The organism is Roseibium sp. AWQ4_290 (genome assembly GCF_056160985.1).
The window spans coordinates 1-57671 of record NZ_JBSWYG010000014.1; the positions used below are offsets into that span (position 1 = coordinate 1).

54 protein-coding genes (1 of these 54 running past the window's edge) are annotated in these 57671 nt (G+C 60.0%); 31 read left to right on the forward strand and 23 right to left on the reverse strand.

The window, feature by feature from the left end; all coding sequences use genetic code 11:
• The first annotated feature begins 430 nt into the window (after positions 1-430).
• The 15 genes from ACXAH0_RS14935 (at position 431) to ribB (ending at position 16570) form a co-directional block, all read left to right on the forward strand.
• Positions 431-1360 carry a histone deacetylase family protein gene (locus ACXAH0_RS14935; protein WP_475185810.1) on the forward strand — a complete coding sequence of 310 codons (930 nt, stop codon included), beginning with the start codon at positions 431-433 and terminating at the stop codon, positions 1358-1360.
• 134 nt (positions 1361-1494) lie between these two features.
• Positions 1495-1743 (forward strand): exodeoxyribonuclease VII small subunit, encoded by a 249-nt coding sequence (locus ACXAH0_RS14940; protein WP_475185814.1) that lies wholly within the window; start codon positions 1495-1497, stop codon positions 1741-1743.
• Positions 1744-2396: 653 nt separating this feature from the next.
• The gene (locus tag ACXAH0_RS14945; protein WP_475192474.1) at positions 2397-3287 is read left to right on the forward strand and encodes a helix-turn-helix transcriptional regulator; all 891 of its coding nucleotides are present in this window, start codon (positions 2397-2399) and stop codon (positions 3285-3287) included.
• Positions 3288-3663: 376 nt separating this feature from the next.
• On the forward strand, positions 3664-5625 hold the full coding sequence (dxs, locus tag ACXAH0_RS14950) for a 1-deoxy-D-xylulose-5-phosphate synthase (RefSeq protein WP_475192477.1): 1962 nt from the start codon (positions 3664-3666) through the stop codon (positions 5623-5625).
• 217 nt (positions 5626-5842) lie between these two features.
• A complete protein-coding gene (locus ACXAH0_RS14955) occupies positions 5843-7339 on the forward strand; it encodes an MFS transporter (protein ID WP_475192479.1) in 1497 nt (498 codons plus the stop codon).
• Positions 7340-7408: 69 nt separating this feature from the next.
• Positions 7409-7798, forward strand: coding sequence for a hypothetical protein (locus ACXAH0_RS14960; protein WP_475192480.1), 390 nt, complete (start codon positions 7409-7411; stop codon positions 7796-7798).
• A 35-nt stretch (positions 7799-7833) separates the two neighbouring features.
• Positions 7834-8370 carry a copper chaperone PCu(A)C gene (locus ACXAH0_RS14965; RefSeq protein ID WP_475185834.1) on the forward strand — a complete coding sequence of 179 codons (537 nt, stop codon included), beginning with the start codon at positions 7834-7836 and terminating at the stop codon, positions 8368-8370.
• Between the two features lie 23 nt (positions 8371-8393).
• On the forward strand, positions 8394-9020 hold the full coding sequence (locus tag ACXAH0_RS14970; RefSeq protein WP_475192483.1) for an SCO family protein: 627 nt from the start codon (positions 8394-8396) through the stop codon (positions 9018-9020).
• A gap of 14 nt (positions 9021-9034) precedes the next feature.
• Complete coding sequence (locus tag ACXAH0_RS14975) at positions 9035-9175, forward strand: hypothetical protein (RefSeq protein ID WP_475192485.1); 141 nt, start codon at positions 9035-9037, stop codon at positions 9173-9175.
• A 43-nt stretch (positions 9176-9218) separates the two neighbouring features.
• Positions 9219-9974, forward strand: a complete 756-nt coding sequence (locus tag ACXAH0_RS14980) for a TlyA family RNA methyltransferase (protein ID WP_475192488.1) — start codon at positions 9219-9221, stop codon at positions 9972-9974.
• 457 nt (positions 9975-10431) lie between these two features.
• A complete protein-coding gene (locus ACXAH0_RS14985; RefSeq protein ID WP_475192491.1) occupies positions 10432-11667 on the forward strand; it encodes an aromatic ring-hydroxylating oxygenase subunit alpha in 1236 nt (411 codons plus the stop codon).
• 4 nt (positions 11668-11671) lie between these two features.
• Entirely contained in the window at positions 11672-12745 is a 1074-nt protein-coding gene (locus ACXAH0_RS14990) for an FAD-binding oxidoreductase (RefSeq protein ID WP_475185848.1), read from the forward strand.
• 73 nt (positions 12746-12818) lie between these two features.
• A complete protein-coding gene (locus tag ACXAH0_RS14995; RefSeq protein WP_475192493.1) occupies positions 12819-14051 on the forward strand; it encodes a class I SAM-dependent RNA methyltransferase in 1233 nt (410 codons plus the stop codon).
• A gap of 3 nt (positions 14052-14054) precedes the next feature.
• Positions 14055-15167, forward strand: a complete 1113-nt coding sequence (locus ACXAH0_RS15000; protein ID WP_475192496.1) for a class I SAM-dependent methyltransferase — start codon at positions 14055-14057, stop codon at positions 15165-15167.
• Between the two features lie 83 nt (positions 15168-15250).
• Positions 15251-16570, forward strand: a complete 1320-nt coding sequence (gene ribB, locus ACXAH0_RS15005; protein WP_475192498.1) for a 3,4-dihydroxy-2-butanone-4-phosphate synthase — start codon at positions 15251-15253, stop codon at positions 16568-16570.
• A 38-nt stretch (positions 16571-16608) separates the two neighbouring features.
• Here ribB and yghX read toward each other — a convergent pair whose 3' ends face one another.
• Entirely contained in the window at positions 16609-17496 is an 888-nt protein-coding gene (gene yghX, locus ACXAH0_RS15010) for a YghX family hydrolase (protein WP_475192650.1), read from the reverse strand.
• Positions 17497-17621: 125 nt separating this feature from the next.
• Entirely contained in the window at positions 17622-18482 is an 861-nt protein-coding gene (locus tag ACXAH0_RS15015; RefSeq protein ID WP_475192500.1) for a LysR family transcriptional regulator, read from the reverse strand.
• Positions 18483-18578: 96 nt separating this feature from the next.
• Between ACXAH0_RS15015 and ACXAH0_RS15020 the strand changes: the two genes are divergently transcribed.
• A complete protein-coding gene (locus ACXAH0_RS15020) occupies positions 18579-19343 on the forward strand; it encodes a TSUP family transporter (protein ID WP_475192501.1) in 765 nt (254 codons plus the stop codon).
• 67 nt (positions 19344-19410) lie between these two features.
• Here ACXAH0_RS15020 and aroC read toward each other — a convergent pair whose 3' ends face one another.
• From aroC to fabI, 4 genes are all read right to left on the reverse strand, one after another.
• Positions 19411-20496: a chorismate synthase gene (gene aroC, locus ACXAH0_RS15025; protein WP_475192503.1), complete on the reverse strand. Its 1086-nt coding sequence runs from the start codon at positions 20494-20496 to the stop codon at positions 19411-19413.
• 121 nt (positions 20497-20617) lie between these two features.
• The gene (locus ACXAH0_RS15030; RefSeq protein ID WP_475192505.1) at positions 20618-21787 is read right to left on the reverse strand and encodes a DUF3095 family protein; all 1170 of its coding nucleotides are present in this window, start codon (positions 21785-21787) and stop codon (positions 20618-20620) included.
• Between the two features lie 131 nt (positions 21788-21918).
• A complete protein-coding gene (locus ACXAH0_RS15035) occupies positions 21919-22563 on the reverse strand; it encodes a histidine phosphatase family protein (RefSeq protein ID WP_475185912.1) in 645 nt (214 codons plus the stop codon).
• 81 nt (positions 22564-22644) lie between these two features.
• Positions 22645-23463, reverse strand: coding sequence for an enoyl-ACP reductase FabI (gene fabI / locus ACXAH0_RS15040; protein ID WP_475185915.1), 819 nt, complete (start codon positions 23461-23463; stop codon positions 22645-22647).
• A gap of 170 nt (positions 23464-23633) precedes the next feature.
• Here fabI and ACXAH0_RS15045 point away from each other — a divergent pair, with 170 nt between their 5' ends.
• From ACXAH0_RS15045 to ACXAH0_RS15055, 3 genes are all read left to right on the forward strand, one after another.
• Positions 23634-25046 carry an FAD-binding oxidoreductase gene (locus ACXAH0_RS15045; RefSeq protein ID WP_475185919.1) on the forward strand — a complete coding sequence of 471 codons (1413 nt, stop codon included), beginning with the start codon at positions 23634-23636 and terminating at the stop codon, positions 25044-25046.
• 1050 nt (positions 25047-26096) lie between these two features.
• Positions 26097-27560 (forward strand): chromosomal replication initiator protein DnaA, encoded by a 1464-nt coding sequence (gene dnaA / locus ACXAH0_RS15050; protein ID WP_475192507.1) that lies wholly within the window; start codon positions 26097-26099, stop codon positions 27558-27560.
• 348 nt (positions 27561-27908) lie between these two features.
• Entirely contained in the window at positions 27909-28340 is a 432-nt protein-coding gene (locus ACXAH0_RS15055) for a glyoxalase superfamily protein (RefSeq protein ID WP_475185926.1), read from the forward strand.
• Between the two features lie 73 nt (positions 28341-28413).
• Here the strand turns inward: ACXAH0_RS15055 and ACXAH0_RS15060 are convergent, their stop codons facing one another.
• Positions 28414-29274 (reverse strand): class I SAM-dependent methyltransferase, encoded by an 861-nt coding sequence (locus ACXAH0_RS15060; protein WP_475192508.1) that lies wholly within the window; start codon positions 29272-29274, stop codon positions 28414-28416.
• Between the two features lie 79 nt (positions 29275-29353).
• Positions 29354-30103 carry an SOS response-associated peptidase gene (locus tag ACXAH0_RS15065; protein ID WP_475192511.1) on the reverse strand — a complete coding sequence of 250 codons (750 nt, stop codon included), beginning with the start codon at positions 30101-30103 and terminating at the stop codon, positions 29354-29356.
• 134 nt (positions 30104-30237) lie between these two features.
• Between ACXAH0_RS15065 and ACXAH0_RS15070 the strand changes: the two genes are divergently transcribed.
• From ACXAH0_RS15070 to ACXAH0_RS15085, 4 genes are all read left to right on the forward strand, one after another.
• Entirely contained in the window at positions 30238-30750 is a 513-nt protein-coding gene (locus tag ACXAH0_RS15070; protein ID WP_475185940.1) for a hypothetical protein, read from the forward strand.
• A gap of 36 nt (positions 30751-30786) precedes the next feature.
• Entirely contained in the window at positions 30787-31215 is a 429-nt protein-coding gene (locus ACXAH0_RS15075) for an NUDIX hydrolase (RefSeq protein WP_475185942.1), read from the forward strand.
• A 464-nt stretch (positions 31216-31679) separates the two neighbouring features.
• On the forward strand, positions 31680-32090 hold the full coding sequence (locus ACXAH0_RS15080; RefSeq protein WP_475178796.1) for a TIGR02301 family protein: 411 nt from the start codon (positions 31680-31682) through the stop codon (positions 32088-32090).
• Positions 32091-32280: 190 nt separating this feature from the next.
• Positions 32281-32553, forward strand: coding sequence for a hypothetical protein (locus tag ACXAH0_RS15085; protein ID WP_475178799.1), 273 nt, complete (start codon positions 32281-32283; stop codon positions 32551-32553).
• A gap of 54 nt (positions 32554-32607) precedes the next feature.
• On the opposite strand, the gene ACXAH0_RS15090 is transcribed toward ACXAH0_RS15085, so the two are convergent.
• Complete coding sequence (locus ACXAH0_RS15090) at positions 32608-33270, reverse strand: LysE family translocator (protein ID WP_475192514.1); 663 nt, start codon at positions 33268-33270, stop codon at positions 32608-32610.
• Between the two features lie 128 nt (positions 33271-33398).
• Between ACXAH0_RS15090 and ACXAH0_RS15095 the strand changes: the two genes are divergently transcribed.
• Complete coding sequence (locus ACXAH0_RS15095; RefSeq protein WP_475192516.1) at positions 33399-34097, forward strand: hypothetical protein; 699 nt, start codon at positions 33399-33401, stop codon at positions 34095-34097.
• A gap of 77 nt (positions 34098-34174) precedes the next feature.
• Here the strand turns inward: ACXAH0_RS15095 and ACXAH0_RS15100 are convergent, their stop codons facing one another.
• The 4 genes from ACXAH0_RS15100 to ACXAH0_RS15115 form a co-directional block, all read right to left on the reverse strand.
• Positions 34175-34837 (reverse strand): SAM-dependent methyltransferase, encoded by a 663-nt coding sequence (locus tag ACXAH0_RS15100; RefSeq protein ID WP_475178810.1) that lies wholly within the window; start codon positions 34835-34837, stop codon positions 34175-34177.
• Between the two features lie 20 nt (positions 34838-34857).
• The gene (locus ACXAH0_RS15105; RefSeq protein WP_475178813.1) at positions 34858-36120 is read right to left on the reverse strand and encodes a BtaA family protein; all 1263 of its coding nucleotides are present in this window, start codon (positions 36118-36120) and stop codon (positions 34858-34860) included.
• Between the two features lie 155 nt (positions 36121-36275).
• A complete protein-coding gene (locus tag ACXAH0_RS15110) occupies positions 36276-37487 on the reverse strand; it encodes a L,D-transpeptidase (protein ID WP_475192518.1) in 1212 nt (403 codons plus the stop codon).
• Positions 37488-37774: 287 nt separating this feature from the next.
• Complete coding sequence (locus ACXAH0_RS15115) at positions 37775-39109, reverse strand: dihydroorotase (RefSeq protein ID WP_475178817.1); 1335 nt, start codon at positions 39107-39109, stop codon at positions 37775-37777.
• 173 nt (positions 39110-39282) lie between these two features.
• Between ACXAH0_RS15115 and ygfZ the strand changes: the two genes are divergently transcribed.
• From ygfZ to ACXAH0_RS15135, 4 genes are all read left to right on the forward strand, one after another.
• The gene (gene ygfZ, locus ACXAH0_RS15120; protein WP_475178821.1) at positions 39283-40188 is read left to right on the forward strand and encodes a CAF17-like 4Fe-4S cluster assembly/insertion protein YgfZ; all 906 of its coding nucleotides are present in this window, start codon (positions 39283-39285) and stop codon (positions 40186-40188) included.
• A 24-nt stretch (positions 40189-40212) separates the two neighbouring features.
• Positions 40213-40875: a YfbR-like 5'-deoxynucleotidase gene (locus ACXAH0_RS15125; RefSeq protein WP_475178824.1), complete on the forward strand. Its 663-nt coding sequence runs from the start codon at positions 40213-40215 to the stop codon at positions 40873-40875.
• Positions 40876-41090: 215 nt separating this feature from the next.
• Positions 41091-41597: a tyrosine phosphatase family protein gene (locus ACXAH0_RS15130; RefSeq protein ID WP_475192653.1), complete on the forward strand. Its 507-nt coding sequence runs from the start codon at positions 41091-41093 to the stop codon at positions 41595-41597.
• A 404-nt stretch (positions 41598-42001) separates the two neighbouring features.
• Entirely contained in the window at positions 42002-43201 is a 1200-nt protein-coding gene (locus tag ACXAH0_RS15135; protein ID WP_475178827.1) for a cell wall hydrolase, read from the forward strand.
• A gap of 9 nt (positions 43202-43210) precedes the next feature.
• Here the strand turns inward: ACXAH0_RS15135 and ACXAH0_RS15140 are convergent, their stop codons facing one another.
• Positions 43211-44806, reverse strand: a complete 1596-nt coding sequence (locus tag ACXAH0_RS15140; protein ID WP_475192657.1) for an L-aspartate oxidase — start codon at positions 44804-44806, stop codon at positions 43211-43213.
• A 290-nt stretch (positions 44807-45096) separates the two neighbouring features.
• On the opposite strand from ACXAH0_RS15140, the gene ACXAH0_RS15145 reads away from it, so the two are divergent.
• Positions 45097-46332, forward strand: coding sequence for an MFS transporter (locus ACXAH0_RS15145; RefSeq protein WP_475178829.1), 1236 nt, complete (start codon positions 45097-45099; stop codon positions 46330-46332).
• A gap of 59 nt (positions 46333-46391) precedes the next feature.
• On the opposite strand, the gene ACXAH0_RS15150 is transcribed toward ACXAH0_RS15145, so the two are convergent.
• A complete protein-coding gene (locus tag ACXAH0_RS15150; RefSeq protein WP_475192520.1) occupies positions 46392-46871 on the reverse strand; it encodes an N-acetyltransferase family protein in 480 nt (159 codons plus the stop codon).
• A gap of 75 nt (positions 46872-46946) precedes the next feature.
• On the opposite strand from ACXAH0_RS15150, the gene ACXAH0_RS15155 reads away from it, so the two are divergent.
• On the forward strand, positions 46947-47072 hold the full coding sequence (locus ACXAH0_RS15155; protein ID WP_475178835.1) for a hypothetical protein: 126 nt from the start codon (positions 46947-46949) through the stop codon (positions 47070-47072).
• A gap of 33 nt (positions 47073-47105) precedes the next feature.
• Here the strand turns inward: ACXAH0_RS15155 and glyS are convergent, their stop codons facing one another.
• A complete protein-coding gene (glyS, locus tag ACXAH0_RS15160; protein ID WP_475192522.1) occupies positions 47106-49193 on the reverse strand; it encodes a glycine--tRNA ligase subunit beta in 2088 nt (695 codons plus the stop codon).
• 285 nt (positions 49194-49478) lie between these two features.
• On the opposite strand from glyS, the gene ACXAH0_RS15165 reads away from it, so the two are divergent.
• Entirely contained in the window at positions 49479-51053 is a 1575-nt protein-coding gene (locus ACXAH0_RS15165) for a putative bifunctional diguanylate cyclase/phosphodiesterase (RefSeq protein ID WP_475192525.1), read from the forward strand.
• Between the two features lie 133 nt (positions 51054-51186).
• Here ACXAH0_RS15165 and ACXAH0_RS15170 read toward each other — a convergent pair whose 3' ends face one another.
• The 7 genes from ACXAH0_RS15170 to ACXAH0_RS15200 all read right to left on the reverse strand — a co-directional run.
• On the reverse strand, positions 51187-51867 hold the full coding sequence (locus ACXAH0_RS15170; protein WP_475179202.1) for an OmpW/AlkL family protein: 681 nt from the start codon (positions 51865-51867) through the stop codon (positions 51187-51189).
• Positions 51868-52382: 515 nt separating this feature from the next.
• A complete protein-coding gene (locus ACXAH0_RS15175; protein WP_475192527.1) occupies positions 52383-54326 on the reverse strand; it encodes a DUF2207 domain-containing protein in 1944 nt (647 codons plus the stop codon).
• 12 nt (positions 54327-54338) lie between these two features.
• On the reverse strand, positions 54339-54884 hold the full coding sequence (locus ACXAH0_RS15180; RefSeq protein WP_475179205.1) for a LemA family protein: 546 nt from the start codon (positions 54882-54884) through the stop codon (positions 54339-54341).
• Positions 54885-55035: 151 nt separating this feature from the next.
• Positions 55036-56001, reverse strand: coding sequence for a glycine--tRNA ligase subunit alpha (locus tag ACXAH0_RS15185; RefSeq protein WP_475192530.1), 966 nt, complete (start codon positions 55999-56001; stop codon positions 55036-55038).
• A gap of 316 nt (positions 56002-56317) precedes the next feature.
• The gene (locus ACXAH0_RS15190; RefSeq protein ID WP_475192534.1) at positions 56318-56503 is read right to left on the reverse strand and encodes a hypothetical protein; all 186 of its coding nucleotides are present in this window, start codon (positions 56501-56503) and stop codon (positions 56318-56320) included.
• A 99-nt stretch (positions 56504-56602) separates the two neighbouring features.
• The gene (locus ACXAH0_RS15195) at positions 56603-57463 is read right to left on the reverse strand and encodes a S49 family peptidase (RefSeq protein WP_475178856.1); all 861 of its coding nucleotides are present in this window, start codon (positions 57461-57463) and stop codon (positions 56603-56605) included.
• Positions 57464-57584: 121 nt separating this feature from the next.
• Positions 57585-57671, reverse strand: partial view of a uracil-DNA glycosylase gene (locus ACXAH0_RS15200; protein ID WP_475178859.1) — the 3' end only. 897 nt of this gene lie beyond the right edge of the window; 87 of the gene's 984 nt are visible here — the last part of the coding sequence; its start codon lies off the right edge, out of view — the gene reads right to left on this strand; it ends in the stop codon at positions 57585-57587.

The following is a 57671-nucleotide window of genomic DNA, read 5'->3' on the forward strand; positions in this document are numbered from 1 at the left end:
CCACAGACCCTGCTGGCAGCGACTTCGAAGACAACCGTGGACCTGGTGAGGAGGCAACAGGGCTTGGGACTTGACTGTGAGGCCGGAATTAGACAACCAAGCGCAATTGATTGATGATGAGCTATTTGACCGCGCTTTGAGGGTCTTCGGCCAGGAGTGCGTCGCAGGTCGATACGGGGTATCGGGCCAGACGTGCATCACTGGTCGGTCTGGTGCCCGTTCGGTTTCCGAAAGGCCAATCAGGTTCTGCATTTACGCACAAATCCCTGACGTCAGACAGCAAGAGGGCAACCCAATTCTGCACGGTAGGCTCCAAGGCCCCGGACATATCCCATAACGATTGGACCTATCATCAATTGACAGGACGGCTGCCGGACGCTCAGATACTATTTTATAATCCTACAACGACAAAACCTTCCGGAAACGCCCCGTGTCCACGCTCCTATTGCACCACCCGACCTATCTCGACCATCTGACACCGCTTGGTCATCCTGAGCGGCCCGACCGCCTTCGGGCCATCGACCGCATTCTGGAGCATGAAAAGTTCCAGTCTGTTGCGCGGGACATTGCCCCCATTGCGGCCCTGGAAGACATCGCCCGCGCCCACCCGATGAGCTATGTCGACCAGTTGCACCGGCTGGCTCCGGAAGAAGGCGTGACGCGGGTTGATGCGGACACGACCATGTCGCCGGGCACCTGGGAAGCGGCTCTCAGAGGCGCAGGAGGCGCCTGCCGCGGCGTGGACGAGGTTCTGGAAAAGAAGGTCAACAACGCCTTTTCCGCCTCCCGCCCCCCCGGGCACCACGCTGAAAAAGACCGGGCCATGGGCTTCTGTTTTTTCAACAATGTGGCCATTGCCGCCCGCTACGCCCAGGCCAAACACGGCATAGGCCGGGTGGCCATTGTCGATTTTGATGTCCATCATGGCAACGGCACCCAGGACATCTTCTGGGACGACCCGAGCGTGATGTATTGCTCTACCCACCAGATGCCCCTTTATCCGGGCTCCGGCGCCGCTTCCGAGACCGGTGACGCCAATACGATTGTCAATGTGCCACTGGCGCCGGGCGATGACGGGCTGGTGTTCAAGGAAGCCTTTGAGGTTGCGTTGCTGCCGCGCCTTGAAGAGTTCACACCGGAACTCGTGATCATTTCCGCCGGCTTCGACGCCCATGCCCGTGATCCCCTGGGAGGCCTCAACCTTCTGGAAGCCGATTTCGCCTGGGCCACCCGCGCCCTGATGGATGTGGCGGACAAGCACAGCAATGGCAATCTGGTCTCGGTGCTGGAAGGCGGCTACGACCTGGAGGGACTTGCCCGGTCGACCGCCGCCCATGTGATGACCCTGATGACCGGCTGACACTGAGTTGTTAAAAACGCCGGGGATCATCTTCCTTTTCTGCGCGCGCATGCCTTGACGAATGGCGCACGGCCCGCAAGTTAGGGAACACTTCCCGGCACAGGTGTGTCCGGCTTCAGACAGGGACCTTTTCCATGAGCGATGCGTCGAACGACATTTCCGGGCTTTCCTTCGAAGACGCTCTGAAGCAACTGGAGACGATTGTCCGGGAACTGGAACAGGGTAACGTTCCCCTTGAGCGCAGCATCGACATGTATGAGCGCGGCGATGCCTTGCGTAAACATTGCGATATGCTGTTGAAGTCGGCCGAGGCAAAAGTGGAAAAGATCCAGCTCGGACAGTCCGGTGAAGCGGCCGGTACAACCGAGCTTGACCCGCAATAGGCCCCTGTGCGCAGTGTCTGATCTGCAACTTCTCTTTTTACCAGCCGGCGCTTCAACGGGTTTTCCTTTCGCTGTGTGAAATCTAAGATTTCAACGCAAAAGACAAAACAGATTGGCTCTCCTGGACCGCAGCGCGCTCTCTTTTCAAGATGAAAACCAAGAATGTGCCCGGCTGCAATTCGGACGCATGTCCTTGTTTGTGCCCGATCAGGCAATGCCCCGAGAAAGCCGGAAGACCTGTCCTTGTGCGCTCAAAAGAACACACTCCACCCCTGCACGTTTTCCCCCTGTTAAAAGTACTATTGATATTTTAAAAGCGAGTTGATAGTCATGATCGAAATTCGAAGGAAATTTAATGTAATCTTTAATAGACCCAATAGAGAATGCCACTACTCAACCAAACGGACGAAGTAAATCTACTTATACGTGTATTGAAAAGCTCGCCTCAAGCTGATGGCTGGAACGCGATACTGCAGTGGATTGCAGATAGTCTCCCTTGCAAACCTTTTCTTTCCGAGTTTGACAGCGGCGGCACCCCGGTTCGCGAATTTGGTGCTGAGGAGACACCAGTCTCTTTTAGTCAGCTTCTGACCCATCCAAACCTTGGAGGCGATGAAGGCACGCTCCGGTTCCTGCTGAACGATGCCCCGCTCTTGGCTGCCAGTTTCCGGGCTTTGCCGGGAGACTGGCCAGGACTTGCCGGTACGACTCTGAACACCCCTGGCAAGCGCGATAGTCTTCCAGCTATCGTCGCGCCGCTCAAGCGCACGGCGACCAGCACGTTCCTGTTCGGGTGCGTGTTTACGCAAGCCACCACGGAGACGCTTAACGTTCCGCTTGCGAATGAAACATTCCGAAAACTTCTGGCCGCCCTCGCTCCCGGCCTCGATATTTTTCTGCAGATGGAGCGTGAGCGGGACAACAACAGCATCCAGCGCTTGCTGATTTCCTTCATGTCCTGCTGCGCTGTTCTGATTACTCCGGACAGAGCTATTCTCGGACACACGGCAAACGGGCTCGACGCTCTGCTGTCGACAGGGGCTGCTGATGCCCGGGACGGCCTGCTGGTGGTGAAGAACAAGCAGCTCGACACCGCCATTCAGGACACACTCAAACACTTTCAGGCCAGGCCAGCCGCTGAGCCCGGAACAGACACGGCAGAGGCCCCTACCCTTATTGGGCCGGAAACCTCCATATTCATTGAAGACCCGGAAGAGAGCCTAAAACGGGTTACCGTTGCCACGGTGGCACCGTCTCCCAGGGGCCAGAGCATGCCCCCCTGGCTGATGGTGGGGGTTTTTCAGCCTCCCGGCACACCAGAACATGTCGAGAAAGTGCTTCAGGACCGCTATGACCTGTCCCAGTCGGAAGCCCATCTCGCCCGGCATCTGGCCATGACCGGCACTCTGAACGATACGGTTGAGCAGCTCGAGATTACCCGGAACACTGCAAAGACCCATCTGCGCCGGATCTTCGACAAGACCGGCGCGCGCACACAACTTCAGCTGGCACGACTTGTTCATGAATTGTCCGGACTGTTTTAACGCGGACTGCCGTCAGCTCCCGTTCAGAACCCCTGAACCCCAGACATTCCGTATCGGTTCTTCGAATTTAGCGGCGTTTTTTCGGGAAAACTTCGTATAAAAAAAGGGTCGCGAAACCGCGACCCCAAGTTGATCACTGTGCACGTGGCCCCATCGACCACAACTAGACCTTTAGGCCAGTTATGACGCCGACGCATCACCCAAAAGGGTGATTGCCTGTAAAAACACCCAATAGCGACAAAAATGCATCGGATCTGCACGTCACGTGAACGGTCTGCATGGTAGGAAGACCTCCGCCTCCTGTGCGTCAGCAAGCGTGGCGCAACACTTTGGCGCATTTCTGCAACAGTATTTGCGCCCTATAAAGGGTTGGTGTATGCCTGCCCGCCAGTTTTATAATCGTGGAGCCTGCGACAGAGTGTCTTCAAAACCCGATACCCCTCTCCTCGACAAGGTCACATCCCCTAAAGACCTGCGCGTGCTGGAAGAAACAGAGCTGCAGCAGCTCGCCGACGAGCTTCGCACGGAAATGGTCGATGCCGTCTCCGTCACCGGCGGCCATTTGGGGGCCGGCCTGGGGGTCGTGGAACTGACCGTCGCGCTCCACTATGTGTTCAACACACCCGATGACCGGATCATCTGGGATGTCGGCCACCAGTGTTATCCGCACAAGATCCTGACCGAACGGCGGGACCGCATCCGCACCCTGCGCCAGGGCAATGGCCTGTCCGGCTTCACCAAACGGGCCGAAAGCATTTACGACCCCTTCGGGGCTGCCCATTCCTCCACCTCGATTTCCGCAGGCCTCGGCATGGCGGCGGCCCGGGACCTGCAGGGTGGCGACAACAATGTCATCGCGGTGATCGGAGACGGCGCCATGTCGGCAGGCATGGCCTATGAAGCCATGAACAATGCGGGCCATCTCGGCTCCCGGCTGATTGTCATCTTGAACGACAATGACATGTCCATCGCCCCGCCTGTTGGGGCCATGTCCGCGTATCTGGCCAAGCTGGTCTCCGGCCCGACCTATAAGACCTTCCGGGACGCTGCGAAGAACATCGTCAAGAACCTGCCAAAGCCGGTTTTTGAAAAAGCCGCGCGTGCGGAGGAATATGCCCGGGGGTTCTGGACCGGCGGCACCATGTTCGAGGAACTTGGTTTTTATTATGTCGGGCCGGTGGACGGCCATAATCTGGAACACCTGCTGCCCGTTTTGAAAAATGTCCGGGACACCCATCAAGGTCCGGTTCTGATCCATGCCGTCACCCAAAAGGGCAAAGGCTATGCCCCTGCGGAAGGCGCCAAAGACAAGTATCATGGCGTAGCAAAATTCGACGTCATTACCGGCAAGCAGTCCAAACCCAAAGCCAACGCCCCCAGCTACACCAATGTCTTCGCAACCTCCCTGATCAAGGAAGCGGAAAACGACGACAAGGTCGTGGCGATCACGGCGGCCATGCCGGACGGGACGGGCCTCAATCTCTTCGGCGAAGCTTTTCCGGAGCGCACCTATGATGTCGGCATTGCCGAACAGCATGCAGTGACCTTCGCCGCCGGGATGGCGACGGAAGGCTTCAAGCCCTTTGCGGCCATCTATTCCACCTTCCTGCAGCGGGCCTATGACCAGGTCATTCATGATGTGGCCATTCAGGACCTGCCCGTGCGCTTCCCGATCGACCGGGCGGGTCTCGTCGGGGCGGACGGGCCGACCCATGCAGGGGCCTTTGACACGGCCTTTCTGTCCTGCCTGCCCGGCTTTGTCGTGATGGCCGCCGCAGACGAGGTTGAGCTGCGCCACATGGTAGCGACCGCTGTTGCTTATGATCAGGGACCGATTTCCTTCCGCTATCCCCGTGGGGAAGGGGTCGGGCTCGACATGCCCGAACGCGGCAGCGTTCTGGAGATCGGCAAGGGCGTTATCCGCCGCGAGGGCACCAAGGTTGCCCTTCTGAGCTTCGGCGGGCGCATGGGCGAGTGCCTGGCAGCCGCCGATGAGCTTGATGCCGCAGGCCTGCCGACCACCGTTGCCGATGCCCGTTTCGCCAAACCTCTCGATCTGGATCTGATCCGCCGGCTGGCGCGCGAGCACGAGGTCCTGGTGACCATTGAAGAGGGCTCCGCAGGCGGATTCGGCAGCCATGTGCTCACCGCCCTCGCCTCTGAAGGGCTTCTGGACGCCGGATTGAAGGTGCGCACGCTTGCCCTGCCCGACACCTATATCGATCAGGACAAGCCGCAGGCCATGTATGCGGGTGCCGGACTGAATTGCGACGGCATTTTGAAGACTGTATTCACCGCTCTGGGCAGTGAGAGCCTCAGCGCCCCGCAGCGGGCGTAAACGGCTCTGAGCGCAAACGAAATCGACATCCGGCAGTCCAAATGCGTCATGCTGGAAATCCTGATTGACACAGAACGGCTTCCCTGAAAAGGCTGCCCGGAACCGTCCAGGTCAAAGAATCGTGGCCTTTTTGAGAAGGCACGATGCTCTGACTTTGGTAAGAATGCGTCGGCTGCAACCGGCGCATTTGTTTTTGGGCTTTCCGTGTGAGGCAATCATGGCTCAGACACTCGTTTCCGTATCCGCGCTTCTTCTGTCCGTCGCCCTGCTCATTTTCGGGCATGGGCTGCAGACAACCCTGCTGCCGCTGGCCGCTGACAGGTTCTATTTTTCGGATTTCGAGATCGGCACGATTTCTTCGGCCTATTTTGTCGGGCTGGTGCTGGGCTGCCTGGGCGCACCGCTGCTGATCATGCGGGCCGGACATATCCGCACCTTTGCCGCGCTCGTCTCCCTCATGTCAGGCGCCGCGATCCTGCATCCGGTCTTCATCGATCCCTATGCCTGGTTCATCATCCGCGTGATTTCCGGCTTCAGCCTTGCCGGGTTCTACATGATCGTGGAAAGCTGGCTCAACGAAAGCGCGACCAACGAGAACCGGGGCACGATCATGTCCGTCTATATCGTGATCGTCTTTGGCGCTCTTGTTCTCGGGCAAGTCTCCGTCGCCAGCATGGGCATTTCCGACTTTGTGCCCTTTGCGGTTGCCTCCGTTGCCCTCAGCCTTGCGGTGATGCCAGTGTCGCTGACAACCGCCACCCAGCCCGCTCCCATTACCCTGGTCCGGTTCCGGCCGGTGCAGCTCTACAAGAATTCCCCTGCGGCTTTTGTCGGCATCCTGCTAATCGGCGTCTCCCAGGGCGCGGTGTTCACCCTGTCACCGCTTTACGGGTCACAGATCGGGCTGTCCACCAACCAGTCGGCCTATTATGCCGCCGCCATCATCGCAGGTGGCATGATCTCCCAATGGCCCGTCGGGCGGCTGTCCGACCGCATAGACCGGCGCCTCGTGCTGGTCGGGCTGGGCATTGCCACAGCCGCCGCCTCACTCACCATCGTAACCTTTTCGCCAACACATTTTGAGATCGCCCTTTTGAGCGCGTTTCTGGTCGGCATGTTCAACCAACCGCTTTATGCCGTCGCCGTCGCCCATGCCTTCGACCACACCGCACAGGAGGACTTTGTCGAGACCTCCTCCGGCATGCTCTTGTCCTTCGGCATTGGCTCCATCATCGGCCCGCTGGCCGCTTCGCTGCTGATGGGGCAGCTCGGCCCGTCGGGCCTCTATGTCATGATCAGTGTGGTCAGCCTTCTCATGGCCAGCTTTGTCCTGACCCGCGTCATCACGAACGATGCCCTGACCGGCGACGAGAAGACCGACTTCGAATATGCGGCTACAGCCCAGGTCGGCACCGTCATTTCGCCCGAACCGCTCGATGCGGAAGCTGAGGAATATGTGATTCCGCCGGAAGAGTTCCCCGCCTATGAGGACGATATCTATAATTTCGAAAGCACTTCTGACGAGGACACGGACGAGACATCAGTGTCCGCACCCGAAGAGGCTGCTGAAGGGGGAAACCACGGCATGGTCCCGGAAGGCCTGAGCGATCCCCTCACCGGCACAGAGGCGCCTTTGGAAGCGGAAGCCCCTCAGAATGAGGATGGTGACGAGGATAGTGAGCGCGGCCGGGACGGAGCGAAATCCGCCTCATAGTCGCGCATCGGAACACGCTGCGCGCTTTCGCCTCTCGACAGGAGCGCGCAAGCGGCGTAAGAGCCCGTTATGGTTTTGTCTGAGACCCGGATGCAGCTGCTGCGACAGGAACGCCATCCCCTTGTGGCTTTGGCGGCGCTTGCGTTTTTCCTGCGCATTTGCCTGCTGGTTCTGGCCACGGCCGTGTCCCCGGAGGTGGCGACGGCCTCCGGTCTTGCCAGCTTGTGCCAACGCTCTGAACAGGCCCCCTTTGCAGCCCATGATCCGGCCAGTTGCCAATGCGGTCCGGTCTGCGCCCATGGTTGCGCGCTTGGGGCCTGTCTTGCCCCGGCCACGCTGCGTTATGAGGCAACGTCCCGGCTGGCAAACACGGGCGGGGCAAGAACAGTCCAAGAGCTGTCGCCGTCCCGCTCATGCTTTGCCAAGGCCATCCGGGCCCCGCCACACACCTTGATCTGACATTCCCAAACTTTACTACAGATCGAGGAAATACGATGAACCTTTTCAAATCCTTCGCGCTTGCCGCAACCCTTGCCCTTCTTCCCCTGTCCGCCTCCGCGCATGATGTGACGGTCGGTGACTTGACCCTGACCCACTCCTGGACCCGCGCCACGCCGCCCAATGCCAAAGCTGGCGGCGGGTTTGTCGAGATCGTCAACACTGGCTCCGAGGACGACCGTCTGGTGTCTGCGAGCTCCGGCACGGCTGCCAAGGTAGAACTGCATGAAATGGCCGTTGTCGATGGCGTCATGAAAATGCGTCCGCTGAAAGACGGCATTGCCATTCCGGCCGGCGAGACCGTGACCCTGAAACCGGGTGGTCTGCACATCATGTTCATGGGCCTGAAAGAGCCGTTCAAGGAAGGCACCCATGTCCCGGTGACGCTGACCTTTGCAAAGGCCGGCACAGTCACCATTGAGCTTGACGTTTCCAAGATGGGCGCGAAATCCATGGATCATGGCCATATGGATCACAGCGACATGGACCATGGCGACATGGATCACGGCAATATGGAACACAAACACAACTGAGACCCTTTTGAAGAGGACAACCAATGTCTGGTGTGAAACTCTTCCGGTACATGGCTTGGGCGGCGGTCGCCGCCCTTGCCGGTGTGTCCGGGCTCCTCGTTTACCAGCAATCCGCGATGGACAGGGACACCGGCGGGCTGATCAAACCGCTGGAGGCCATTGGCGGCCCGTTTGAACTTGTCAACGGCAATGGCGAAACGGTAACGCAAGCAACATTTGCCGGAAAGCCGCTGGTGATCTTCTTTGGCTTCACCTATTGCCCGGATGTCTGTCCGACAACCCTGTCAGAACTGCAAGGCTGGATTGCCGACCTCGGCGACGATGCGGACAAGCTGAACTTTGCGTTTGTCACCGTGGACCCGGAGCGGGACACGCCTGAGGTCATGCGGGACTATGTCTGGGCGTTTGACAAACGCATCACACCGCTGACCGGAACCCGCGAACAGATCAATACCATCATCAAGGCGTACCGGGTCTATGCCAAGAAAGTGCCCCTTGACGACGGCGACTATACAATGGACCATTCTGCTGCCGTTTATCTGATGAATGGCGACAACAAATTTGTCGGCACCATCGCTTACGGGGAAGAAGAAGACACCGCACTGGAGAAATTGAGGCGGCTGATCGCCAATTCGACAGTGTCCTCCTGAGGGTTCGACAGCAGATGATGCGCCTGCCACTTTTCATGGGTCTGACAGCCGGTGCGTCCGGTTTGATCGCTCTGGCGGCCCTGCTGTGGCTTTATGCGGGCGAACGGGTCTATGCCGACCGCCTGCTGGCAAGCTTTGCCGGCTGTTTCGGCTAACCAAGCCTCCCTCTGCCCCGTCCCGCATCACCTGACTCAGTCCATGGCCCACAAACGTCTCGATCAGCATCTTGTCGATACCGGCCAATTTACCAGCCGGGCCCGGGCGCGGGATGCCATTTTGCGCGGCACGGTCCGGGTGAATGGCAGCCCCTGCGCCAAACCCGCCCAGAAGATCGGGCCCGGCGCCTCCATTGAGGTTGAGGACCCTGCCTCCGCCTATGTCTCGCGGGCAGCGCTGAAGCTGATCGAGGGCCTTGACCGCTTTGCCATTGCCCCATCGGGACGGATCTGCCTCGATATCGGCGCCTCCACCGGCGGCTTCACTCAGGTTCTGCTGGAACGGGGCGCTGCGAAAATCCATGCCATTGACGTGGGCCATGATCAGTTGCACCCCACTCTGCGCCAGAACCCAGCGGTGTTTGCCCAGGAAGGGCTCAATGCCCGTGACCTGAGCCTTGCAGATCTTGGAGGCGACCGGCCGTCGCTGATTGTGTCCGATGTCAGCTTCATCTCCCTGACCCTCGCCCTGCCCCCGGCCCTGGATCTCGCCGCCCCCGGCGCGGACGGTCTCTTTCTGGTCAAACCGCAATTTGAAGCTGGCAAGGACCGGATCGGCAAGGGCGGACTGGTGGCCCCTCAGATTGCTGAGGAAACGGCGGGCACCTTGCAGGCCTGGCTCGCGGCTCAGCCCGGCTGGACTACCAAGGCGCTTATACCCTCGCCCGTCAAAGGCGGGGATGGCAATGCCGAATGGCTGCTGCACGGGCAAAAATCCGGCCAGCGCCAAGGGCAATAAGTCTGCACGATTTGACCGGATCTGCTTTGTCTGCTGAGGAGGCGGATTGCGCGCCGTGGTGCTTGCCACCCCAAGTGCGATCCAACGATGTCAGCGGGCAAAGGGGACCGGCCCGTCCGGTGATAGAGAGCAGCCCATCGGCAGCGTTGCACCGCTTGCCCGATACACCGCATCGCGCTGCGCAGAGCGCCTTGCCGAAGGATCTGCTTTCAAACATCAAAAGCTGCAGACGGATCGCCCGACGCTCTAAAGCGGAAAATACATGCATTTCAGAAGCAAACTAAGAGACAGGTGCAACATCTTCCCATTTTGCCGGAAACGGGTTTGAGGAATTTTTGTGCAGTGTCTTACCTGAATAAGCCGATGCCGTTTTTGCGCTACGGCTTGGCAGTTTTGCGAGCCAAAAAACGCTTTGGAGGGCGGCCGGCCGGAACCGGCGCGATCAGGATGGATGGCGATGTATAGCGACGCGGATATTCTTTCTCTTCTGATGGGGCGCCGGCAAGGCTATTCACTACCGCGAGCCTTTTATACAGACAGCGACGTGTTTCAGGCGGACCTGAAAAACATCTGGCAGAAAGAGTGGATTTTCGCAGCCCCCACGGCGGACCTGCCCAAGACCGGGTCCTACATCACGCTTCAGATCGGGACCTATTCAGTCATCATTGTACGCGGTGCCGATGGCGCCATCCGATCTTTCCACAATTCCTGCCGCCACCGGGGAAGCCGAATTTGTGCCGCTGCCAAAGGCGCTTCTCCCAAGCTGGTCTGCCCCTATCACCAATGGACCTATGAGCTGGACGGCAAGCTGCTGTTTGCCCGGGACATGGGACCGGACTTCAAGGCCGAAAACCACGGGCTGAAGCCGGTTCACTGCGAAACCGTTGCCGGAATGATTTTCATCTGTCTGGCGGACACGGCGCCGGACATGGGTCAACTCAAACAGCAGGCCGCCCGTTATCTCGGGCCCCATGACCTTGCCAATCTGAAGGTCGCGCACCAGTCGACCATCGTCGAAAAGGGGAATTGGAAGCTGGTGCTGGAGAACAACCGGGAATGCTATCACTGCTCCGGCTCGCACCCCTCCCTGTGCCGGACCTTTCCCGACGATCCCAGCATGATCGGGTCCGACGATTCCGCCGCGTCCAACACGGGCAGCGCCCATATCAACCGCTGCGAAGGCGCTGGGCTGCCGTCCAAGTTCCTGCTCTCGCCCGATGACCAGTGGCGGCTCGTGCGCATTCCGTTTCTGGGAGACGCGGTCAGCTACACGATGGATGGCAAGGCGGCGGTGTCCAAACGGATTGGCTCGGTGCCCTTCGACAATGCCGGCAGCTGCCTGTTCTTCCATTATCCCAACACATGGAACCATTTCCTCTCCGATCAGGTGCTCACCTTCCGGGTGCTGCCGGTCGGCCCGATGGAAACGGAAGTCACGACAACGTGGCTGGTCCACAAGGATGCGGTTGAAGGAGCAGACTATGATCTCTCACGCCTGACTGAAGTGTGGATGCACACGAATGACGAAGACCGTCAGATCGTGGAGGAAAACCAGATGGGCATTCAGTCGCCCGCTTATGAGCCCGGTCCCTATTCACAGGCCCAGGAGAGCGGTGTGATCCAGTTCATCGACTGGTATTCCAAGACCCTGGAAGCTGCCCTGATTGGCCGCTTCCGCGTGGCGGCGGAGTGATCAAATGATACCGATGCCCGGGCGCGAGACGCCGGTCTGGAGCGACAGCGAGCTGCTGGAATGCGTGATGGTGGTGCCGGAAGCTCCGGATGTGAAAACCTTCTCCTTCCGCCCGCCATCCGGCGCCACCTTTGTCTACAAGGCCGGACAGTTCATCACGCTCGACCTGCCGGTTCCCGGCGGGAATGTGCAGCGCACCTACACGCTCTCCTCGTCACCGGTCTCCAACGCCTATATCTCCGTGACGGTGAAAGCTCAGCCCGGCAGTATCGGCACCCGCTGGATGCTGAACCATCTGACTCCGGGCATGCGGCTGAAAGCGTTCGGACCGGCCGGACTGTTTCACTTGCCGCCCGAGCCGGACGGCAAATTCCTGTTCATCTCGGCCGGGTCCGGCGTTACGCCAATGATGTCCATGGCCCAGACCCTGTTTGAGCGCGGCGAAGATCCCGATATCTGTTTCATTCAATGCGCCAACCGGCCGGTGGAGCTGATCTTCCGGCAGAAGCTGGAATATATGGCCAGCCGGGTGACCGGCCTGCAACTGCATTTTGTCGTCAACCAGAGCGATCCTTACGAGGTGTGGACCGGCTATCGCGGCCATTTCAATCAGCTCATGCTCGGTCTGATGTGCAATGACTATCTGGACCGGGATGTTTACTGCTGCGGCCCGGAGGGCTTCATGGAAGCGGTGCGCGAGATCCTGAACGCACTCGGCTACGACATGGACCGTTATCATCAGGAAAGCTTCCAGGCTCCTGCCGAAACCAAGGCGGAGCTGAGCGAGTTCGATGATGTCGTGCCCCAGGAAGACACACGCGCCCAGATCGTTTTCGCTGACTCAGGCGTTTCGGCCTGGTGTTCTCAAACCGACACGGTTCTGGCCATTGCCAAGGACGCGGGCCTCAATATCCCTTCCGGCTGCACCTTCGGGGTCTGTGGCACCTGCAAGATCAAAAAGCGCTCCGGCGAGGTTCACATGGTCCATTCGGGCGGCATCAGCGAGGAGGATGTCGAGGCCGGGTATATTCTGGCCTGCTGTTCCAATCCGATCGGCACCGTAGAAGTGGACGTCTGACACCCCCCCGCTTTTCAAGGGCCTGACAAGCACAAGGCTTGCTCCTTGCGCCAGTTGGCGCTATCGCTCGCCCATGCAAGACCAAGACCTGATCATTTCCGAACTCGGCCATCGCGGTGACGGCATTGCCATGAGCGATAGCGGCCCGGTCTTTGTGGCCGGAGCCCTTCCCGGAGAAACCGTGCGGGCCAGGGTGGTCAACGGCCGGGCTGTTGATCCCGTTATTTTGTCTGCGTCCCCTGACCGGGTGGCGCCCGTGTGCGGCCACAGCGAAACATCGGGCAGCTGCTCGATGCAGCACTACGCAAAAGCCCCCTATCTGGCCTGGAAACGGGACCTTGTGGACCGGGCACTGACCACCGGCGGGATCAAGACCACCGTCGCCGAACCGATCGATGCCACAGGGGGAGGCCGGCGGCGGGCCGTGCTCACAGCCGGGCGCGCCGGACGAACCCTGCTGCTGGGCTATCACGGCCGGGCAAGTCACAAGCTGGTGGCTGCGGCGGGCTGCAAGGCCCTTGCCCCTGCCATTGAGACAGCCCTTGCAAGCCTGAAGACCCTGGCCGCCGAGGTGATGCCGAAAAAGGGCGAGATGCGCGTGACCGTGCTGGCCACCACCGCCGGTCTCGACGTAGCGCTAGACAAGGCTGACCGGGCCTATGAGCGCAAGATCCCGGCTTTATCGCAAAAGGCTGTTGAACTGGACCTGGCCCGTCTTTCGGTGAATGGGGAAGTGCTTCTGGAAGTGCGCCCGCCCCTTCTCGACATGGGCGGCGCTGCTGTCAAACCGGCCCCCGGCGGTTTCACCCAGGCAACGCTGGAGGGCGAGGAAACGCTCTCCCGGCTGGTTCTGGACGGGGTTGGCAAGGCTCGGAACGTTGCGGATCTTTTTTCCGGTATCGGCACCTTTGCGCTTCGTCTGGCCCGGAGCGCCAATGTGCATGCGGTTGAGGGCGATGCGGCCGCAATCGCGGCCTTTGATCAGGCGCTGCGGATGCCCAAGGGCCTCAAGAAAGTGACTTTCGAGCGGCGGGATCTGTTCCGCAGGCCCCTGGTGCGCGAAGAACTGGAGCCGTTCGACGCGGTGGTGTTTGATCCCCCGCGCGCGGGCGCCCAGGCCCAGGCTGAGCTGCTGGCGGCCTCCAAAGTCAAGACCGTTGTGGCCGTCTCCTGCAACCCGGCGACGCTGGCCCGGGATCTGGCCCTGCTGACCGCTAGCGGCTACACGCTTCAAAGCGTCACACCGGTGGACCAATTCCAATATTCGCCCCATATTGAGGTTGTGGCGGTCTTGAACAGGGAGTGAGCCATGGCGGCGGCGGACGAGCAACGAAAGCAGCAATCCAGGCAGCAGAAGCTGCCTCCCGCACTCACGGTCGCCCGCCGCACCAGCTATGCGCTGCATCAGGGCAGCCGCGTCGCGCTCTACACGCTGCATTCGCAAGCCATGCGGCGCATGAACCGGCGCCTGCAAAAAGACTTGCCCGAAATTCCCAAGGTGAAGCCCTCAGGCCCGGTCCCGAGCCAGCGGCGCATGCTGGCCGATATTTTCAAACTGTTTGCCGATGATCTGAAGGCCGTGGAAGACGGTCTCTATCCGATGCCCTCCGATGGCAGCTTGACCCTGCGCGGCCTGTTTGAAACCAGCCGGGCCTTTTTCAAGGATGTGCCGGAGGTGACACGCCGCCGGGCGACCGGCGCCCATCAGGAGGTCAATGACAATCCGGACGGGTTTGCAGACGCCCTGCCCCGCTATTACCGTCAGAATTTCCATTTCCAGACCGATGGCTGGCTGTCGGAGGAAAGCGCCCGGCTGTATGATTTTCAGGTGGATGTGCTGTTTTCCGGGGCAACGGCGGCCATGCGCCGCAAGGCCCTGCTGCCCTTTGTTCAGATCCTGAAGCGCAAGGACCAGCGAAAGGTCGCCTATCTGGACGTAGCCTGCGGCACGGGCGGCCTGCTGCGCCCGGCCCTTGCCGCCTTTCCCCGGCTGACCGGCACGGGGCTGGATCTGTCCGAGCCGTATTTGACGGTGGCCCGCGAGCGGATCAGCTCCCGCCGCGCCCGCTTCATTGCTGCGTTGGCGGAAAATCTTCCCTTTGCCGACAACAGCCTCGACGTGGTCTCCTGCGTGTTCCTGTTCCATGAGCTGCCGCCCAAGATCCGCCGTCTTGTGATCGGCGAAGTGGCCAGAGTGCTGAAACCAGGCGGCGCGTTTCTCTTTGTCGACAGCCTGCAGACAGGCGACGTGCCGGACTATGACGGGCTGCTCTCCGTCTTTCCGCAGCTTTTTCACGAGCCCTATTACACGAGCTATCTCACTGAGGATTTTCAAGGTTTGTGCGCACAAGCGGGTCTGGAGCAGCGCTGGATGACCCCGGCCTTTGTCTCCCGGGCAGTGGAATTCGTCAAAGCCGGGTAGTTCCGGCAGCATCTTTCAGCGTCACTGAAAATTCTTCAAACTTTCTCTTGTGAGCAAAAACAAACGGGCTTATATGCGGAGCCATGAGATTGGATCAATGGCTCTTGCAGACTGGGGAAAGCCGCAGCGCCTTTGCGCGCCGGGCCAATCTGTCGCCTGCCTCTGTAACAGCCCTGTGCAACGACCCGAATGTCTGGGTGTCGCGGGATATGGCCCGCAAGATTGCCGTCGCCACCGACGGTGTTGTCACCCCCAATGACTTTCTCGGACTGTCCAGAACCAAGGAGCATCCCGTGTCCCAGGCCCGTGTCGCTGAGGCAATTCGCGCATTTGAACGTGGTGAAATGGTGGTCGTGACCGATGATGACGACCGCGAGAATGAGGGCGACCTGATCGTCGCAGCCTCCAAGATCACCTCCGAGCAGATGGCCTTCATGGTCCGCCACACATCCGGCATCATCTGTGCCCCGATGACGGTGGACAACGCCCGCCGCCTGCGCCTTGACCCGATGGTGGCGGAAAACGATGCGCCGCTGGCAACCGCCTTCACGATTTCAGTCGACTACCGCCAGGGACTGACTACGGGGATTTCCGCCGAAGAGCGCTGCGCCACGGTGCATGCCCTGGCCAATCCCAATGTGGCTGCAGCCGATTTCGTGCGCCCGGGCCATATCTTTCCGCTGGTCGCCAAGGAAGGCGGCGTCATGATGCGCTCGGGCCATACGGAAGCCGCCGTGGACCTGTGCCGACTGTCCGGCCTTGAGGAGGTCGGTGTGATCAGCGAGCTGGTCAATGATGACGGCACCGTGAAACGCGGCCAGCAAGTGGCGGAGTTCGCCGCCGAACATGATCTGAAAATGGTCTCCGTTTCCGATTTGATTGCCTGGCGACAGCGCACCGAACGCATGGTGGAGCGGGTCAATGAACAACCGATCGAAACCATGGCGGGTCCAGCCTATGCCATGACTTATTCCACCCCTTACGACCAGATGCACCATCTGGCAGTGGTCTATGGTGACATTCTGGACGGGCGCAGCGTACCGGTGCGCTTGCAGCTGGAATCGGTTCTGGATGACGTCTTCGGCGACACAAGGCCGCTTGACCATATCATGAACCGCTTTTCCGAACGCGGCCGGGGCGTGATCGTGTTCCTGCGCGAAGGCTCCGTCGGTGTTGCCCGCCAGTCCCGCCGGGCCCGCTCCGACTTTGAAGCTGCAGACACGGAAGAGCATGGATCAGCCCAGGCCCGCCAGGAACAATGGCGCGAAGTCGGCCTCGGTGCGCAGATCCTCAAGGATCTCGGCGTCAGTTCGATCCGCCTCCTGGCCTCCCGGGAGCGCCACTATGTCGGCCTGGAAGGCTTTGACATCAAGATCGACGATACGGAAATCATCGACAGCTAACCGGGCAGCCCCGGCCGCAGCCGGGATGTGCCCCGCAGCTACATCAGGTTTTCCTTGAAGAATGCGATGGTTCTGTCTTCAGCCAGTTTGGCCGCTTCCGCGTCAAATCTGGGTGTTGTGTCATTGTGGAAGCCGTGATTTGCGCCCGGATAGATATACGCCTGGTAGGTCTTGTCATGGGCGTTGAGCGCTTCCTCGTAGGCAGGCCAGCCAGCATTGATCCGCTCGTCCAGTTCCGCATATTGCAGCAGAAGCGGCGCCTGAATCTTTGGCACATCTGCGGCATCCGGCTGACGGCCGTAAAAGGGCACCCCGGCGGCCAGTTCAGGATAGGCAACTGCGATCGCATTGACCACACCACCGCCATAACAGAAACCGACAGCGCCGACCTTGCCCGTGCTCTCATCGCTTTTTAGCAGATACTCAAACCCGGCAAAAAAGTCGTTCAGCAGTTTTTCGCGGTCGACAGTGCGTTGCAGCTCGCGGCCCTTGTCGTCCGTCCCGGGATATCCACCAACAGAAGTCAGGCCGTCCGGGGCCATGGCCAGGAACCCGGCCTTGCCCAGGCGCCGCGCAACGTCTTCGATATAGGGATTGAGGCCCCGGTTTTCGTGAATGACCAGAACCGCAGGCAGCTTGCCGGTGCTTGCCGCCGGTTTGACCAGATAGGCATCCACTGAACCGTGCCCGTTTGGGGACGGATAGGTGATCCTGCGGGTTTCAATCGCAGCATCATCCGGATCGACCTGCTGGGCGAGCGCATAATTGGGCGACAGCTGGTCGAGCAACATGGCGGCCGTGACGCCGGCCACAGCATATTTCGCCGCGCCACTCAGAAACTCGCGTTTCGTGATCCGGCCATGGGCATAATAGTCGTAAAGGTCCAGAAGCTCTTGCGGAAAATCCTTCGCCGTCATCCGGCGCACCGGGGTCACCTCATTCATCACGCTCTCCGATTGTGGCAAAACATCTGTGCATCTTGAAACATAGGGGCCTGCAGACGGGCATCCAGCAGGAATTTGCAACACCCTTCCGCTCCTCCCCTGCACAGTTACGGCGAAGGACTGCTGAACACCGCTTCGATCCATTTGCTGACGGCACGCATGCGGGCAAGGCCGCTCTGGTCCACATGCTGTAGCAGCCACACTTCCCTCCGCAGATCTGGCGCAGGACCTGACAGCCTTTCCAGCCTGCTGTCCTGATCCCCGATCACCCGAGGCACAACGGAGCGTCCCAAGCCGGCGGCAATCGCTTCAACCACCCCTTCAAGATCGCTTGGACGGATGGAGGCAACCGGTGCGTCCCCGCCGCGCAGATATTCAGCCATCCAGCGCGCCTGGGGCAGAAAACGCATGGTCTCGTGATAGAAGATCCACGGCAGCACAGCACTGTCTGCGCCCGCTGGGCCGTAGACCGCATGATCGAGAACCGCAATCCGCCGCGCCTTGACCGCCTGCCCGCCGTCCTCCGGACGCCCCAGCCGCACTGCCATATCCGCTTCCCGCCGTGTCAGACTGACATTGCGCGTTTCGGAGGCCAGATGCAGTTCGATCCCGGGATGGGCCTGCGCAAAGCCCCGGACCTTTGGCAGCAGCAGCCGCGTGTTGACCACCGGCACCGATGATACCCGCACAATGCCTTCTTCCGCCAGCTCGGCGCCGGTAAGATCCGCCTGCAGCCGGCTTACGCCAGTCTCCATCGCCTCCGCCTGCAGAACGGCGCGGTGGCCCGCCTCCGTCAGCATCACGCCCCCTGTACCGGCGCGCTCGATCAGCTGCGCCCCGCTCTCGCGCTGCAAGGCCGCGATCCGCCGGGAGACGGTGGTCGCATCGACAGTCAGGCGCTCCGCAGCCCCGGAGAGCGACCCGGCGCGGTCAAGCGCCAAGAGATATTTAAGGTTTTCCCAGTTCATGCCTGTAGTATTGCAGGTTAGATCTGCATTTTCGAGAATTTACAGACATTATTGCAGCTTGCTAAAGCGTCCGGCACAACGACATGGATCATGATGATGTTTGACGCACTCTGCGGCTGGACTGGCCTGCCTCTTTCCCATCTTGCCTTCAGCGCGGGCATGGCCTTGCTGGCCGGTGCCGTGCGCGGCTTTTCAGGCTTTGGCCTGTCGGCGGTGCTGATGGCCTCCATTGTCGTCATCCTGCCGCCGATCGACCTGATCCCGGTGTGTTTTCTTCTGGAAGCGGCCGCCAGCCTTGTGATGTTCAGGGGTGGATTTCGCGATGCAGATCTTCGCACCGCGCTCACCCTGGCCATCTGCAGCGCCATCGGCGTTCCAATCGGTCTGTCCCTGACCACCAGCCTGCCGGTGGATCTGTCCAAATTGCTGGCATTGCTTCTGGTGCTGACGCTGGTTGGATTCCAGCTTTTGAAAGTGACCCTGCCGCTGGACCGGAGCCGCCTTGCCCTGCCCGGAACCGGTCTGACCGCAGGCATTGTCAGCGGCCTTGCCTCCGTGGGCGGCATGGTGATCGCCCTATACATTCTCAATTCCGCACGGGCGGCGCGCGAAATGCGTGGCGCGCTGGTGCTTTACCTGTTTTTCGGCATGCTGACTTCTTCGGTCACCCTGGTCTGGTTCGGCCTTTTGAACCAGACGGGGCTCGCCCGGGGCGCTGTTCTGGCGCCTATGGTTCTGATCGGGGTCTTTGCTGGCAGCCGGGTGTTCGGCCGGACCCTGGACCAAACCTACAAACGCAGCTGTCTTTATCTATTGGCAGTCTTCGCCTGCGCCGGGCTGATCCGACTCGTGCTTTTCTGACACGCCAAACCTGACCAGGCTGAAAGGCACAGCGCGCCAGCACAGCCCATCAGCTCCGGCCTTCAGCTTAGCCGACCTGGCCCCGGTGGCGCAGGAAATGATCGGCCAAAACACAGGCCATCATGGCTTCGCCCACCGGCACGGCCCGGATGCCGACGCAGGGATCGTGGCGGCCCTTTGTCATCACATCAACCTCCTCGCCCTTGCGGGTGATCGACTTGCGTTGTGTCAGGATGGAGGATGTCGGCTTGACGGCAAACCGCACCACCAGCGGGTCGCCATTGGAAATCCCGCCCAGCACACCGCCCGAATGATTGCTCAAAAAGACCGGCCGGCCCACATCGTCAATCCGGATCTCGTCGGCATTTTCCTCGCCTGTCAGGCAGGCGGCCTCAAAACCATTGCCGATCTCAACCCCTTTAACCGCATTGATGGACATCATCGCGGCAGCCAGGTCATTGTCCAGTTTTCCGTAAAGCGGCGCGCCCCATCCGGCGGGCACCCCTTCGGCCACCACTTCGATCACAGCGCCAACGGACGAGCCGGACTTGCGGATCCCGTCCAGATACTCCGCCCACTCGGCCGCTGCCGCCGCATCGGGGGAAAAAAACGGGTTGTTGTCGACCTCGCCCCAGTTCCAGCGGGTCCGGTCGATTTTTTTCGCGCCGACTTGCACAAGCGCGCCGCGAATGGTGACCCCTTCCAGCACCTTGCGGGCAACAGCCCCGGCTGCCACGCGCATGGCCGTCTCGCGGGCGGATGACCGGCCGCCGCCGCGATAGTCGCGAATGCCGTATTTGGCATCATAAGTGAAGTCCGCATGGCCCGGGCGGAACCGGTCCTTGATTTCCGAATAGTCCTTGGAGCGCTGGTCAGTGTTTTCCACCATCAGGGAGATCGGCGTGCCGGTGGTCTTTTGCTGCCCGTCCTCATCCACCATGACGCCGGACAGGATCTTGACCTGATCCGGTTCCCGCCGCTGGGTGGTGAAGCGGGACTGGCCGGGCTTGCGCTTTTCCATGAAGCCCTGGATGTCGTCTTCGGCCAACGGGATCAGCGGCGGGCATCCATCCACCACGCAACCGATGGCCGGGCCGTGACTTTCCCCCCAGGTGGTGACACGAAACAAATGGCCAAAACTGTTGTGCGACATGAGAGGACTTCCAATCTCCAGCGGCAAAGACGTCAGGCGCCGAGCGATAAGGCAAAGCGTGTGCAAGCTCAACCCCCAGATCCGGCGAGGGTGCCGCCCCGATCCAGCGCAAGACCGTGCGTCAGGCCATTTGCAGGGTGGATTGGCGCTGCTTGAACTCTGCCGCCGCCAGGGAGAGACCGCCATTGGAGCCGTCAACAAAGTGGATGTGCTGGCTGTTGGCCATGTCGCGCACAAAACAGGTCATCAGCGCTGCGTCGGATACCTGCAGGCCATAGACCGCCTCGCCGCTGTCATAGGCTGCCTCAAGCGCGCCCTTGAGGCTCCTCAGCTGATCCGGGGTCAGGTCAAGGACCAGCTGGAGACTGTCACCGATCTTCCGGTGATCTGTGTTGAGGCTGAGTTCCTTGAAATATGTCTTCGGATCAAACGGACCGATGCGCAGGCCGGTGGTATAGCACCAGACAAACACCAAGCTTTCCAACAGACGACCAGCCCAGCCCCGCAGCGTCTTTCCGGCAAAGACCAGGGCGACCTCCAGGCGGAGCCCTCGGGGCGGAAACCGGAACTTGAGCCGGGGCTTGCTGGCCAGCCGGGTTCTTGTGTCCTCCAGCAAAGGGTTGAACCCAAGCTCCGCCGCGATTCGTTCCATGAGACCGGTCAAGGACACGGCCCCGACCGGTTTGACGATCAGGGACACAATATGACCGTTTTGCGCGGGCAGCGGCTCCCACCGGCAAGACAGGCCGTCCAGCGGCGGCAGATCCGGCCGGTCCGGTGCAATGGCATAGGGTCGGACAGCGTCCGGATCTTTCAAAATACGGTCTGCAAGATCCAGTCCGTCGCCGACAATCATGGCAAGCGGGTTGCCCGGGCTCAGGAGATATTTGCGCAGCCGGATATCACCTCCCCGAGCCCTCAGATCGGCCACGGGGATCGCTGCGGCCCGCAGGTCCAGTTCCATCACCTGCCGCGCCAGGTCGGCAACCCCGGCAAGCGCTTCCTGTCCCTTTTCAAGATCGTGGCGGGGCACCAGAAGCATGGCCCCGTCGCCGCCAAAGACAAAGGGCACCCGGTCGCGGCCAACACTATTCAGAACAGCTGCAATCACCGCTGCCCCGGTCATGTTGACATCCTTGTAGCGCCCCTGGGCGACCGCATCCCCGGAGCGCACGATATCGGCAGCAAGCACATACCAGTCGCCGGGCACCGGCCGGTAGCCCTTCAGATCGGCGGCTGTGCTGAAATCAGAAAAACTTGGCAATTCTCGGTAAAAGTCGTCTGCGGACACGGCTGCTCCCCCGGGATTGCGAAATTTACGCAGCCCTGCCTCCGCCCGATCATCGCGGACGGTCAAAGATCTCATAACAAATGCGTGTGCGGAAGGATCGCCCAGCGTTCACCGGACAGACTGTCAAACGGTCAGACGGTCTCGAACCGGCCGTCGCGCCAGACGAACACCTTGTCCTGGGGCACCTCAAGCTTCGGCACCTCGGCGCTGACGCGCTCTTCCAGAAGGCCCCGCAGCACCCGGAAGACCCCCCCATGGGCAACAGTCACGGTCGGCCGCTGAACGGTTCTCAGCCAGTCACCGATACGCTCGGACAGCATTTCATAGCTCTCCCCCTGGGGAGGGACGAACCGCCACCGGTCTGCCCGCCGCCGGGCCACCAGCTCCTGCTCTTCGTCGGCAAGATCCTCGAAGGTAAAGCCTTCCCAGGCGCCGAAGGTCACTTCCTTCAATCGGTCTTCCTGACGAAAGGCGTCCTGGTCCAGCCCCATCGCCCCGCGCACAAGGCGCATGGTGGTGCTCGCCCGGTCGAGGGGAGACGCCACAAAGTCGAACCTGTCCGGGATCAGGTTTTCCCGCTGGAAAAACGCCTTCAGCCGCTCGCCATTGGCCGTGGCCTGGCCCCGGCCCGTGGCATTCAGCGGAATGTCCCGGTGCCCCTGCATCCGGCCCTCCGCATTCCAGGCGGTCTGGCCATGGCGGATGAAGATCAGGAGCTCAGGATCATGAGGACGCTGCAGGCGAAGGGAGGGAACTGCGGCTTCAAACGCGGTCATGATAAAGTCCGGCTAAAAGGGATTGGCCGTCTTTGCGAGGCCCGGAAACCAAGGGGACGGTTTGACCGGCCCCTTTCAAGATCAGTCCTTGACGACAGAGATATCCGGCGCATCCACCGCCTTCATGCCGACAATGTTATAGCCGCAATCCACATGCTGGATCTCGCCGGTCACACCCCGCCCCAGATCGGACAGCAGGAACAGCGCGCTGTCGCCCACTTCCTCGATGGTCACCGTGCGGCGCAGGGGCGAGTTGTATTCGTTCCATTTCAGAATATAGCGGAAATCGCCGATGCCGGAGGCGGCCAGGGTCTTGATCGGCCCGGCTGAGATGGCATTGACACGGATGTTCTGCGGGCCAAGATCCATGGCCAGATATTTCACACTGGTTTCCAGAGCGGCCTTGGCAACGCCCATCACATTGTAATGGGGCATAACCTTTTCGGCGCCATAATAGGTCAGCGTCAGGATCGAGCCGCCATCGGTCATCAGCTTTTCGGCCCGCTGGGTGACCGCCGTCAGCGAATAGCAGGAAATGTCCATGGTGCGGGCGAAGTTGTCCGAGGACGTATCGACAAACCGTCCGGTCAGCTCGCTCTTGTCGGAGAAGGCCACGGCATGAACGATGAAGTCGATCTTGCCCCATTTGTCTTCCAGCGTCTTGAAGACCGCATCAATGGACGGGCCATCAGTCACATCACAATGGCCGGCAACCACGGCGCCCAGCTGCTCGGCAAGCGGCTCAACCCGCTTTTTCAAGGCATCGCCCTGATAGGTCAGCGCCAGCTCGGCGCCCGCGTCGGCCAGTGCTTTGGCAATGCCCCAGGCAATCGACTTGTTGTTTGCCACGCCCATGATCAGGCCGCGTTTGCCATTCATCAGTCCGCGCGTTTCCGCCATTGTCATCTCCGAACAGGATTCCAGTACTGCCCGCAAGGGCTGGCATCCTATGGCACAAGGGTTGGGTTCCATCAAGACTGCTGACAGAGCGAATGCACCGTCGACGTGGACGAAAACAGACACTATGTTGGCGCGCAATTTCCCTGTTAATCTTCACGAGGACATTGCTCATGGAGCGCTCCGCACACACCGGCCGTTTCGCTGAATTGATCGGTGAGGCCAACGTACTGACCACCCCTGAGGACATGGCGCCCTATCTGACCGAGTGGCGGGACCTGTATCAGGGGGTCACGCCTATGGTGCTGCGTCCGGGCACCCCGCAGGAGGTCAGCGCGGTGATGGCCTATGCCTATGAGACCGGTTTGAAGATCGTGCCCCAGGGCGGCAACACCGGCCTTGTGGGTGGGCAAATCCCGCAGGAAACCGGGGATGAGATCGTGCTGTCGCTCTCCCGCCTCAACAAGATCCGCAATGTCGATCCGGCCGGTTTCACCATCACGGTGGAAGCTGGTGTGATTCTGGAAACGCTTCAAAACGAAGCCGACAAGGCCGACCGTTTGTTCCCGCTCGCCCTCGGCGCACAGGGCTCCTGCCAGATCGGCGGCAATATTTCCACCAATGCCGGCGGCACCGCCGTCCTCGCCTATGGCAACACCCGGGACCTGGTTCTGGGGCTCGAAGTGGTGCTGCCAAATGGCGACCTCTGGAACGGTCTGCGCACCCTGCGCAAGGACAACACCGGTTATGATTTGAAACAATTATTTATCGGTGCGGAAGGCACCCTGGGGATAATTACGGCCGCCTCGCTGAAACTCTTTCCGAAGCCGAAAAAACTCGAAGCCGCCTTCGCCGGACTACCTTCCCCAGAGGCAGCCTTGAAGCTGTTCACCCTGGCCAAAGCCCAGGCCGGACCGGTGCTGACCGGCTTTGAGATCATGCCCCGGGTCGGGCTCGAATTCTGCCTCTCCCACCTGGAAGGCGCGCGTGACCCGCTGGAGGGGTCCCATCCCTGGTATGTCCTGATGGAGCTGTCCAGCGGATCGGAAGCCTTCCCGATCCGCGATCTTCTGGAGAGCATTCTTGGAGACGCCTTTGAGGAGGGTCTTGTGGAAGACGCCGCTTTCGCCCAGAATCTCACCCAGGTGCAGGACTTCTGGCACATCCGCCACGGCATGTCGGAAGTGCAGAAGCCGGAAGGCGGGTCGATCAAGCATGATGTCTCCGTTCCGGTTGCCTCCATTCCGGAGTTTCTGAACGAGGCCATGGCCGCAGTGGAGGCCTTTATACCCGGTTGCCGGCCCGTGCCCTTCGGCCATATTGGCGACGGCAATATTCATTTCAATGTCAGCCAGCCCGTGGGCGCAGACAAGGACGCCTATCTTGCCCAGTGGGACGAGATGAATGCCATCGTCCACGGGATCGTGCAGGCATACGGCGGCAGCATCTCCGCCGAACATGGCATCGGCCGCCTCAAGCGCCCCCTCCTGTCAGATGTGAAATCCGAGGTGGAACTGGCCCTGATGCGCCGGATCAAACACGACCTGGACCCGAAGGGCCTTCTGAATCCCGGCCGTATCCTTTAACGCTGCCTCTCCCGGTTCGATCACAGGCCTGGAGCATCGTGCGACAAGTCTGCACGATGCTCCAGGCGTGTCCCGGCGTCGTCAGACTCTATAATGCCAGACAAGGCCGGTTTGCCTCCAGCTCTGATCAGCACTGTCTTTATCCTGCCAAGCGTTCGTCTTACGGAGTGACAGTGCATGGACGCAGAACAGATCTGGAGGCGCTTTTACTGATCTGATCTTGGAGTGTTGGAAGTAGTCACCTTCGCCCATATGCCGCCATGCGGGTCGCCGGGACCAATGACTGGCAGACGGTTTCTTTCAAGAGCGAAATTTGGACACCATCTTCCGAATCCGGCTTGACTGGGGATAACCCTGTCAAGCGGGCAGTGGAGCCGATATTGATCTCTTTGTGAGGAACTGCAGGCAGCCTTCTGGCAAAACTTGGCTTTAGGCCGCTCTCCGCAGCTCTTCTCCCGAGCCCGTGCGCGCCGCACCAGCCTCCGATTTATCCCCGACTTCCGGACGAAACCTGTCTGACAGCGCCGCAATCCGGGGCCTCTTTTGCGCAGACAAAGAACGTGCGGAGGCCACTTTTGCGGCATCCTAGGTAAAAATCGCTGATTTTTCAGAGATTTCAGTGGATGTTCCTTGAAGAATTTCACAAAAACCGCAACAAGCTTTTGAAAACTCCCGGAAAAATTTCTCACAAGTAAAATTTTTATTAAAACTGACTTCAAGCCAGAAGGCAGAGGTAAAACTGCGGAGACAGAAACTTCTTCCTCGGGGCTTTCGGCAAGTTCTGAGAGCGATGATTAGTAAGTTCTGCCAAGTAATTACTGCGTTCAGACATCAATTCATCACAAGAAGTTACAATACCAAGGGTCTATGACCTCATAAGAATAAGCTATTTGAAATTATAGTAAGCGAAAGGTTAACGTAGCTTCATCGGCGTAAACAAGCCACCCGGTTGCAAGACCGAACAAAAGCAACGGAGCGACATTGTCACAAGACAGCTCCACGACAGTGCACGGAGAGATCGCCCCAACGTTCTCTTACATGGAGGCCACAATGCAGGTTCAGAACTTGGCGAGTTTGGATCATTGGGATCGTGTAAAGAAAGAATTGAGAAACGAACTCGGCGAAGATGTGTTTTCGAACTGGTTCGGACGCGTGAAACATGAGGAAACCGTCGGCGATTCCGTCCGTCTTTCCGTTCCTACACGCTTCTTGAAAAACTGGATTCAAAACAATTACGAAAAGAAACTCGTCGGCCTCTGGAAACGCGAAGTAGACGATATCACCCGCGTCGAACTGACGGTCCGCGGTGCGCTGCGGCCGCGCCAGCTCAATGTCACCCAGCCTCCCAAGGCCATCACTGCCCGCCGGATCAGCGGCCGGTCCGCCCCGTTTGCCAGCACGCCGCAATTCGGCGCATCCACCAGTTCCGCAGCTATCCCCTGCCTTGCTGACAGCGGCGATGAAGCGGCCACCGAATTCCTGAGCGGCACGGCGCTCAACCCGAAACTGACCTTCGAAGCCTTTGCCGAAGGGGCCTCCAACAGCCTGGCCTGCTCCGCAGTGCGCCAGATGGCTGTCGGTCATGACGGGACGCTGGACTTGTTGTTCCTGCACTCGGCCACCGGCATCGGCAAGACCCATCTGCTGCAGGCAGCGGCCAATGAAGCCCGCAAAACCGGGCGACGGGTGGCCTATCTTTCCGCAGAATTCTTCATGTACCATCTGGTTCCGGCCCTGCGCACGCCTGCGTTCCCGGTGCTGCGCCAGGCCATGAAGTCGATTGATCTTCTGCTCGTCGACGACCTGCAGTTCCTCCATGGCAAGCAGGCCCACGAGGAATTCGGCAAGACGCTGGAAATGCTGATGGAAGCGCCCAAGCAGATCATCATGGCCGCGGACCGCGGTCCCGAGGAACTCGGCACGCTGAGCGCAAACATCATGCGGCGCATCCAGGGCGGGGAAGTTGTTGGCATCCAGGCAACAGATTATGCCCTGCGGCACGACATATTGAAAAAGCGGATCAATTCTGCACGGCGCACCCATCCGGGTTTTTCCGTGCCGGACGAAGTGGCCGACTATATCGCCCGCTACGTGATTTCTTCCGCCCGGGATCTGGAAGGCGCCCTCAACCGCCTGTTCGCCCACAACCAGCTGACCAAACAGCCGGTGACCATGGATCTGGCGGAAAAGACCCTGCATGACCTGGTCCGGATCGGCGAGCCGCGCAGCATCAAGGTGGAAGAGATCCAGCAAGTTGTGTGCAAGCATTTCAGCGTCACCAAGGCCGACCTTCTGTCATCCTGCCGGGCCCGCACGCTGGTCCGCCCGCGGCAGATCGCCATGTATATCGCCAAGGTGATGACCGGACGGTCGCTGCCGGAAATCGGCCGCCGCTTTGGCAACCGGGACCACACAACCGTCCTGCATGCGGTGCGCAAGATCGAAGACATGGTCAACAAGGACAAGGCCCTTGCGCAGGAGGTCGAACTCCTCAAGCGCCTGATCCAGACCTGACGAGCTTCAGGGAACCCCCAACCCTGTAGACCCGTGGCAGCGGCCCACCCCTCTGCTGCCACACCTGCCATCGGGCTGAATTCCGCCCGGTGTCATCAAAAACCTCCCTCTCCTGAAGCCGCGCCTGCGGCTTCTTTTTTGGGTCGTTGACAGACCGTCCCCCGCCACCTACATGGAGAGGCGGTGCAAGGGGAGCCAGCCGCCCGCAGGCCTGTGCCAAGGTGAAATCCCCTCACGAAGCCAGGCTTCGATGACAGCCAACCTTCACAAGCATGTGCAGGCTGACGGCAATGCGGGCCCCCTCGAAGGCAACCAGCCTTTGCCCTGCCTTTCTTGAAAGGTAAAGCAATGACACAGTTAAGTGTTGATGCTCTCAAATCCCAGGCCAAACGGCTGCGCAAGGCGCTGGCCGCCAGTGGCCAGAACCTGTCTCACAGCGCGGCACTGGAACTGGTCTCCGCCCAGCATGGGTTCCGGGACTGGAACACGGCGAGCGCTGCGGCCGCACGGCCCAACCAGCTCGCGTTCGCCGTCGGCGACCGGGTGAGCGGTACCTATCTCAACCAGCCCTTTACCGGAGAAGTCATGGCGCTGTCCAAGGCCGCCGGTGGGGAGCGCTACCGGGTGACGGTGCAATTCGACGCACCGGTGGATGTGGTCACATTCGACAGTTTTTCCGCCTTCCGCAGCCGGGTGAGCTGTCTCCTGCGTGCAGATGGCAGGGCGGTGAACCGCCTGTCGGATGGCACGCCGCACATGATCCTGGAAAAGCTGGACTGACACGGAAGGGGCAGCGCCTGACGCTGCCCCTTCCAATAGGTGTTCTACCAGCTTCTCCCAAGCGGGACCTGTATCAACGCAGCTGCGCGGCCACAAGATGGCCCGGAACCGGAGCGCCATCTTCCAGGCGCACCGTGATCGGGTCCATAGCCAGGCAGTCAAAACCAGCTGTCTCAAGCGCGCTGCGGATATACATTTCCCGGTGGGCAAACCGGCTCTTTGGCCCGACCATGAAGGGCTGCCCCTGAAGCACCTCTTCGGAAAGCGTCTCGGTGGAAAAGGCCAGATAACCTTGGGGCGCCAGCCGCCGGGCCGCTGCCTCCAGAAAGGGCTCAACCGTCCCCAAATACGGCAACACATCGGTTGCCGCGATCAGGTCCCAGACCGGGCGGGAGCCGTCCTCGTCTTCGAACTCCTGAAGAAACTCAACTGCTTCGCCCACATAAAGATCTTCATAGACCTCCCGGTCATAGGCGAGCTCCACAATCCGCTCCGACAGGTCCACGCCGGTCCGGTGGCTGGTGCAATCGGCCAAAGCCAGGCCGGTCAGCCCCGTGCCGCAGCCCAGATCCAGAAGCCGTGCGAACGGCCCAAGGTCCAGCCGCTTCAAAAGCTCCTGCAGCTGCAGGGGCACACAATAACCGAGCTGATCCACCAGGATCTCGTCAAAGACATCCGCATGCTGATCAAACAGGGTCGCCACATAGGCATCCGGCATTTTCAACGGGGCGGCCTCCGCCCCGATCGCAGCCAGGCGGACGCTTGCGCCGCCGGAATCTTCAGGATCAAGCTCCAATACCTTGCGAAAGGCTGCTTCCGCCCCCGCCAGATCACCGGATTTCTGCAAGCTCAACCCCCTGTTATAGGCCTCGGCCAGCAGATCGTCATCCCCGTCCTCATCCGGTTCAGGGGCGCTTTTGTCTTTGTCGGTCATTGTCTTTCCTTGCTGGAAGCGCCCTCTCCTATCCGGCTTGCCATGGCATTGCACGGATTTTTGTGCGCACCGGCAGCGGTCAAAACAGATCCAGCTGGCTGTCCTCTGCCTGACCGGAGGGTTTCTTGCGTGAAACCGGCTTTGGCGGCACGGCCATGTCTCCAGGCGCGACCGGCCGCTGCACATCCGCATCATCATGGGCCACCTTGTTCACCCGCGTGGACACAGGATCGGCAACCAGAAAATCGTCTTCGACGGGCTGCAGCATCTTGCAGGCCTCGCGTGTCTCCACATGGGCCGTGTCCAGCCAGGCCTCAAAGGCATCCGGTTTCAGGATCACCGGCATGCGGTGATGGATCGCGGACATCATTCGATTGGACTGGATCGTCAGGATTGCGCCGGTGTCCATATCGCCGCCATCCGGGTCCGACCAGGTGTCCCAAAGTCCGGCAAAGCCCATCAGGGAGCCATCGGCCGGCCGGATCCAGAATGGCTGTTTTCCCTCTGAAGTGCGCCGCCATTCATAAAAGCCGGACGCGGGAACAAGGCAGCGGTGATGGCGCATGGCCGCCCGGAAAGACGGCTTTTCAGCAGCGGTTTCCGCCCGTGCATTGATCAGGAGCGTAAAGCTTGCCGGATCCTTGACCCAGGACGGAATAAGCCCCCAGCGCACCAGATGAAACCGGCGCTGGCCATATTCATGGCGGACCGTGGCCAAAGGCTGGGTGGGCGCAATGTTGTAGCGCGGCGGAAAGTCCGGTTGATCGGTGTAGCTGAAGAACTCCCGCACAGCGTCAGGCGGTGTCGTAAGGGCAAGTCGACCACACATCTGGCTTCTCCGGACTTCACTTTATACTGCTGGCGATTCGCAACGTAGAGAGACGATTGAACTGCCACCAAGTTAGGCAATTGGAAACAAAAAAGAAGTAGCCTGTCGGCGAAGTCAATAATAAGGGGGTAAGAATGGAATGTTTGGATCCAGTTTTGGGCGCCGGAGATCTGGCAGCCGGACGGCTGGAACAGGCAAACATCAACCCCCAGACCGGACTTGCGACTGACTATCTGAACCATTTCAACGAAGTCATGATGCTTCTTGAGATGCTTCCAGACATGCCCGACTGCGCCGAAGATGTGCTGGACTGGCAACCCCTTGACTATGAAGGCCATTTTGAAAATTCCACCTTCAAGGACAAGGCGCTCGCCATCAAGGCCTATTCCGCTGCCCCAGTCTATCTGCGTGAATATCTGGAAGCTCATGTGTCCGATATCAACGCCCTTGTCGGCGACATTCAGACCCAGATACGAGAGGCTTCCAGTCCGACGGAGATTGCGTCGGACATTGCCAGCCGGGCAACCCACGAGATCAAGCCTCTGATTGCTCTTGCTGGCGCCGTCATTCACGGTCATGTTGAACCGGAAGCTACACAACACGAAGGCGATGGGGCGCAAGCGGAAATCGATGCTCTGTTCGCCTGAGCGTGAAACGCCCTCAGGAAATGCAGCACTTACGTCATGTCCCGGTTCTATCCAGATGCGCCCCGTGCAGCCGTTAGCGTTCTATGCCACCAGCAAGGCAAGGCCCTGCTGATCAAACGGGGCAAGCCCCCTTTCAAGGACCATTGGAGCCTGCCCGGGGGCGTAATCGAGCTTGGCGAAACCCTTCTGGAGGCGGCCGAGCGGGAGCTTCTGGAGGAAACCGGTGTCCGGGCGGCCCTCGGCGTCCCCGTGGAAACTTTCGATTCCATTCAAAGGGACGAAACGGGGACCGTCGTGACCCATTTCATCCTGACGATCTTTTGCGGAGAGCTGACAAGCGGAACGCCTGCGGCTGCGGACGACGCGACGGCTGCCGCCTGGTTTGGCCCGCAGGAGCTGGACACCTTGCTGACAACACCGGGCACCCCTGAACGCATCCGGCGCCACTTATACCAACCTGAATAGATAGAACCCCATCTGATGGCGCTGGTCCGGATTGGCCGGCAAGGCGCGTTGCGCAGGACGGCCTGGTTGGCCGTTCAAGCGGCGCAACGCAGTCCGGCGGGCCGGACCAGGCCACCGAGACTGTGTTTGAGGACTGTTCAGCTGCGTCCCAGGTTTTGAACGATAAACCATATCGCCCTGCAACCTGCTCCTTGCCGAACAGTCCCCAAACACCGTCAGATCGGTTCCTAGCTAGTGAGGTTGGTATTACCCGCACCGGCGGGTGCTCACAGAGGCATTGGCCGCTGAGATTATGCGGGACCCAGCCCACCTGGAGGCCGCAGGATAGGCTGTGTTTCGGCACCATCCAAGACGCAGAGTTTTTCAAAAAGGGGCTGCGTGCCCATTCTTTCAATCGCGCAATTCTTGGGATCACTGCGCAAGAGCGCTTGCAGAGCCCCCGTCCCCATGCGCATGATCCGTCCATGACCGCAAATCGCCTCCTTGCAGTGTTGTGCCTCTGCCTTGTGTTGACAGGCCTTGTCCTGGCATGTCCGCCACAGGTTGCAGTGGCGCAGGAAACTGGGAGCGATGCACCGCCCTTCGAACCGCAACTGATGCGGCTGGCAGAAATCTTCGGCGCACTCCATTTCTTACGCCCTTTATGCCGGGAAACCGACGTTCCGAGCTGGCGGGACCGGATGGAAGACTTTCTGGATGCAGAAACGGTTAATGAAAACCGGCGCCGCCGTTTCATTGAGCGGTTCAATCAGGGTTACCGTGGTTTCTCAGTTGCTTACAGAGAGTGTACCGGCTCCGCGCGTATCGCAATGGCACAGTATTTGACCGAAGGTGAGACCATTATCACCGACGTCACCAGCCGGTATGGCAGATAATCCGGGCAAAAAAGCCGCAATCGTTACGACTTGGTAAACCTTTTGGATGAAATTTGTGGGTGGACGTTAAGTTTGTGTTCACGGTTGCTTATCAGCGCGACACACCGTGCTAGGATCAGGTCATGAGATTCGAGACAGGGACACGCAAAAGTTGCTCCCAAAGGTTCGGGACAGACCGGTAAGGATACGAATGATAAACGACGATCATGCAGAAGCGGCAATGGATGCCGAGTTCGCCGAAGACGAAGACATCAGACGTGCTGCTCTCGGCTTTATTTCCGATGCCTGGGCCGAAGCCATTGCCAACGGGGTGGATGCGGACGCTGTCGCCCATGCTGCCATGTTCACCGCCCTTGCCGACCTTGTCGCAGCATACGGGGAAGATGCCGTCGCCAAGCTGGCTGAAGGTCTGCCGGACCGGATCCTCCAGGGCGACTACACGGTCAACCGGGTGCTGCAATAGTCCTGGCAGACTGACAACAAGATGCAATGAGGCTGGGTCACCGGCCTTTTTGCTTCAATGCGTCCAGATGCCGGAAGCATGGCTGCTGCCATACACAGCCAGTTTTATATAAATGGTCACACCGAACAGAATCAGGACCGCACCGGCAATGTGGTTGGCCCGGTCCAGCCAGCGTTCGTCAATCCTGGCCTTGAAATAGGTTACCACCGCCGATACCCCGACCCACCAGGATGTTGCTCCGCATGCAACGCCAGCGACCATCATCAGCGAGCCGAGATGGTCGCCATGGACCGGGCGAAAATCCCCCAGCACCCCGAAGATCGCAGCAAAGGCGAAAATCGTTCCCGGATTGGTGACTGCCATGAAGAATGCGGCTGTTGCGTCGGTCAAAAAGCCATGGTCGCGGCCATTGCCCTGCGCATCCAGATGAGTATGGGTGTGCCAGATCTTGAGCCCGAACACGATCAGCAGCGCACCGCCCGCAAACTCGATCAGGCTGAGCTGGCCTTCGACAAAATTGGTGATGGCAGACACACCAAAGATCGCAACAATGGCAAAGAGCGTATCAGCCAGAACGGCGCCCAGACCAACAAACACCCCGTGGTTGAAGCCACCGCGCGCAGCGTTCTGAATTGCCATGACATTGACCGGCCCCACCGGAGCGGTTGTGAGAATGCCGACGAAATATCCGATCAGCACATATTCCAAAACGGTCACAGCCGGCCCTTCTCGCTCATCCTTGACCGGGAAATTCCTCTCTCCCGGTTCCAACCCTGCCATGAATTGTTTAAGGAATGACCCTGTGGGGCATACCGATGAGCGGAAACAGTGTTCAGGAGTTCACGATGGGACGGACGATTTTGGCGGTGGCTCTGGTGCTCGGCCTTTGCACGGAGGTGGCAACTGCAAAGACCGTTACCATACAGACCATTCCCATCGCTCCCCAGGACACGACCCAGGCGCCGCCGATCCCCGATGCACATCTGAGCGGCCCGCAGACCGAGGCCGATCCGGCGCAAACGGAACCCGGGGACGGGCCCAGCGCAAACGGTTCGGCCCGGCAGGCCGAGGACGCAGCCCCGCCGCCGGTTCTTTACAACACGTCGATGCTGCCGAAGCCGGTGGCCCGCATGCATGCACAACTGACCGAAGCCGCCCTGTCCGGCAGCATGGACCGGCTGCGCATGGTGCTGGAAAGCAATGAATTGCCGCCCACCCTCTCCTTTGGAGACACCGGCGACCCCATCGATTTCCTGAAATCCAGTTCCGGCGATGGCGAGGGCTTCGAGATCCTGGCGATCCTGGCGGATGTGCTTGATGCAGGTTTTCTCCATGTCGATGCCGGCACCCCTCAGGAAATGTATGTCTGGCCCTATTTCGCCCGCTATCCCCTGTCTAGCCTGCGCCCGGACCAGAAGGTGGAAATGTTCCGGATCATCACAGCCGGGGATTTTGCGGAGATGGAAGAATTCGGTGCCTGGACGTTCTACCGGGTCGGAATTGGCCCGGATGGCACCCTGCATTATTTTGTCGCCGGGGACTAGGAAAGCCCCTGACGGACCGGCGCGTCTTTGCTTCTGCACGCCCCCGCAGCCGCGCAACAGCACAGAATCTCCCCCTTTCAGGGAGCCTTGTGGAGCTCCGCATAGTCGGCATAGCCCCGGTAAAGCGGTCTTGCCTCCAGTCTGCAGCCGGTCCGGTCCGCCAACTCGCGCAATTCCTCTTCCAGACCAGCCCGTGGCGTTACATGGAAGGATCTCAGCCAAGCAAAGAGCAGTTTGCGGAACCAGCCGGGCAGGCCTTTCTGCTGACCGAAATCAACCACATGGATTCGTCCGCCCGTTGCAAGCCGGGCAGCCCCGGCCGCCAGCGCCTCGCGCCAGATCGGGATCATCGACAAGGTGTAGGAATAAAACACCCGGTCAAAGGCAACGACACCGGTTGCCTTGGCCGACGTGGCCTCCGGGTCAGCCGCATCCCCTTCGATCAAGGTGATCTGGTCGCTCAACCCGGCCTTGGCGATGTTCTTTTCCGCCGTTTCCAGCATGTGCCTGGAAATATCCAGACCGACAAAGCGCACATCGGGATGTCTTTTCGCCGCTGCAATCAGGTTGCGCCCGGTGCCACAGCCCAGCTCCAAAACAACCCCCTGGCGGGGCGGGTCCAGCCGGGCAATCAGATGGTCCCGTCCCAGAAGATAATATTTACGCGTGAAATCATAGACATGGCGCTGATGGCGATAGACAGCGTCCATCAGCTTTGCCGTTTCAACCGCTCCCGTCATGCCTTGTCCCGTACCGCGTCTCAGCCGTTAAACACATAAAGGTGGAAACCACCATAGATGGAGGAGCGGTCCTGACGGCCAAGCTCCAGGCTTTCCTCTTCCTCATAGGTCCAGCGGTCCAGGATCTCGTCGGCCACACGGCCGGGCAGCAAGGTCGGCTCAGCAGCGGTGCGGAACACCACCCGTGCGCCCGGGCGGGCCGTGCGGGTGATTTCAGACCAGAGAGCGTTGAGCTGATGATCGGTCATCCAGTCCTGGGCATCGAGCAGCACATAAGCGTCCAGAGATCCCTCATCGACGGACTGGAGATGTTCGGTGAAGTTCCGGTTCAGAACCCGCACCCGACTGGCCCGTTCGCGGATCTCTTCAAAATGATCGCGCTTCAGATAGGGCGGCAGCGGGCCGGATTCCCCGGTGGTTTCTTGAGTCTTGGGCGCATAGCCCCGGCCAAAGGCCTGCCAGGCGAAATAGTTGTCCTTCATGGAAAAGTCGCAGGCGAGTTTCTCCAGCCGTTCCTTGAGCACCGCGGACATATTTCCGTCCGCATTGGCGGACACGAGCGCGTCATACTGCGCTGGCGGAATGCCGAGGCCATAAAGAGACATTTTCTTTGACGTCGCCCAGCGCACCAGGCGCTTGTCGAAGAGCGGCGCCAAGGCGCTGTCGAAGAAGCTGCGCTGTTCTTCCAGGGACCGGGTCTTGACCATATGTTTCGGATCGATCCCGTAAAGGCGGGCGACCAGATGGCCAACCCCGATGCAATAGCCGAGCAGTCCGTGATGGTAGAGATCGCGGGAGAACAGGGTGATGCGCTTGCGGCCCCAATTGGCCAGATCCCGGCCTTCCCAGTAGGCAATCGTCTCTGGATCGAGATTGTCTTTCAAAAACCGGTTATAGGCGGCCACATTGGCCTTTTCATCGGCTTCACCGAAGAACCGGTAGAAGGTTTCGTAATTGGGGAAGTGCTTGGCAGCGGCCAGTTTGAGGCGGCCCAGCGCCACATGGGCCCGGTTCAGGTCAACGGCGGTGATCTCGGCCGGGTTGGCGGTGAGATAGGACATCACATTGCAGCCGCCGGACGCGATCGCAATCATTTTGGACTCGGGTGTCAGCCGCAAGGCCCGCATGTCCACATCCGGATCTTCCCAGATCTGCGGATAGACAAGCCCCTTGAAAGCGAAGGTGAAGAGGCGCTCCAAGATCCCTTCCCGGGATGTTGCCTCCGAACGGTGCACCGCATTCTTGAGACGTTTCTTCGAAGCTGTGAGCGTGCTCTGCGCCATTACTTTCTCCCGAGTCATCGCGCGACTGAATTGCCCTGCGATACGGCAAGCAGACGACAATTTGGTGACGCTGACAGGAAAAACTGCGCTTATCCGGATAATAAAAACCCCCGCAAGTTGCGGGGGCTGTTCGTGCTGCGGACGGGTCCGGTCCTTTAGCGGGTAATGACCACGAAATCCGTGCCCAGTCCCGTATTGCGCTTGTAACTGCGGTCAGTCACCGTCAGCGATGTGCCGGGGGTCAGCATCCGGGACAGGTCAACCGCCACTTTTGCGGAGATCTCAAGCCGGTTCAAAACGTCCTCGGCTGTGCCGCCGCGCTCCCCTTCCGCCGACACCGCAATCCACTCGACTGTTGTATCGCCCTGCTCAAAGCCAAGCGCGGTGAAGACATGGGTGCCGATTTCCTGATCGATGTCCTTGATGGTGACTGGAGCGGAATAAATGTCCCGGAACTTCCGGCGCACACGCAGCATCGCGTTTTGAGGCTTTTCATAGCCGGCTTCGGCAAAAAGGCGCGCGGTCAGCCCATCTGTGATGTTGCCGGTGACCGGCAGCTCGGCACCTTCCTGATAAAGGCGGATGGCAGCCCGGGTCTTGCGGCCCGCAACACCGTCCACTGGACCGGCCTCATAGCCGAGCTTGTTCAACAGCCGCTGCAGCACCTTCACCTTGTTGGGCGGCTTTTGCGGCGTAATGATCATTCGCAGCGGACGGTCGAAATGGGGATTGTCCGGCTGGGCAACTGTCAGCGGCGCCTGGAGCGCGGCCGGGCGGATGGCCCCGCGCAGGGCCGGGTCCGACTCAATTGTCTTGCCGGACAGGCTCGCCACCTCCGTGGCTGGCGCATAGGGCTGAGGCAATGCGGGGCTGCGCACACTTTGCGGCGCCGCCTCGCCCTTTGTCACAACCACCTGCACGCCCCGCTCCGTCATGGAATAGAGCGACTTGGCAAAGGGGCGCGGCAGACGGATGCAGCCATGGGAGGCCGGATAGCCGGGCAGTTTGCCCACATGAAGCGCCACACCCGACCAGGTCAGGCGCTGCATGAACGGCATCGGCGCATTGTCATAGAGATTGGAGAAATGCTTGCGGCGCTTTTCCAGGATCGAAAACACCCCGGTCGGCGTACTGTGACCGCGCTTGCCGGAGGAAATCGGCGACACTTCAATCAGATCCAGTCCCCGGTACACCCGGATGTTCTGCTCTTTCAGCGACACCAGCATATGAAGCGGCGCTTCGGGCGCTTGCTCGGCGCCAGTCTCAGGCGCTGTATCGCGCGCCGAAGCAGCGGTGACAACGGCCATGGACATGGCCGCGGCGGTGAAAAGCCGGCCAGCCGGACCGGTGCGCAATATATGAAACATTCCAAACAACATCCCGGAGCTCCCCAACGCAAAACCCAAAAGCTCAACGAAAACCCTTTACCCAAGGGAACTATGACCTGTAACGATTTGAGATCAGGTTAGGAAACACGGTTACCCATTTGTTTCCAGACCTGACCGCCCATCCAGCTTGACATCCTAGCCAGCCGGCCACTGTCATTCACATCACAAATTGTTTGGAACCGTCACAACACGCCCGACGATCCAGCATGCCGAGCCCCGTAGGCGGATCGCACCCCGTCTTCTGACTTTGAAAACGCTACGTCAGGTTACTTTTTGGACACACCATCTTGAAAAATCACCGCTTCGCCTTCGGACGGGGCCGTCAGCTCGCCCTCCCACATCACCTGATGACCGCGCACAATCGTGCCCACGGGCCAGCCGGTAACGTCCTTGCCGTCATAGGGGGTCCAGCCGCATTTGGAAGCGATCCATTCGTTGCGAATAGTCTCTGTCCGTTTCATGTCAACAACCGTGAAATCGGCGTCATAGCCAACGGCAATCCGGCCCTTGCGCGCAGGCTGGAACAGGCGGGCCGGGCCTGCGCTGGTCATGTCCACGAACCTCGCGAGGCTCAAGCGCCCCTTGTTCACATGATCCAGCATGACCGGCACCAGGGTCTGCACCCCGGTCATGCCGGAGGGCGATGCGGGATAAGGCTTCTGCTTTTCTTCCAGAAGATGCGGCGCGTGATCGGATCCGAAAATGTCCAGAATGCCCTGTTCCAGGCCCCACCACAGTTTTTCCGAATGCCGGGGCGCACGCACAGGAGGGTTCATCTGCACCAGGGTCCCGAGGCGCTTGTAAGCCTCGTCCGTCAGGGTCAGGTGGTGGGGGGTCACTTCAATGGAGGCCACGTCCTTGTGAGCGATCAGATAGTCGACCTCTTCGGCGGTGGACAGGTGCAGGATATGGATCTTCGCCCCCGTTTCCCGGGCAATGCCGACCAGGCGCTGGGTGCATTGCAGGGCCGCGATCTCGTCGCGCCAGACCGGATGGGAGCTTGGGTCCCCCTCGATCCGCTCGCCCTGGCGCGCCCGCAGCCGGAACTCGTCTTCGGAATGAAAGGCCGCCCGGCGCCGGGTCGCCGACAGGATGTCGCGCACGCCCTGGTCATCTTCCACCAGAAGGTCCCCGGTCGACGAGCCCATGAAGACCTTGATGCCTGCCGCCGCAGGCAGGCGTTCCAGTTCGGGAATGTCTTTCACATTGTCCCGGGTGCCACCGACCCAGAAGGCAAAATCGCAATGCATGCGGTGGTGGCCGCGCCTGACCTTGTCCGCCAGTGCGCTTTCCGACGTGGTCAGCGGATTGGTGTTCGGCATTTCAAAGACCGCCGTCACCCCACCCATGACGGCCGCGCGCGAGCCTGATTCCAGATCTTCCTTGTGGTCCAGCCCAGGCTCGCGGAAATGCACCTGAGTGTCCATGACACCGGGCAGAACATGCAGCCCGGTGCACTCAATCACCCGCTCCGCCTGGGGGCCCTCAAAAGTGCCGATCCCGGCAATCCGCCCGTCACGGATGGCCACATCACGCTGGCCCTCACCATCCTGATTGACGACGGTTCCGCCTTTCAGGATCAGGTCATAGGTCTCGCTCATGGGCTTCCTCCGGCTTCGGCTGGGTCAGGGGTGAGTATGCTTCCGGGCTTATACGCGGGCTGCCCGCAAAGGACCAGATCCGTCTTCAGAAATCCCGGCCTTGCCCTCCTGTCCCAAAACACTTATTTCGCCGGTCAAGACCTGCGTCCTCTGAGCCCATAAGGAGCGCCCCCTTGACCGCCACCAAGACCGACGCCAAGACCGTTGACCTGACCGACCGTGCCTTGATCCGCGTTGCCGGGGATGAGGCCCATCATTTCCTGCAGAACCTGGTGACGGCCGATCTGGAGGAGACGGACAGAACAGGCGCTTCTTCTGCAGCTCTCTTGACGCCCCAGGGCAAGATCCTGTTCGATTTCCTGATTTACAACACCGGGGACGGCTATCTGCTAGACGCGCCTGCGGCCATCGCGGCAGATCTTCTAAAACGGCTGAGCTTCTACCGGCTGCGGGCCAAGGTTGATCTGGCGCTGGAAGCCCCTGAGATGACCGTGTTCGCGCTCTGGGACGGCGCAGCAGAAGCGCCCGGCGCACGCGTTGATTTGCCCGATCCGCGCTTGCCTGCGCTCGGACGGCGCGTGGTCGGTCCGGCGGATCTGTTTGCTCAGTCTTCAGGCGCAGATACACTCCCCCTTGCAGCCTATGACAGGCACCGGATTGCCCTCGGCGTGCCCGAGGGCCTGAAGGACTATGTCTATTCCGACCTCTTTCCCCATGATGTCGACCTCGACCAGCTGGGCGGTGTCTCCTTCACCAAGGGCTGTTATGTCGGCCAGGAAGTGGTCTCTCGGGTGCACCACCGGGGCACCGCCCGCAAGCGGTTCTTGAAAGCGGCCGCAAAAAGCGCCCTGCCGGAGATGGGAACCCCCGTGACGGCGGATGGCAAGGCCATCGGCGCGATCGGCTCGTCGGCTGTCACCGGAGACAGCGCCCTTGCGCTGGCGGTGGTGCGGCTTGACAAGGCGGCTCAGGCCAAGGAAAACGGCACCCCTCTTGACTGCGGCGGCGTGGAGATTCAGGTCAGCATCCCCGATTGGGCGGCGTTTACCTGGCCTGAGACGGCCGCAGCGGACGGATAGTGCCACTCACGACATTCAGGACCGATGCCCACAGCCCGCCCCGATCAGCCTCCCCGCGCCTGGCAACGCATGTTGTCCGGCAGGCGTCTTAATCTGCTGGATCCCTCGCCCCTGGATGTGGAGATCTCCGACATTGCCCACGGGCTTGCCCGGGTCGCCCGCTGGAACGGGCAGACCAATGGCGACCATGCCTTTTCTGTTGCCGAACATTCCCTGATTGTCGAAGACATTGCCCTTAAGCTGAAACCGGACCTGCCCGCCCATTGGCGTCTGGCGGTGCTTTTGCATGATGCCCCCGAATATGTGATCGGCGACATGATCTCGCCGTTCAAGGCGGTGATCGGTGAAGCCTACAAGGCCGTTGAAGGGCGTCTTCAGGCTGCCGTTCATGTGCGCTTCGGCCTGCCCGCGGAGATCCCACAGACCGTGAAGAAGCTGGCCAAGCGGGCCGATATCATCTGTGCCTATTTTGAAGCGGTTGAACTGGCCGGCTTCGATGATATGGAAGCCGCCAAGATTTTTGGCCGCCCCAGAGGCTTTCAATCGGACAGCACGGGAAAGCTGCGCTATGGATTGAAACCGCTTCCCGTCGCCAAAGCTCAGGAGCTGTTTCTGGAACGCTTCCATGCGCTGGAAACCTTGCGTGAGCGCGAAACAGCTCGCGGGAGCAAACGTGCAAAGGCGTGACTTTGCGGACAAAGGCCCTAATTTGGTGAATTTGAAATGTGCTTCATATTCGCAGCAACTTCCGGAGCGGGTTTCAAATTCGAAAACCACACTAGAAACATAACCTTGCTTGTCACCTCCTTGACTCTGAAGTTCGTTCGGAGCGTGCCGGGGCATGAGACGAACTCCAGAGTCAGGTGACTAGTTTTATGGACACAAACGAAACCGGTTCCGCCATGCTGCACGTGTGTTCTCTTTCCAAACTGAACGAAACGGTCGCCCGGACCGGGGCGAAATCCGTTGTCACATTGATCAATGCGGAAATGGCAGTGTCCACCCCGGCAGGTGTGGATCCCGGCCGGCACCTGTTTCTGGCCTTCAATGACATCGTGGAGCCAATCGCCAATCTGACCCCGCCCAACGAGACCCATGTTCAGGCGCTGATCGACTTTGCCGGTGCCTGGGACCGGAAAGCGCCGCTGGTGATCCATTGCTGGGCGGGTATCAGCCGCTCCACCGCCGGGGCCTATGTGGCCGCCTGTGCCCTGACGCCCGATTCGGATGAGTACCGGCTGGCCTCCTTGCTGCGCGAGCGGTCCCCGTCGGCCACCCCCAATGCCCGGATCGTGGCCATGGCCGACAAGCTGCTGGGCCGCAACGGGCGCATGATCGATGCCATCCGGGGCATCGGCCGGGGGGCAAACGCCTTTGAAGGCACGCCTTTCATCATGCCGCTCGACTGACGACAGCGCTGCGATCCTGAAACGGAGATGCGGGGCTGCGCCCCTTTTTCCGGGCTGGACTGGACAGCCTTACGGCTGTGGCCAGACCGGCCCAGACCCATTCCGGCACCTTGCGTTAAGTTTTCTTTAAAGAAATACCCAAGTAAAGCCTTCGTGATCAGAGAGCGAACCACCACAAGATTAACCATGATTTTCGGGCTTTTAGAAAAAAATTGGCGAATACAGGCCAATCACAACTCCATTAACGGACTTTCAAGGTTAAGCAGACATTCTCAATTCAAGCACGCCCGTTGACAGGGCGTTAGCACTCACCGCCAAGCCCATCGCGGCGGTGTGGAACGAGTTGGAGTTGGCTGCGTATGTTTGGCCCAAGACCCCGCACCAGAAAGCGGTTTACTTCTGCTGTGAAACACAAAGACGGCCCGGCCCGTGCCCGCATGCGCCGGTTAAAACACGTGCTTCTGGCGAGCCCTGTTGTCTTTTTCGGTATTGGCGGCACCATCGGAAATCAGGACATCTTTGCCCTGATCAACGCGCGAAACGACACGCCGCGCTGGATGATGGCGCTTGAACCGGCCAATTTCACCTCCAAGATCGCCCCCAAACTGGAGTTGGGCACCCCGGCCGTGCCGGACTATACCAATACCCCTGTTCTGACGCTGACTTCTGCGGAAAAGGGCTTCAAGCCCCGCGCGCTTTACGGCCTCAAACAGGTGGTCGAGGACATCCGCCCGACGGAAATGCCGTCGGAAATTGTCACCAACACGTCCGCCAAGGGGGACCGTCGGATCACACTCGCGCCCGACCGGCAGATGGTGGACCGTTCGGCCGGCAACGTCTATGCCATGTCCAGCCTGATCTCCAACGAGAAAAAACACGAAGACCTGCCCCGTGTGGCCTTTGTGAAACCGGAGCCGCTTGACCCTGAAGAAGAAAGACGCCTGACAGAAGCCAGCAAGGACGGGCTTCTGGAAGACGGGCCGATGGATCTGCAAAAGGTGATGATGGCCCGCAATGCTGCGGCCGCCAGCTTCTCGCTTGTCTCCGCCTATGCTCCGGACAGCGTGAAGGAAACCAAGGATCCGTTCGACGCCTTGTTCGGAGCCGCAAAATACGAACAGGAGCTGCCGCCACCTGAAGACCCGGACAACCCGCATTGGTGGGCTCAGAAGCCGCTTCCGCTGTCCGTCGGCGAAAAGAAAGAGCAGCGCTGCCTCGCCGAAGCGATCTATTTCGAGGCCCGGGGCGAAAGCGAAGAGGGCCAGGTGGCCGTCGCTCAGGTGGTGCTCAACCGGGTAAAGAACCCTTCCTACCCGAGTTCCATCTGCGGGGTCGTCTATCAGAACCGCCACAAGCGCAACCGCTGCCAGTTCTCCTTTGCCTGTGACGGGATCAAGGACCGGATCAACAGCCCCGAGGCCTGGAAAACGGCCAAGCGACTCGCCCATGAGGTTCTGGACGGCAAGCGTTACCTGAAAATGGTCGACGCCTCGACCCACTATCATGCAACTTATGTTAATCCTCGGTGGGCGCGGTCCATGAACAAGCTCGGCCAAGTCGGCCTGCATATTTTCTACAAGACAAAGGCGGGCGGCTGGAATTAGGACCTGCCGTCAAGACGTGCCCAGCACCTCGGCCGTCTGAGCCTCGACTTCGTTCAAAGTGGTGAAAGAGCGCTTGGCAAGTTCGGGATTTTCCTGCGGAAAATCACTGCGGAAATGAGCACCGCGGCTTTCTGCCCGCATCAGGGCAGACGCCACAATGATCTTTCCGGCAATCATCATGTTCCTGATGGACTGGCGCACGCAGATCTGTTCGGCCGCCGCGATTTCAGCCAGGGCCGATTTCAGCCCGTCCGCGTCCCGCACGACCCCGGCATGTTTGCTCAAGACCGTGCGCAGCACAGAGATGGCCCCGCGCTCGTCCACATTGCGCTGGCTCGGCAGATCAGGTGCATCGTCCATCTTGTTCCAGTAGGCGCTGCGCGGGGTGGGCATGAGCCCCTGAATGTCTTCTGCAATTCTGGAGGCAAAGACAACCGCTTCCAGCAGCGAGTTGGAGGCCAGCCGGCTCGCCCCATGGGCGCCGGTTGCCGCCGCTTCCCCAGCAGCCCAGAGCCCATCCAGCGAGGTACGCCCATTGGCATCGGTCAACACGCCGCCCATGTGATAATGCTCGGCCGGGGCCACCGGCAGCAGGTCCTTTTGCGGGTCAAGCCCAGCCGCTGACGCTGCCGCAAAAGCTGTCGGGAAGGACTCGGCAAAACGGGGACCGATCGCCTCCCGGCAATCCAGAAAGGCGCCCCGCTCCGCCTGGATCTCCACATGGATCGCCCTGGCCACCACATCGCGCGGCGCCAGTTCCAGATCCGGATGAACGCCCTCCATGAAGCGGTCCCCTGCCTTGTTGACCAGCACCGCTCCTTCGCCGCGAAGGGTTTCCGATGCCAGCGGAGCCGGGTCCTTGCCCACATCAAGAGCGGTCGGGTGAAACTGGACAAATTCGGTATCTGCCAGCACCGCCCCGGCGCGGGCTGCCATGGCCAGGCCATGGCCATTGGCCTCGTGGGGATTGGTGGTCAGGCCGAAGAGATGGCCGACCCCACCAGAGGCCAGAACCACAGCCTTGGCCGGAAAGGCCAAGCGTGACAGCCCGCCACGGCGGCGGACCAGTACACCCGTCACATAGCGCCCCTCCCCCAAGAAGCTTTCGCCGATATAGCCTTCAAGAACCCGGATGGACGGCGTGTTGCGGACCGCCGTGATCAACGCATCCATGATTGCCTTGCCGGCCATATCCCCGCGCACGCGCACCACACGGCTATGGGTGTGGGCCGCTTCGCGGGCCAACTGCAGGCGGCCCTCGAGGTCCTTGTCGAAGGCCACCCCGTAGGACAGAAGATCCTCCACCCGGGCATTTCCCTCCCGGGTCATCTGCTCGACAATCTTGTCCTCACAGATGCCGCAGCCGGCTGCGACGGTGTCGTCCCGGTGTTTTTCGACCGAATCCTGTTCGGAGATTGCCGCAGCGATGCCCCCCTGGGCCCAGGCCGAAGACGCTCCCTGGCCGATCGGCGCGTTGGTGATGACCGTCACCGGCCGCGGGCTGAGCTTCAGGGCACAAAAGAGCCCGGCCAAGCCGCCTCCCAGAATGACAACATCATCCACATCCTTGCCAAAGTGGGCAGGTGCAAAATCGTCAACCGACATGGCCATCAACAAAGTCCTGAAACAGTTTGGGCAAAGCCCGACACGGGATCCCGCCGGAAACGATTGTCAAGAGAGACGGTCCCTAAGCCGGATAAGGTCATTTTCCGGTACATACCAAAGACAGTCAGAGTTTCAAGCCGCTCCCGCCCTGCCCGGCCCGGTTCTGCCCCAAAAGAGACAGGATCCTCACTCTCACCTATTCCCATTTGTGATTGATAGATCAAAAATTTGCACTTTATCAATTCACGCGAGCCGCTATCTTGCACCCACCCCATCCTTCGAGGTTCTGAATGACGGCTTCTTCTTCGCCGGCCCGCCAAGGTCCAAACATTCCGCTCATCATCGTCTGCGGCTGCCTGATCGCCCTGATTTCGTTCGGCCCCCGGTCTGCCATGGGCCTGTTCTTTCAGCCCATGACGGAAGCCCGGGGCTGGAGCCGGGAGGTTTTTGCCCTCGCCATCGCCATCCAGAATCTGGTCTGGGGGTTCGGGCAACCCATTGCAGGCATGATTTCCGACCGCTTCGGCACCTGGAAAAGCATGACCCTGGGCGCTCTTCTTTATGGCAGCGGTCTCCTCATCATGATCGATGCCCAGAGCCCGCTGGCCCTGCATCTGTCGGGCGGCATCCTGATCGGGCTTGGAATTGCCTTTTCATCCTTCTCCCTGGTGCTGGCCTCCTTTGGCCGGACCGTCTCCCCCGAACAGCGCTCCCTGGCCTTTGGCATCGGCACAGCGTCCGGCTCCCTTGGCCAATTCCTGTTCGCCCCCCTGGGCGGAACCCTGATTGCCACAATCGGCTGGCAGGACACGCTTCTGGTCTTTGCTGGCCTGATGGCCTTGATCCCCTTTCTTGCAGCTGCGCTAAGGGGAAAGGCGAACCAGCCACAGGGTTTGGCACCGGAGGCCGATCAGAACCTTGCCAGCGCCGTTGCCGAAGCCTTTGGAACCCGCAGCTTCTGGCTGCTGACCATCGGCTTTTTTGTCTGCGGCTTCCATGTGGCTTTCATCACCGTGCATCTGCCGCCCTTCATCGCCGACAAGGGACTTGATCCGAGCTGGGGCGCCTGGGCCATTGCGCTGATCGGCCTGTGCAACATCGCCGGATCGCTTGCCTCCGGCTATATTGGCGGGCGTTATTCCAAACCTGTGTTCCTGTCCCTGATTTATATTGCCCGTGCCGTAGCGATCTTCCTGTTCATCATGCTGCCCGTAACGCCTCTGTCCGTGCTGGTCTTTTCCGGTGTCATGGGCATTTTGTGGCTGTCGACCGTGCCGCCAACCTCCGGACTGGTCGCGGTCATGTTCGGACCGCGCTACATGGCAACCCTCTTTGGCTTCGTCTTCCTTTCCCACCAGATTGGCAGTTTTCTGGGCGTCTGGCTCGGCGGCAAGCTGTATGACGAAACGGGTTCCTATGACATTGTCTGGTGGAGCGGGATCGTGCTCGGCATTCTGGCCGCGCTCATTCACTGGCCGATTGAAGAAAAACCGGTCCCACGGCTGACACAGCAAGCGGCGGAATAGGCCGCCGCCCTTTGTCGCGCGAAGCCTTCACTGCCGGATTGCAACTTCAGTGCCCCGGATCATGCGCAACTGAAGCGCTTTGACACCGTCTCTTCGCCGGACCGGTAGTCTTCAAACCCCATCCTGGAATAATAGGCCAGCCCACCGCTGTTTTCCTTGCGGATCGTTGCATCGATGTGCTGGATTCCCCCCTGTCTGGCTGCTGCTGCCGTTTGCCTGAAGAGCTGCGTTCCCACTCCACGCCCATGGGCGGACGGGTCGACATAGGTTGCAATCACGCCCCAATCTGCAGGCAGTTTGAGCTCCCCCGGCCAGTCCGGATCACTGCGCACAAGCGATTGAAACCCGAGGATACCGGCTCCCTCGACGGCGGCATGGCAGCAAAGGCCGAAGACCGGCGGCATGAATTCGCTCCGGATTTTGTCCGCATCAAAGGGCGTGCGGTAGGCGGTTGATCCTCCGATGGCGATGATCCGGTTGATCAGCTGCGCCATCCCGTCCAGATCTTCAGGACGCGCGGTGCGAATTTCCAAGGACATCCATTTTTCCATTTTGATCCCGGTTCAGCCGTAGAGCTGTCATACCAACCACACTTGATAGAAGAGACCGATCTGATGACGTTTTCCAAGCCGCCGGACAGCGGTGCCAGCGGGGACCGGCTTGACATTCTGGAAGCGCAACTGGCGCTGCTCCAGCCGATGAACACCATGCGCAGCAAGGCCTCAAAGCGCAAAGGCTGAAACCGGCTTCCAGACGCCTGTTTCAGCCAGATATTACCCGGCCACTTTCGAGAAATCCGCCACCACATGGGTAGCGTCCCGGATTTCGGCAAGCAATTGCAGGCGGTTCAGGCGCAGGGCCGGATCGCCCGAATTCACCAGAATATCTTCAAAGAACCGGTCGACCGGTCCCCGCAGCTTCGACAGGGCTTCCATTGCACCTTCGAAATTCTCTGCGGAAACAGCCTTAGCGGCCTCGGCCTTTGCGGTATCTATGGCCGCGGCCAGATCGATTTCGGCCTGTTCCTTGAAATGATCCGCCTGGGGCTTTCCGGAGACCGGCGCCCCATCTTTCTTTTCTTCCGCCTTGAGGATGTTGACGGCGCGTTTGTAGCCCGCCAGCAGGTTGGTGCCATCGTCAGAGGCAACGAACCGGCCGAGTGCCTCCACCCGCTTGACCACCATCAGAAGATCATCCTGCCCCCCAAGGGCAAACACCGCATCGATCAGGTCATGGCGCGCGCCCTCATCCTTCAAATGCACTTTGAGGCGGTCCGCAAAGAAGGACAGGAGATCCGCCACCAGCGCGTCCGGCGCAGCCACATCCACCTTGATCGGGCCCAGCGCGGATGTCAGAGCCACGCCCAGCTTGAGCCGCAGATCGTTTTCCAGAACAATGCGCACCACGCCGAGCGCGGCCCGGCGCAGGGCATAAGGGTCCTTGGAGCCGGTCGGTTTTTCGTCAATGGCCCAGAATCCCGCCAGGAGGTCCAGCTTTTCCGCAAGAGCCACGCTGATGGCCACCGGCTCGGATGGCACCCGGTCGCTCGGCCCCTGGGGCTTGTAGTGATCCTCTATGGCAGTAGCGACAGAAACCTTTTCGCCTTGCGCGGCTGCGTAGTAGCGTCCCATCAGGCCCTGCAATTCCGGGAATTCAAAAACCATGCTGGACACAAGATCCGCCTTGGCGAGCTCCGCCGCCCGTTTGGCGTCGGTTTCATCGGCTCCGGTCAGGGAGGCAAGCCCGCCGGAGAGGTTGACAAGGCGCTTGACCCGGTCACCGACGCTGCCCAGCTTTTCATGGAACTTGACGTCCTCCAGCTTGGGCAGATTGTCACAGAGTTTCGTTTTCAGATCCGTTTCCCAGAAGAAGCGCGCATCGGACAGGCGGGCCCTGATGACCTTTTCATTTCCGGCCACGATCATCTTGCCGCCATCTTCGGCCAGAATGTTCGACACCAGAACGAACCGGTTGGCCAGACGGCCCGTCTTCGGGTCTTTGAGCACAAAGCATTTCTGATTGACGCGGATGGTCAGCTGAATGCACTCGTCCGGAATGTCGAGAAACGCTTCGTCGAAGCTGCCTGTCAGCACCACCGGCCATTCGACCAGCCCGGCCACTTCTTCCAAGAGGCCCGCATCTTCCACCAGCTCCAGTCCGAGTGCCAGCGCCCGGTCCTTGGCATCGTTCAGGATAATGTCCTTGCGCCGGTCTGCTTCCAGCACGACCTTGTGCTTTTCCAGGCTGGCCGCGTAATCGTCAAAACGGCGCACGGAAAAGACCTCATCGGCCAGGAAGCGGTGCCCCCGTGTTGTCTGGCCCGAGGCCAGGCCGTCAAATTCAAAGGATACGACCTCCGGCTCTTCCGTTTCAGGGCCGAAGGTGGCCACAATGGAATGGAGCGGGCGCACCCAGCGCGTCGCAGCCGTGCCCCAGCGCATGGATTTCGGCCAGGGGAAGCCGCGCAGAAGGCCCGGCATAAACTCGGCGATAATGTCGACGGCGGAGCGGCCCGGCTTTTCGATCACCGCAACATAGAAGTCGCCCTTCTTCGGGTCGCTCTGGATGGTGGCCTCGTCAATGGAGCCCAGTCCGGCCCCGCGCAGAAAGCCTTCGACGGCTTTGTCCGGCGCCCCCACGCGCGGCCCCTTGCGCTCCTCACGGGTGGCCGCAGACCCGGCCGGAACACCGGCCACATGCAGCGCAAGACGTCTGGGCGTTGCAAAGGCCTTGGCCCCCTCATATGGCAGACCCGCCTCCACCAGTGCATTGGTCACCAGGGATTTCAGGTCTTCAGCCGCCTTGCGCTGCATGCGGGCCGGGATTTCTTCGCTGAACAGCTCAAGCAGAAGATCAGGCATGGAATTTCGGGCCTTCGGTCTTGGGTAGGGCATTTGCAGGAACAACTGTGCGTCCGTTAGCAACTCGGGGCCAACTTGTCACCCCTTTTCCAGCAGCTCCAGCAGGGAAGCGCCCATCGCAAGAGTCCCGGCAAACAGGGCTATCATCCAGCTTGAGAGAACCGTAGCCATAAGCAAATTTAACTACGAGATTTCAGCACCTTGCTTCATCTTTCCTAAATGAATATGCGTGATATTCCAAGTATCAGTTAGTAAAGCAGATCTATTTGGACTGAATAAGTGATCATGAGGAACCTGTTCAGCGCCCGTTTCTTTACACACTCTTTAGCTGCAATTTTCATTGCCGCAATCTTTTGCTTTATCTTCTTCCTCTACATGCCCCATATTCTGGAAGAGGCGCATGAGGATTCTAGGCATCTGATCTTTGATATAGCGACCGGCATTTTCATGATCATCGCGCTGTTGGGCGTCCTTTGCGGCGTGTGGGCCACGAGCAGGCTGCGCCAGGAACTGCGCGCCAGGTCTTCGCAACATTCCGAAGCTCTGGCTCTGGCCCAGCATGATGCGCTGACCGGCCTGCCGAACCGCCGCCGGTTTCTGGAGGCCTTTCCGGACCTGTGCGATGATGTGAAGGACGGCCATTTCCGCGCGGTGATGATGCTGGACCTGGATGGGTTCAAACCGATCAACGACGTCTATGGCCACGCGTTTGGGGACAGTCTGTTGCGCAGTTTTGCCGACCGGCTGGCAAAAACCGTCGGACAGGATGGTCTCGTCGCCCGGCTCGGCGGCGATGAATTCGCCATTGTGTCCCCGGCGTTTCAGGACAAGGCGGAAGTCTCAAGCTTTGCCCGGCGCCTTGTGACCCGCATCACCGACCGGTTTGAGTTCGGCGATCGCCAGATTTCCGTCGGCACCAGCGTTGGCATTGCCCTTTACCCTCTGGATGGCCATGCGGTCACCGAGCTGCTGCGGCGCGCCGACATTGCGCTCTACCGCGCAAAATCGTCCGGCCGATCCACATACCGCTTCTTTGAAGTCGACATGGATGCGTCCATCCTGCACCGGACCCTTCTGGAACAAAGGCTGCGCCGTGCCATCGACGACGGCGATATCGTCGCCCATTTTCAACCCATTCTGGACATGAATACAGGCCGGATCGCCGGTTTTGAGGCGCTTGCCCGCTGGTGGGACAGCGACTTCGGTGCCGTTGCTCCCACCCAGTTCATCCCGATCGCCGAGGATTGCGGCATCATCTCGGACCTGACCCGGCACCTGCTCGCCCAGTCCTGCATCGCGGCCCGGGACTGGCCGGACGAGCTCTCTCTTTCTTTCAACCTGTCGCCCGTACAATTGCAGGATCCCGCCCTTCCCGAGCAGATCACGAATATTCTCAAAGCCAGTGCCTTCCCGCCCAGCCGGCTGGTGCTGGAAATCACCGAAACCTCCTTGTTGAAAAATCCGGATTCGGCAAGGCGTATTTTGCAGGAACTGACAGCGGCAGGCATCAGCATTGCGCTGGATGATTTCGGGGCAGGACATTCCTCCCTCAGCTATCTGCGGGATTTTCCGATCAAGAAGGTCAAGATCGACCGCTCCTTTACCGAACGTATGCTCACCGACAAACAATGTGCCGCCATTGTGGAAGCGGTCCTGGTACTGTCCAAAGGCCTGAATATCGATGCTGTGGCCGAAGGGGTCGAGCAGGACGAGGTACACGAAGCCCTCAGTTCGAATGGCTGCCAGTTCGGCCAGGGCTTCCTGTATGCACATGCCCTGCCCGCCAAAGAGGCCGCTGCGCTTTTGAGCCGGCAGGAAGCTGGCCAACCGCCCTTTTCCGGCAGTTCCAATGTGGCCTGATCCGGGTATGGCGGTCTAACGGGGCCACCAGAAAAGACGGCCACCGGAGCCGTTTGCCAGCCCCGGCGGCCAAAGACCTTGACCCTGAGGGTACTGGGAGGGGCCAATCGCCTTCCCCCGCCCCTTCACAGCTTTAGAAGCGGTAGGTGATACCGGCCCCCACCAGCCACGGATTGAGATCCGCCGTGCCGGAGAGTTCAGACCCGGCCACCGTTACGTCAAAATCCGGTTCCATGAAGATCTTCTTCACATCCATGTTGATGCCCCAGTGGTCATCGATCATGTAGTCGAAACCGGCCTGCACCGCAGCGCCCCAGGCATTCTGGATGTCCAGATTGTCCGCGCTTTCCGCTGACTGGTTGTAGAAGATCGTGTAGTTGACACCTGCTCCGACATAGGGCTTGAACGCGCCGAAATTGGTGAAGTGATATTGCAGCGTTAAGGTTGGCGGCAGCAGCCAGGTTTCCCCGACATCGCCAAGCGCACTGAGCGCGCCTTCGCCGTGCACCTTGGCATAGGTGGTGCCGAGAATAAGTTCGGCAGCAATGTTGTCGGTGAAGAAATAGGTGATGTCGAGCTCGGGAATCACGGTGTCCGTATAGGACAGATCGGATCCGGACACCCCATCCACGGACCCGCTATCCTCGGTAATGACCCCGAGAGCGCGCACACGCACCTGCCAGGGGCTGACCGTTTTGATCTGGTTGACCGGATCCTGAGGGGCGCCCTCTCCCAGGTCTGCCGCAAGAGCCTGATGCACCGGGGCGATGAGTCCTGCCGTGACGATCAGCCCCAGCAGCCCGGACATTTTCATATTCATGTCTGTCTCCATAATCGACGCGCAGAACTGCGCTTCACGTCGACTAGTTCCGACAGACATTGGCAACATTGACCTTTGTCAATTTACGCAAGCTTCCCGAAATTAAAATTCCGCTGCAACAGATAAACAACAAGACTGACGCAAATCGCCACGTGCCATCCACTTCAAACCGGACACACAATACTTCTGTATGTTTCCAGTGCTGCAATTCAATATCTTACGTATGGTCAATTTTGAATATTGATCAATGGGTGACCCACAGCAAGAACCGGAAATAGATACCGCCCGGCGGCTCCGGGTCTGACTGCGGACACGCGCTGTCCCCTTTTATTGAGGCAAGACCAAATCTCTTGCGTCAGACCCTAATGCGTTTCAGCCGCGCCAAGACTTGCGTTTTGTGTGCCAGGAGACCGCTATTGCCCCGGGCTGCGCCGCGCCAGAGCGCGGAACACGCCGCCCGACTGCAAACCTGAGGCAAATGGGAGGCAGGGGTCAAGGGCCCCGGCCGTCTACCAGCCACCGCCTCCACCGCCTCCGCCACCGCCGCCGGAAGACCCGCCTGAAAAGCCGGAACTGGAGGATTTGGGAACCGGCAGCGATGACTGGAAGGATTGGGCCATGGAACTGGCGGTCTCACCAAGCGTACTGGAAACGTGCGAAGGATCGAAACGTTGCCCCGCGTACCAATGGGGCTGGTAGCCCGCCGCTGCCGCCGCGCCTGCAGCCGTGGTTAGCCAGCCCTCGAACGCCTTGGACCAGGGCTTTTCCACCCCAAGCGCGACCGCATAGGGCAGAAGCTCTTCGAAATGCACCGTGCTCATGTCCGGGGCTTCAGCCATGTTCAGCCGCTCTTGTTCAGCGACCGACAGATAGAGCTTGAGCCCTTCGATCTCATCCAGCACCTGCCGCCCGAGGGCCGTCGGGGCACTGAGCAGGAAGAAAAAGAGCACATTCAGCGCCACCAGCACAGCTGCCACGACCGGCAGGACCGGGAGCGAACCGACACCGCCGGAGATGTTGTTGGCAACCAGGCCAGCGGCCGTCAGAGCGCCCACAGACAAGAGGAAAATCAAGCCCATGCGGAGCTGCATGTTCTGAAGGCGGAAAATGGCTTTGCCGATATTGACCGAAAAAGCGGTGGCAAAGACAGACAGGACCATGAACAGAAATGCAAATTCCCGATGCGCCTCAGACATCTGGCCAAAGAGAAACAGCGCCAGGACACACGCAGCGCTCAAAAGAGCGCCGGGGATCAGGTAAAACCGGTTGGTCTTGAAAAAGACGTTCCGGCTTTCCGTCTCAATGGCACCCCGGAAGCTGCTGCCAAGCGCCTTGATGGACTTTCCATTGCCCTCATAGATTTGCAAGGGAGCTCCAAGCCCTTTCAGAAACCGCACAAGTGCCGCCTCCCCCTCCGGCAAAGGCCGCTGCCCTCCGCCCCCGATCCCGGCCCCGTTCTCTTCAAGCGCAAGCACCACATCGCCGTCGTGCTGCTCCAGCCGCAGCCGTTTCTTGACCGCAAGATTGAGACTGGCCGCGGCAAGGGCGATCCAGCCGCCATCGCTGAAGCCCTGAGTGGACACATATCTGGCAAGAGCCGGCGACACATTTGCAGGCGGCTTGAACCGGGGAAAGATGACGCCTTTTGCCGGGTCCCGGCCGACCAGCAGCCAGGCCACGGTATAATAGACCAGCACCAGCAGGACACCGGCCCCGCCAATCAGCTCCGAGCTGTTGTCTGACAGGAAATAGCCGATCTGATCGGCTTGCGTCGGTGGCGTAACCGCCCCCTTCGGCATGGCCACAACGACGCTCATCCCCTCATAAGGGGCGAGCGGCTGGGTGGTCTTGAAAATCACTTCCCGGCCATTTTCGCCAACACTGGCCTCATAGGCCCGGAATGTCTGGCCAACCGCCCCGGTATAGGCCGTCCAGTCCCGGGCCTTTATGCCCTCCGGCAGAACCACCCGCGCCACCGCGTCGTCAATCGGGAAGATCCAGCCGTTGCCGGTCGCGTTCCAATAGACTTCGTCATGGTCCTTTAGAAAACGGATCTGCCGGTCCGTCTGGTATTTGATGGTGTATGTATAGGTGCCATGCTGCAGAAAGACATTTTTGTCGCCGATATAGATCCGGACACCGGCCCCATTGCCGTTTTCTTGAAAGGCGGCGGGCTTGCCTTCTTGCAGAACCGACAGCAGCTTGAAACCGGCCCGGTAGACCCGACCGCCCTCCCCTTCGATCTGGAGGGGAATGTCACGGTAGATACCGCGCTTGATCTGTGCGCCTTCCGCCCGCACGGCGATCGTCTCGGTCACGGTCAAAAGGCCGCTCCGGGCCACCTCGATATTGGAGACAAAGCGCAAGATGCGCTCTTTCGCCAGCGCAGTCCCCCCGTTCAAGCTGCCAGCAGCCAGCAGAACAAGGACGGCAAAAACCTTCTTCAGGATCACAGGCGCAGCTCCCTAAAACTGAACCTGAGGAACAGCCCGCTCGGCAGCGTCCTCGATCTCGAAATAGTCCGCTTTTTCAAACTTGAACTGGGTCGCGACAAGATTTGACGGGAAGCTCTCGACAGCCACATTCAGACCGCGGACAGCGCCATTGTAATAGCGGCGTGCCATCTGGATGGCATTTTCGATCTCGTCCAGAGAGGCATGCAGATCGGAAAAGTTCTGGCTTGCCTTCAGATCCGGATAGGCTTCGGCAACAGCAAAAAGGCGGCCAAGTGCCAGGCCCAAGGCGCCTTCCGCCTTCGCCCGGCCCGCCACATCATCTTGCGCCACCGCTCCGGCCGACGCCCGCAACTGGGTGACCTGGTCCAGCGTCTCCTGCTCGTGATCCGCATAGCCTTTGACGGTTTCAACCAGATTGGGAATGAGATTGGCCCGGCGCTTCAGCTGGACGTCAATTCCGCTCCAGCCCTCTTCCACCATCTGCCGCTTCTTCACGAGCGTATTGTAGAGAAAAATCGCATAGACCGACACAGCGATCAAAATGGCAAAAACAATCCAGCCCAAGGCGCGCCCCTTTTCTGACCCAAGCAACAGGTTCCAGGGGCTCATGCGGCTCAGCGCAGACCCTGGCAACAATCGGGTCAAACGCTAGCCTTTTAGGGTGGCTTTGTCATCCTGCCGGTCTCTTGAGGACCGCAATAAGCGCCTATTCAGCGGCCTGGTTGTGATAGCCGACGCCGCCCGCTTCCGTTTCCAGGAACGCGGCCCCGCAGGCTTTCGCCAGTTCGCGCACGCGCAGGATATAGCTCTGGCGCTCAGTTACGGAAATCACGCCGCGCGCGTCCAGAAGGTTGAAGGCATGGCTGGCCTTGATGCACTGGTCATAGGCGGGCAGCACCACCTGATGCACCGCAGCACCGGCGTCTTCCTTCGCCTTGGCTCCGGCTGCCAGCAGCGCCCGGCACTCGTTTTCCGCATCCTTGAAATGGCGGAACAGGATCTGAGTATCGGCATGTTCAAAATTGTGCCGGGAATATTCCTGTTCAGCCTGCAGAAAGACATCGCCATAGGTCACCTTGGCATCGCCTTCCATGCCGTTGTAATTCAGCTCATAGACGTTATCGACGCCCTGAATATACATGGCCAGGCGCTCTAGACCGTAGGTGAGTTCGCCGGAGACCGGGGAACATTCAAAACCGGCAACCTGCTGGAAATAGGTGAACTGGGAGACTTCCATCCCGTCGCACCAGCATTCCCAGCCAAGGCCCCACGCGCCCAGGGTCGGGCTTTCCCAATCGTCTTCCACAAAGCGGATGTCATGCAGTTTCGGATCGAGCCCGATCGCATAAAGGGATCTGAGGTAAAGGTCCTGAAGGTCGGCAGGGGACGGCTTCAAGATCACCTGGAACTGGTAATAATGCTGCAGCCGGTTCGGGTTTTCACCATAGCGCCCGTCCGTCGGGCGGCGGGAGGGCTGCACATAGGCGGCCTTCCAGGGGCGCGGCCCGAGCGAGCGCAAGGTGGTGGCCGGATGAAACGTGCCAGCGCCAACTTCCATGTCATAGGGCTGCAACACCACACAGCCCTGATCCGCCCAGAAGCGTTGCAGCGTGAGGATCAGGCCTTGGAAGGAATTTTCAGGGCGCATATGCGCCGGAACGTCGCTCGACATGACTGTGTTCTATCCGTGGGACCGGCCGTGGAACCGGGAAATTGGTCTGGAAACCGGGCAGACCCTGCCCGGCCGTCAGCGCGACAGGTGCCACGGTGGCCGGATAAGGTCAAGGGTGCAGGCAAGAGCCCTGACACAAACCCGGCTGCGCCTGAACTTGACACGCCCCGGGAGATCAATTTACTGGCGGGACCGGTCCCAGACACCTGCTGCTCGCAGACTTCTGCATCAGTGACGACCTGCCTCAATTTCCCGGTCTTTTTTTCCGGCAGGCAGCACGCCTGGTAAATGACAGAAAAGCGGCTGACCGGTTGCGTCAGCCTTGCGGCCGGTATTTGCCGGTTTCGGGGTCGCGCACGAGCTTCGCCCCGCGCCCGTTCGGATCGGCCTTGGCAGCGGCCCGGGAAATCTGGGTCTCCACCTCGGCCATCTTGCGCTTGATGCGCTGGACAATCCAGTAACCGCCAACGGCAAGGGCGGCAACGCCAATCAATTCCGTCATCTCAATTCCCCTTCCCTTGAATTCCCGCCCCAAAACAATCCTGCGCCAAATCGCCGGGCAGTCCCTTAAAGGGCTGTTGCGGCTTGACCGGATCTTGCTTCAAAGGCCGTAGCGCATCCACAAGGCCCGATTTTCAATAGCAGAGATCAGCTCGTCGCCGAGCCCTTCACTCAGGCGGCGCCCCGGCAGCAAAACTCCAAGTCCTGCGCGCCGGCCCAGCAACCCGCGCGGTGCGGATATCAGGCGTGGTTCGGCCTTGTCACCATAGCGCTCCTTCAGGACACCGCGCAAATCGCCAATGGCATCGGCCAGCCCCAGTTGGACCGCCGTGCGCCCGGTCCAGAACTTTCCAGTGTAAAGGTCCGGGTCCTCGGTCAGGACATCGCCGCGCCGGGATTTGACCAGCTCAATGAAAGTCTCGTGAATTTCCTGCTGCAGGGTCTTCAGATACTCAATGTCCTCCGGGACTTCCGGTTGAAACGGGTCGAGCGTGACCTTCTTTTCCCCGGCCGTATAGACCCGCCGGTCAACACCGATTTTCTTGATCAGCTCGGTGAAGCCGAACCCGGCTGCCACAACACCAATCGAACCGATGATGGAGGACGGATCGACCAGAATCTCGTCCCCGGCCAGGGCGATCATGTAGCCGCCGCTTGCCGCAACATCCTCCACGAAAACAAGAACCTCTTTCTCGTTTTCCTTGGCCAGATCCCGGATCCGCTTGAAAATCAGACGTGATTGGACTGGCGAGCCCCCTGGCGAGTTCACCACCAGCGCCACAGCCGGGGCCTTTTTCATGGAAAAGGCCTTTTCCAGCGGGAGTGCAGCGGATGCCAGCGAAAGGCCGGAGCGCATGGGCCCCTGCACATTGCCAATCGCGCCCTGAAGGCGCACAACCGGGATCACCGGCGTATCATTGCGGAAGCGTTTGGGAAGGAAACGGCGGAAACTGGAAAGCACTCTGAAAAGCCCCGGACTGTCAAAACATCTTCTGGATATATGTATCAAGTGAGGCCTTGCAAAGGCCGGTTGCCGGAATTTGCCGTGTGCCCTGACCGGCAGCCGCTCAGCTCTCTTTAGATCAACCGTCTCTTGGGGACAGCCGGTCGTGAATGCTGAGGAAATCACGCCAGGACAAGCGCTTTTCCAGCGGGCTGCGCAGCAGATA

What these genes read in the sequence shown, in the direction of transcription:
- ACXAH0_RS15190 (WP_475192534.1), bottom strand. Translation starts at nt 56,503, where the DNA reads ATGACGGAATTGATTGGCGTTGCCGCCCTTGCCGTTGGCGGTTACTGG.
- ACXAH0_RS15105 (WP_475178813.1), bottom strand. Translation starts at nt 36,120, where the DNA reads ATGGCGCAGAGCACGCTCACAGCTTCGAAGAAACGTCTCAAGAATGCG.
- ACXAH0_RS15035 (WP_475185912.1), bottom strand. Translation starts at nt 22,563, where the DNA reads ATGACCGCGTTTGAAGCCGCAGTTCCCTCCCTTCGCCTGCAGCGTCCT.
- ACXAH0_RS15115 (WP_475178817.1), bottom strand. Translation starts at nt 39,109, where the DNA reads ATGAGCGAGACCTATGACCTGATCCTGAAAGGCGGAACCGTCGTCAAT.
- ACXAH0_RS15150 (WP_475192520.1), bottom strand. Translation starts at nt 46,871, where the DNA reads ATGTCCTTGGAAATTCGCACCGCGCGTCCTGAAGATCTGGACGGGATG.
- ACXAH0_RS14985 (WP_475192491.1), top strand. Translation starts at nt 10,432, where the DNA reads ATGTATAGCGACGCGGATATTCTTTCTCTTCTGATGGGGCGCCGGCAA.
- ACXAH0_RS14955 (WP_475192479.1), top strand. Translation starts at nt 5,843, where the DNA reads ATGGCTCAGACACTCGTTTCCGTATCCGCGCTTCTTCTGTCCGTCGCC.
- ACXAH0_RS14940 (WP_475185814.1), top strand. Translation starts at nt 1,495, where the DNA reads ATGAGCGATGCGTCGAACGACATTTCCGGGCTTTCCTTCGAAGACGCT.
- ACXAH0_RS15060 (WP_475192508.1), bottom strand. Translation starts at nt 29,274, where the DNA reads ATGACCGACAAAGACAAAAGCGCCCCTGAACCGGATGAGGACGGGGAT.
- ACXAH0_RS14975 (WP_475192485.1), top strand. Translation starts at nt 9,035, where the DNA reads ATGATGCGCCTGCCACTTTTCATGGGTCTGACAGCCGGTGCGTCCGGT.
- aroC (WP_475192503.1), bottom strand. Translation starts at nt 20,496, where the DNA reads ATGTCGCACAACAGTTTTGGCCATTTGTTTCGTGTCACCACCTGGGGG.
- ACXAH0_RS15015 (WP_475192500.1), bottom strand. Translation starts at nt 18,482, where the DNA reads ATGAACTGGGAAAACCTTAAATATCTCTTGGCGCTTGACCGCGCCGGG.
- ACXAH0_RS14965 (WP_475185834.1), top strand. Translation starts at nt 7,834, where the DNA reads ATGAACCTTTTCAAATCCTTCGCGCTTGCCGCAACCCTTGCCCTTCTT.
- ACXAH0_RS15055 (WP_475185926.1), top strand. Translation starts at nt 27,909, where the DNA reads ATGACACAGTTAAGTGTTGATGCTCTCAAATCCCAGGCCAAACGGCTG.
- ACXAH0_RS15130 (WP_475192653.1), top strand. Translation starts at nt 41,091, where the DNA reads ATGCTGCACGTGTGTTCTCTTTCCAAACTGAACGAAACGGTCGCCCGG.
- ACXAH0_RS15070 (WP_475185940.1), top strand. Translation starts at nt 30,238, where the DNA reads ATGGAATGTTTGGATCCAGTTTTGGGCGCCGGAGATCTGGCAGCCGGA.
- fabI (WP_475185915.1), bottom strand. Translation starts at nt 23,463, where the DNA reads ATGGCGGAAACGCGCGGACTGATGAATGGCAAACGCGGCCTGATCATG.
- ACXAH0_RS15165 (WP_475192525.1), top strand. Translation starts at nt 49,479, where the DNA reads ATGAGGAACCTGTTCAGCGCCCGTTTCTTTACACACTCTTTAGCTGCA.
- ribB (WP_475192498.1), top strand. Translation starts at nt 15,251, where the DNA reads ATGAGATTGGATCAATGGCTCTTGCAGACTGGGGAAAGCCGCAGCGCC.
- ACXAH0_RS15000 (WP_475192496.1), top strand. Translation starts at nt 14,055, where the DNA reads ATGGCGGCGGCGGACGAGCAACGAAAGCAGCAATCCAGGCAGCAGAAG.
- glyS (WP_475192522.1), bottom strand. Translation starts at nt 49,193, where the DNA reads ATGCCTGATCTTCTGCTTGAGCTGTTCAGCGAAGAAATCCCGGCCCGC.
- dxs (WP_475192477.1), top strand. Translation starts at nt 3,664, where the DNA reads ATGCCTGCCCGCCAGTTTTATAATCGTGGAGCCTGCGACAGAGTGTCT.
- ACXAH0_RS15095 (WP_475192516.1), top strand. Translation starts at nt 33,399, where the DNA reads ATGGGACGGACGATTTTGGCGGTGGCTCTGGTGCTCGGCCTTTGCACG.
- ACXAH0_RS15140 (WP_475192657.1), bottom strand. Translation starts at nt 44,806, where the DNA reads ATGTCGGTTGACGATTTTGCACCTGCCCACTTTGGCAAGGATGTGGAT.
- ACXAH0_RS15155 (WP_475178835.1), top strand. Translation starts at nt 46,947, where the DNA reads ATGACGTTTTCCAAGCCGCCGGACAGCGGTGCCAGCGGGGACCGGCTT.
- ACXAH0_RS14980 (WP_475192488.1), top strand. Translation starts at nt 9,219, where the DNA reads ATGGCCCACAAACGTCTCGATCAGCATCTTGTCGATACCGGCCAATTT.
- ACXAH0_RS15145 (WP_475178829.1), top strand. Translation starts at nt 45,097, where the DNA reads ATGACGGCTTCTTCTTCGCCGGCCCGCCAAGGTCCAAACATTCCGCTC.
- ACXAH0_RS14970 (WP_475192483.1), top strand. Translation starts at nt 8,394, where the DNA reads ATGTCTGGTGTGAAACTCTTCCGGTACATGGCTTGGGCGGCGGTCGCC.
- ACXAH0_RS15045 (WP_475185919.1), top strand. Translation starts at nt 23,634, where the DNA reads ATGGAGCGCTCCGCACACACCGGCCGTTTCGCTGAATTGATCGGTGAG.
- ACXAH0_RS15100 (WP_475178810.1), bottom strand. Translation starts at nt 34,837, where the DNA reads ATGACGGGAGCGGTTGAAACGGCAAAGCTGATGGACGCTGTCTATCGC.
- ACXAH0_RS15170 (WP_475179202.1), bottom strand. Translation starts at nt 51,867, where the DNA reads ATGAAAATGTCCGGGCTGCTGGGGCTGATCGTCACGGCAGGACTCATC.
- ACXAH0_RS14995 (WP_475192493.1), top strand. Translation starts at nt 12,819, where the DNA reads ATGCAAGACCAAGACCTGATCATTTCCGAACTCGGCCATCGCGGTGAC.
- ACXAH0_RS15085 (WP_475178799.1), top strand. Translation starts at nt 32,281, where the DNA reads ATGATAAACGACGATCATGCAGAAGCGGCAATGGATGCCGAGTTCGCC.
- ACXAH0_RS15125 (WP_475178824.1), top strand. Translation starts at nt 40,213, where the DNA reads ATGCCCACAGCCCGCCCCGATCAGCCTCCCCGCGCCTGGCAACGCATG.
- ACXAH0_RS15080 (WP_475178796.1), top strand. Translation starts at nt 31,680, where the DNA reads ATGACCGCAAATCGCCTCCTTGCAGTGTTGTGCCTCTGCCTTGTGTTG.
- ACXAH0_RS14960 (WP_475192480.1), top strand. Translation starts at nt 7,409, where the DNA reads ATGGTTTTGTCTGAGACCCGGATGCAGCTGCTGCGACAGGAACGCCAT.
- ACXAH0_RS15020 (WP_475192501.1), top strand. Translation starts at nt 18,579, where the DNA reads ATGTTTGACGCACTCTGCGGCTGGACTGGCCTGCCTCTTTCCCATCTT.
- ACXAH0_RS15185 (WP_475192530.1), bottom strand. Translation starts at nt 56,001, where the DNA reads ATGTCGAGCGACGTTCCGGCGCATATGCGCCCTGAAAATTCCTTCCAA.
- ACXAH0_RS15075 (WP_475185942.1), top strand. Translation starts at nt 30,787, where the DNA reads ATGTCCCGGTTCTATCCAGATGCGCCCCGTGCAGCCGTTAGCGTTCTA.
- ACXAH0_RS15065 (WP_475192511.1), bottom strand. Translation starts at nt 30,103, where the DNA reads ATGTGTGGTCGACTTGCCCTTACGACACCGCCTGACGCTGTGCGGGAG.
- ACXAH0_RS15110 (WP_475192518.1), bottom strand. Translation starts at nt 37,487, where the DNA reads ATGTTTCATATATTGCGCACCGGTCCGGCTGGCCGGCTTTTCACCGCC.
- ACXAH0_RS14990 (WP_475185848.1), top strand. Translation starts at nt 11,672, where the DNA reads ATGATACCGATGCCCGGGCGCGAGACGCCGGTCTGGAGCGACAGCGAG.
- dnaA (WP_475192507.1), top strand. Translation starts at nt 26,097, where the DNA reads ATGCAGGTTCAGAACTTGGCGAGTTTGGATCATTGGGATCGTGTAAAG.